Here is a 57392-nt window from a genome sequence, read left to right as displayed (position 1 = left end):
AGACCTTCTGTTGCGTACTCTTACTGACGTAACGATTTCCGGCCAGCACGCGTGAGACGGTGGCTTTAGAGACTCCGGCCTTACGGGCCACATCCAGCATGGTAATCATTGGCTTGCAGATCATCCATCCCTGTGGGTAAAAAACGATACTAGCTGATTTTTCGCAGGTTATTGCAGGACAGGTAATAAAAAAGTGAAGCCTGTCAGGCGAAATACCAGGCGGGCAGGATGGCAATCAGGTTGTTCAACGTATGCAGGAAGACCGGCAGGGCCAGCGTATTGCTGCGCAGGCGCGCGTAACAGAGCAGCAAAGAGAAAAGCGTCAGCGCCACCACCGTTTCCCAGTGGACATACTGAGTATGCATCAACGCAAACAGCAGGGAAGTGAGTAGCGTGCAGGCAAAGCGGCTGTTGGGGGCCCACAGCAGAAAGCCTTGCAACAAAAAGCCGCGAAACATCACTTCTTCAAATACGGGGGCCAGCAACACGGCGGTCAGTAACAGGATAAGCATTGAGCTGCGTCCCTGTTGTGATTGCGCCACCAGCCAGCCTTCAGGCTGTAAATACTGCGTTTGTGCCGCCATTAAAATAAACAGGGCGCCAATAAACAGTAACGTCTGGCCGGAGCGTAAAAACCCCAGGGGAATATCCGTGCGACGCTGGCAGTAAAAACGATACAGCGGATAGATCACTGCAAACTCAAACAGGCAGAGCACGGGCACCAGCAAACCGTCATTACGCAGGATACCGTAATTAGGGAACAAGGTAATCAGCATGGTAACAAGGTAATAGACAACAAAGCTGCCGACATAAAACAGTGTCAGCGTCACTCTGTCGGAATTGGTGTTCATAGGCGACCCAGCCAGCAACGATAAGCGCATAGTAGCAACGCGTCGGATCGCTGTCGAGAGAACGGACGACACAATATTATTCGTTTATGATCGTTTCAGGTTTGTGCGAATTTTAAGTGAATAATATCAGTTTGTTAACTAATTGCCTTGCGGTGTTGCAACCGGTCGTCAGGCGCTTATTCGCCTGGCCTGAGAATAAGGCCCACAGTGAATCGGGCGTGATGACAGATTACCGGACACGGATCGCCGTCAGGGTAATTGACGCGGCAACGCCGATAAAAAAGAGCGGTTTTGTTATTCCCGCAGGAATAATCTGCCGACTGTCTCAGCGGCTTATTATCGTGATTTCAGCCAGCAGCTGTGATTCATCTACAAATAGCGTTATTAGCCAGCATTTAATGCTTAATATTGTGCGGTAAGTTTGATTTTAACGGTTCATACCTGCAGTCAGGCTTGTTACTCTTCGACGTCAGGTTTTACACGTCGATGAGGAGAAAACACGTGAATCACTATGGAAAAGCGCTGATGGCCACCGGTTTCTTACTGCTTACGGCCTGCCAGTCGGCCACGCAACCCGACCAGGCTGCCAGGCTGCCCGACGCGCAAGCGGACAGCTGTGGTGCGTCCCAGTATCAACATTTCGTCGGTAAGCCGCTGTCCGCCATCGATAATCAGCGTTTCACTCAGAAAGTGCGCGCCATCCCGTGGAATTCTGCGGTAACAATGGACTTTAATTTCACTCGCCTGAACTTTATGGCAGACAAAAACGGTAATATTAGCCGCGTCTATTGTGGGTAAGTGTCAAATAAACAACGCATTGTCATAGAGTTGTCATGGCGTCAGGCGAAGATAGCGCCTGTATCCTGTCGGGCCGCGCTAACCGTGATCGGTAGCGTTAAACCACCAGGGTAAGGATTTCCTCGTCACTTCAATATGCAATGCTCGTCTTGTTTATTCCCGCTCAGGCGGGAATTTTTTTCTGGTTCAGGCCGAAAGAAGGAGCAATGCATGGTACCTCTCCAGCGGATTTCACTGTCAGTTTTACTTCTGGTCAGCCCGCTTGCGCTGGCGTCCAGCCCTGACGCATGGCAACAAAGCCAGCAGGTGATGCGCCAGGCGTGCATCAATGCCAGCACCTTAAGCAAGGTAAAGGTGTTGGGGCAGGCGGTTGAGTATGACGATAGCGTAGGCTATAGCGCGTTACTGCTCGAAGGGCATTATCCACAGCAACAGATGAAAAACCGGCGTGGACGAGAGCTTTGCCTGTTTCAGCGCAGCAGCGGTCGGGCCAGCGTAAGCGAAGCCAATCAGCTCCGATGGGTTAAGTAACCGGATTGCGGCTCACTCACGTGGCCGCGTTTCCATCAGCCGGTCCAGCAGGGCGCGATAGCGTTGCAGTCGCTGCTCATCCCCTTCAAATTCCAGCTTATTGATGACGCGCGCGATGACGGCCTTATTGGTGGTTGGCTGACCGGCTTCCATCAGTTCCCGCATTATCACGGCCAGCAGATCGGACTCGGGCGGAACATTCCAGTCCGGGCTGTTGAAGTAATCGGTGATAGCACGGCTGGCGCTGTTAGGTTGCACTCTCATTCTCCCTCTCCGCGAACAGACAGCCCGCCCGATGCAGAGATGCGCAGCAGGCAGAGTCAACTGAGTTAGTGGCTCCCAAAAAGAACGGTGGCAGTTTTATCGGGAGCATTACGCGGGTCAGAACAGCCCACGTACCGCACGAAACTGGCGGTTTTTTAAACATAGGTCGGTCATCAGGACTTGTCAGTAACAACCTGCAATATTTTTCAAATGTGATGAATGGTTTTTGAATAATGACGACATGTTATGAGAGCGTTTAGGGTTTTATTCCTTTGAATAATAAGTTTTTTTAAGCACATCATCGGTCGTCAAACGCGCGCGTTGAGACGCGCTACAAGCCAGGTAAGAGCCGTGGCGGCAAAATGTGTTTTTCGCGATCGCCTGTGCATTGACGGCGTGAGCAGAGTGGGGGCAAGTGAGCATGAAAAGCTGAGGGATGCTGGCCTCGCGGGAACGTATTATCTGTTTCCTGAAAAACGTTTCGATTATATTTTCGCGTAAAAGAACCCTAATAGTTGAATCGGAAATATTGCATCTTTCATATCGGTGTCATCAAAATAAAATAGTCATGCCTTGGGTTTCGAGTAGATAAGCGGTTTCGCGATTCAATAAATGAAATAACATAACATCGCAGCCGGCTGATTATTTTAACCGCCTGATAAACCCAATGAAAAATTCCTTTTTTTTTATTCCGACGGGTGATATTTTTTTCTGCACCTGGCTGAAGGGGCATCGGCATGAAAAATCTCATCGCTGAGTTATTGATTACTCTGGCAGAAAAAGAAGAAGCGTCTAAAGAGCAGGTGGCGCAGATTGAAGCGCTGGAGATCGTCATCACCGCCATGCTGCGCATGATGCCGCCTGAACAGCATCAGTCCATTGTTAATAACATTGAATCGGCCATGGTTCATGCCGGTGTGGATAACCATGAGCAAAATGGTGCCTTGCTAAAACATTATGTCAGTCGCTTACTTAAGCGCCCCTCTGCCTGAATCCCCTTTTTCTACCTGTAAAAGTGCGATCCCTGCCTTATTCCTGGGCAAAAGTGATCGACGTTGCCTGTCGCGTGCCAGACTGAATAGTGTCTTCATCACAATGGAGTAAAGACAATGAAAGGCAGTTTTATGATGATGGTGTTAGCGGGAATGCTGATGAGCAGCAATGTCAGTGCAGCCGATAAAACGCCGCAGCAGCAAAAAATGGCCATGTGTAATCAACATGCCAGTTCGCAAGCACTAAAAGGCGATGTGCGTAAGCAATTTATGAGCGATTGCCTGAAAAAAGACAGCAAAGTGGCTGACATGTCGCCACAACAGATAAAAATGAAAACCTGTAACCTGCAGGCCGGTGATAAAAAGCTGGCTGGCGATGCGCGTAAAACCTTCATGAGTCAGTGCCTCAAGAAAAGCTAATACGATGTCGGCCATTTCGGTGGCCGCTTCATTCTGTTCCCCGCCCTACATGCCGGTCACACTTTTAATGGCTGATTAAACAGGCCGTTAGCCAAAAAAATCGACATCAAGACCTAAGCCTCTGCGATCCTTTGCCACACTTACTGTTTATAAGGGATTGCGTAGCCTGTGATTATGCGCTGCGCTTTCAACAGTGACGGTCGGAAAAGGAGCCATGTCGTGAACTATCAATTTGTTGTTGCTCTCAAGAATTTACCGCAACGTCAGCCAGTCAAAAAGAAGCTCGGTGAAACGGAGCTGTTACTGATCCGCGAGGGTGACAGCGTCCAGGCTTTTCAGGCCAAATGCCCTCACGCAGGTGCGCCGCTTGAGCAGGGCGCCATCTGTGGCGACAGGCTTATCTGCCCCTGGCATAAAGCGGCATTTGAACTGAGCAGCGGTAAAATGTGTGAGCCATTGGCGTTGGCTGACCTGAAACAGTATCCCCTGCGAATCGAAAATGACAATGTTCTGGTTAACCCCAAAGCGATGTCACCGGCTTCTCCCATGGGCAGCGGTGCCACAGAACCGGTCTTTGTGGTGCTGGGCGGAGGCGCGGCCGGGAGCGCGGCGCTGTGGCGATTACGTCACGATGGTTTCAAAGGTCGCCTGGTGCTGGTGGAGCGTGAGCCGGAAGCCCCTTACGACCGTACGGCGCTAACGAAATTTGTGCCGTCTGGAAAAATGGATATTGACGATGTACCGTCGCTGCTTGGCAGTGACGTACTGGATCACGTCGAGCGTATTCAGAAGCGGGTTGAGCGGGTCGATAATCAACAGCATCGCCTGGTGTTTGCCGACGGCAATACATTGCAGTTCGACAAATTATTAATCGCCACGGGCGCAGAACCTGTGAAACCTGAACTGGCTGGCGCTGATTTAGCCGGCGTGCATATTCTGCGTAACAAGCAGCACACGGCAGCTTTGCTACAAGCGGTCGATCAAAGCCAGCAGATTGTCATTGTCGGCAACAGCTTTATTGGCATGGAACTGGCCTCATCACTGCGCAACCGTGATGTCGATGTGACCGTTATCGCCCGCAATCCATTACCCTTTGCAAAACAGTTTGGTGAGGCGGTCGGTCGTTATTTTTATGAATTGCATCAGGCGAATGGCGTGAAGTTTGTGGAAGGTGAAGCCGCGTCGCTTCAGGGTGAAAACCACGTCACCAGCGTTCGGCTGAAATCCGGTCAGCAGATTGCCGCCGACGTGGTGCTGTTCGCCACCGGCGTTAAACCGGCCACGTCGTTTATTCACGATCTGCCGTTAGTGGAGGACGGTAGCCTGCAAACCGACGAGCAACTGCGCGTAGCAGAAAACGTCTGGCTGGCGGGTGATATCGCGACCTATCCCTCCGCGCAGGGGCCGCTTCGCATCGAGCATTTCCGCGTAGCAGAGCAGCAGGGCCAGACCGCGGCGATGAACATGATGGGGAATGTTCATCACTATGACCGCGTTCCGTTTTTCTGGACCGCGCATTACGGTACCCGCTATGAATATTTAGGTCATGCTACCGACTGGGACGACTACCAGCAGGTGGGATCGCTGGAAGATAAGGTCTTTATGGCCTTTTATGGCAAAGAGGGGACGCTGGCGGCGGTTTTCTCGTGCGGAATGTACACGCTGACGGCGGCGCTTGTTGAAAAGATGCAGCAACCGATGACAATAAAACAGGCACTTGAGCTGTATCAGGCCCAGCGTTCTGCAGAATAGCAGGCCAGCGAGACGGTCTGGCAAACGGCATGTTTGCCAGACGCGCCAGATTTAACTGCGGCTCAGCTTGTCCGACTTCGCCATGCACTGTTGCATGGCTTCTATCACGGCGGAACGAAAGCCTTTTTCTTCCAGCACTTTTACCGCTTCAATCGTGGTGCCACCGGGCGAACAGACCATATCTTTTAACTCGGCGGGATGTTTGCCCGTTTCCAGTACCATCTGCGCGGACCCTTTCACGGCCTGGGCGGCAAAGCGGTAAGCCTGCGCGCGTGGCATACCACCCGCGACGGCAGCATCGGCCATGGCTTCGATAAACATAAACACGTAAGCCGGGGCGGAACCACTAACGCCCACCACCGAGTGAATCAGGTATTCATCGACCACCGCCGCCTGACCAAAGCTTTCAAATATGGCGACCACTTCATCGGTTTCGTTCTGTTCAACCAAAACGTTGGGCGTGACTGAGGTCATGCCTTCGCCCACCAGAGAAGGTGTGTTCGGCATCGCCCGAATGATTTTACGATCGTGGCCCAGCACGGAGGCCAGATTATCCAGCGTGACGCCGGCGGCAATAGAAACGACCAATGCGTCTTTCTTCAGGCTGTTAGCCAGTTCTTTGAGGACTTTGAGGATGACATTCGGTTTAACCGCGCCAAACAGAATATCCACATGCTGGGCCAGTGCCTCTGCACTTTCCGCGGCATTAATACCGTACTGCTCGGCCATTTGCTGATTGGTGTCTGGTTTGCGATCGTAAATCCAGATAGCCGACGGTGTAATTTGTCCGCTGTTTATCAGCCCGCCAATGATGGCCTTTGCCATGTTGCCACCGCCAATAAATCCGATTGTCTTGTCCAGCATCACCGTCTCCTTAACTGTAACTGTTTCGCCTTTATCAACGATGTAGCTTACTGCAGACAGGATTAATAACAAGTTAGCGGTCACAGACAGGCACCGGCACCCGGCGGCGGGCGGGCAGGAAAGCCGAACGCTATCGCCGCGATCCTGCCCCGCACGCGGGGGTGCTATCAAGCGGCTACAGCATGGGGTTCCGCGAGTCAGGCCCGGCAAATGCAGCGTGTTTTGGTGGGCAGGGCAAGCGCTGGCAGCCTGGCTTACGCGCCAAAGCAGAGATAATCTCAACCCTGAGGGCGCGGGGAATTTTACTTAACCCCCTTTTGGAAACCAGGTTACCATCGTCGCTATTTTCCAGCAGAAGGAACAACCATGTTTATCTGGGTCGATGCGGACGCCTGCCCCAACGTCATTAAAGACGTGCTGTATCGGGCGGCGGACAGAACGCAAACCATGGTGACGTTTGTCGCGAATCAGTTTTTACGTGTGCCACCGTCGCCCTGGCTGCGTACGCTACAGGTGCCGGCCGGGTTTGATGTTGCAGACAATGAAATTGTGAAACGTGTGCAGGTCGGGGATTTAGTGATTACGGCGGATATTCCGTTGGCCGCAGAGGTGATTGAAAAAGGCGCGGCGGCGCTCAATCCACGCGGTGAGCGTTACTCCCCTGCGACCATACGCGAGCGGCTGACAATGCGTGATTTTATGGACACCATGCGTGCCAGCGGCGTACAGACAGGCGGTCCCGCCGCCATGAGCCCGCGGGACCGCCAGCAGTTTGCCAATGAACTCGACAGCTGGCTCAGACAACGGCAACGCTGAATCAGACGAAACTGTCGTCATCGTCGTAATCATTGCCGCCAAAATCATTCAGGTCGCCGTTATCGGCATAGGTATCACTCCAGCCGTTACTTTGATCAAGGAATGACTGATTATCGGCGCCGGTGCCCTGATCGAGAAACGACTGATCGTTGCCGCCGTTAAAGGTATTGAGGCTGTCGTCTACCTGGGGCAGCGGCGGCTGCTCATTAATGATGTTGACGATTTCCTGCGGCTGCGACTGATGGAACATGCTGGTCAGCATGTCGGCCATGACCACGCCACCTGCCACGCCCACTGCGGTTTGCAGTGCACCACCCAGGAAACCGCTGCCGCGTGGCGCAGGTGCGCTGGCATAAGGCTGCTGTGGTTGAGGTGGCTGCTGCGGCGCGCTGTTCCACTGAGGCTGCTGCTGAGCCGGTTGGGGCTGCTGGCTGCCTCCGCCAAACAGGCTGGATAAAAATCCACCGCTGCTCTTGGGCTGCTGCTGCTGTTGCGCCTGTTGCTGAGCAAGACGATTTTCCAGCTCCTGAACCCGCTCATTCAGTTTTTTAAGTGCCGCTTCCTGAATCAAAATGGCCTGAGCCATATAGTAGGGCGCACCTGGTTGCTCCTGCAGATGTTGTTTGATCAGTTGTTCGGCTGCAGCATCGCGTGCCGCAGTCTGGCTTTCAGCTTGTTTCAAACGGCTAAACAGATTTTCAATCAGTTGTTGTTCTTCGCGTTGCATGATGACTCTCCGGTTGCGACTGTTAACAGTATATGGGGGCGATGCGCCGCAATGTAAATTCGTGGCGGTAAGCAAATGTTGCTGACGTAAACTTTTTTGCCTGATGCACAAAATGTGCATAGGTAACTGCCTGTATTTCATTGTGTTGTCGGATAGCAGGGCGCAATCATGCGTAAAATACGCTCAATGAGTAGAGCGCGAAATAAATTCCCGCTATGATGCGTCCTATTATTGAGCCTAACCAGCAGCTGTGATGGGCTGCGCGGCGGAGGAACTGCCCTGATGTCTTTGTCCATTTTTTTGATCGGTGCGCGCGGATGCGGAAAAACCACCATTGGTGAAGCCCTGTCTCAGGCCTTGGGTTACGCGTTTCGTGATACCGATCATCACCTGCAATTCACGACCCAACGTACCGTGGCGGAAATTGTGGCGGCGGAAGGATGGGAAAGCTTTCGTGCACGTGAAACCGACTCGCTTAAAGCCGTGACTGCGCCCTCAACCATTATCGCCACGGGCGGCGGAATGGTACTGGCAGAAGGTAACCGGCGGTATATGCGTGAGCACGGTCAGGTGATCTGGTTAAGTGCACCGGCTGATATTCTGGCCCGGCGTCTGGAAAGCCAGCCGGAAGCCGCTCAGCGACCGACCTTAACCGGGCGTCCAATCGCTGAAGAAATGAGTGAGGTGCTGCGCGCCCGTGCCCATCTGTATCAGGCTGCCGCCCATCATGAGGTGAATGCCATGCAAGCGCCAGAACGCGTCGTTGAGCAGATACTGCAGTCGTTATCCCTGGCGCGTGCCAGCTAGCCCTCAGATTTATCCCCCTTTGGCCGCCATTTCCGCCGTTTTGACTATACTTAACCCATGACAGGCGGTCGCCTGTCGTGTGGAATGTCATTCAGCCAAGAGGGACACATTATGCCGACAAGACCTCCTTACCCCCGAGAAGCGCGCGTTGTGACTGTCGAAAAAGGCCCCGAAGGCAAAAAAGTCATGTCCTGGCAACTGCGGGCCGATCATCCTAAGCCTGACTCGTTAATCAGTGAGCACGACTCTGAGCAGGAAGCGCATGACGCAAAAGCGCGTTATGAAGACGTCGAAAAAGAGTAAGCCGTCGCTCTGGCAAGGATGCCATCGGTCCTGCTTTTTTTCTTCTGCCAGCCTTCGCCGCGTGAGGATCACAATCACTCACTATTTCACGTGACAGATCAGCAAGTTCCCTTCTACACTGCCAGACACCTTAATGTGCTGTGAGGAAGTATTATGCTCAATGTTAGTGAGTATTTTGACGGAAAAGTTAAATCCATCGGTTTTGACAGTGCGAGCACCGGTCGTGCCAGCATTGGTGTCATGGCTGAAGGCGAATACACGTTTGGAACGGCCCAGCCGGAAGAGATGACCGTGGTCAGCGGTTCGATGAAAGTGTTGCTGCCGGGTGAAACACAGTGGGCATGGTTTGAGGCGGGGTCGGTGTTTAACGTACCGGGTCACAGCGAGTTTCATCTGCAGATAGGCGAGCCAAGCGCTTATCTTTGCCGCTATCTGAAAGACTAATAAAACGGCCGCATGTTTCCTGCGGCCGATTGTTTTAACGCTGGGCTTCGCCACCTAAGGCTTCAACCAGATTGCTGGTCAGGGCGGCCAGTTCGCTGGTCATCAGGATAAAGTCTGCATCAAAACGCTGCGCAAAATCTTCCCGGTCAATATCATCGTTCTGGTCGCGCAAGGTATCGCTGAACTTCAGGCGTTTCACCGAACCGTCGTCGGATAACACGAACTGAATACGCTCCTGCCAGTCGAGCGCCAGTTTGGTCACCAGCTTGCCGGCTTCAATGTGGTTGGCAATTTCATCGCACACCAGATCCTGTTTCTTGCAGCGAATCACACCACCATCTTCCAGAATGGCCTTAAGCTCGGCTTCATCCATCAGGGCAAAACCGGCAGGCACATCACCAGAACGCACCCATTCGGTCAGGGTAAGTTCAATCGGGCTTTCCAGCGTCAAGGGCACAACCGGTAACGATCCCAGGCTTTTACGCAGCAGGGCCAGCGTATCTTCCGCTTTTTTCGCACTGGCGCAGTCCACCATGATCAGGTTGTTGACGGTGTCGATCCACAGATACGTCTGACTAAAACGACTGAATGCGCGCGGTAACAGGCTGTGCAGCACTTCATCTTTTAGCGAATCTTTTTCCGTCTTTTTCAGCTTGCGGCTCTGTTCTGCTTCGAGCTTGTCGATTTTGGCTTCCAGCGCCTGCTTCACAACCGGAGAAGGCAGGATTTTTTCTTCTTTGCGCGCGCAAATGACAATTTGACCGTTGTTCACATGGGTCAGTGCATCGCTGCGATTGCCCATCGGGGACACCCAACCGGTCTTGCTCATGTCCTGACTGCCGCAGGGAGAGAAGGTGAACGCATCCAGCTGTTTTTCCATTTCGTCTGCGGACAAAGGAATGTCACGATTCAGACGATAAACCATCATATTTTTAAACCACAACATCGGGATTCCTTACCGTGGCGCGATCGGGCGCACAAATCTCACTAAGTGTGCGCATGATAGCGAAACATCGGAGCGGTTTCATTGCCTTTCAGGCAATCGCCTTTTAGTGTAGAAAACACCTTAACGAATAATGAGGAATAAACTGTGCGTATAGGCATTGATTTGGGCGGCACCAAAACGGAAGTGATTGCGCTGTCCAGCGAGGGGAACGCGCTGTTTCGTCATCGAATTTCCACGCCGCGCAACGACTACCCGGCGACCGTACAGGCTATCGTTGATTTGGTGCGTCTGGCCGAAGAAAAGACCGGGCAAACCGGGACGGTAGGCTTGGGTATTCCGGGGACGATCTCGCCTTACACGCAGCGGGTGAAAAATGCCAACTCCACCTGGCTTAACGGGCAGCCGCTGGACAAAGATTTGGCGCAGGCGCTGAATCGTGACATCCGCATCGCCAATGACGCGAATTGCCTGGCCGTGTCCGAAGCGGTCGATGGTGCAGGCGCAGGGCAGGCGCTGGTGTTTGGCGTCATCATCGGGACAGGATCGGGCGCGGGCGTGGCGATAAACGGCGCGTCGCGCATTGGCGGCAACGGCAATGCAGGCGAGTGGGGCCATAATCCTCTGCCGTGGATGGATGAAGATGAACTGCGTTACCGCGCTGAAGTGCCTTGCTATTGCGGACAGCAGGGTTGCATTGAAACCTTTGTTTCCGGTACCGGTTTTGCCATCGACTATCAGCGTTTAAGCGGTGTAGCGCGCAAAGGCGCAGAGATTATTACCCTGCTGGAACAGCAGGACCCTGTGGCAGCACTGGCGATGAGCCGCTATGAAATACGGCTGGCAAAATCCCTGGCTCAGGTTGTTAACCTGATTGATCCGGACGTGATCGTGCTGGGAGGTGGCATGAGCAACGTGGACCGTCTTTACCAGACGGTGCCAACGCTGATGAAAAAATGGGTTTTCGGCGGTGAGTGTGAAACCCCGGTACTGAAAGCGATGCACGGGGATTCAAGTGGTGTGCGCGGGGCTGCCTGGCTGTGGCCGGAGTAAATGCATCAGGCAAGCGGTGACCTTGTGCAACTGACTGTGGGATGCCCAGGGTCACTCTCTGCTGGCTTAGCGAGCCGGGGCGAAAGCAAACACGATTTGCTGCGGTGCGCCCTGCGGGGGTAAAGGCATATCGCGTGCGCTACTGACGCTCTGCCAGGCTTTCAGACACAGCGACTCGTTTCCTTCCGTGCGCATCACGTTATAGCGTCCGTCCGGGCGACGCTGTGCCGCCACCAGGCAGCGCTGGCCCGCATATTTTGGCGCATCGTGAAAATTGCGCATGACCAACGCATTGATCTGATGAATATAACGGTTCACGTCCTGGCACTGTGCCTGAGACAGATCGGTCGTGCAGCGCGCTTCTTTCGCCTCAGGATGATGACTGCATCCTGCTAACAGCAGCATCGTGGCCGCAATAAATCCTGTACATCTCAACATGCATTACCTCTTACAGACCGGGCAATTCCAGCTTGCTGTAACCCAGTCCATTCATTTTACGTACTTTAATTTGCACGGGAATACGCTCTTTCATCGCCTCAACATGGCTGATGACGCCAATGGTTTTTCCACTGGCGTTGAGTGCATCCAGTGCATCCAGCGCGGTATCCAGCGTTTCCGCATCCAGTGTCCCGAAGCCTTCATCAAGAAATAACGATTCGATACGCGTTTTATGGCTAACCAGATCGGATAGCGCGAGTGCCAGCGCCAGGCTCACCAGAAAGCTTTCTCCACCCGACAGCGTACGCGTATCCCGCGCGCTGTCCGCCTGCCAGGTATCCACCACGTCCAGCTCCAGCGCATCGATAGCACGGCGCTGTAAAAGATAGCGTCCATGCAGGCGATCCAGCTGACGATTAGCCAGGGCTACCAGGTGATCAAGCGTTAATCCCTGCGCAAAGCGTCGGAATTTATCGCCGGTTGCCGAGCCGATCAACTCGTTAAGCAAGGCCCACTGCGCCAGCTCGGTTTCATCCTGAGCAATCTGCGCCAGTAAGGTTTGTTGTTGCGTCCGCAGGCTGGCATCGCTTTGTAACTGCTGCTGCAACTGCCCCTGCTGACTGGCGTTATCCCTGAGTGACAGCCGTAAGTTTTCCAGCTGTGCAGCCAGCGCATCGGCGGAGTCGGGCATATTATCGGGTTTCGCCTGCTGGTGGGCAGCCAGCCGCTGTTGCAACTCTGCCAGACGTGACTGTTGATGGAGCAGATGCTGATCAATCTGCTGCAGTCGCTGGCGCAGTTGGTGCGCTTCCTGCTCGTCCAGCAGTGCGGCCCGCAGGCTCGCCTCGTCCGGGAAGTCGGCCGCCGCCAGTGCGGCACTGAAGCGCTGCTCAGCCTCGGTTAACCGTGTGCTCAATGTATGCAGCTGGCTTTCCAGTAGCGTCAGTTGGCCGGTAAGACGGCTGACCTCTGCCTGAGACTGCTGCAGCCGCTCACGTTGCTGCGTCAACAGCATCTCGTGACCATCGACACTTTCCTGCATTTGCTGACGGGCCTGGGTAACCTCGCGATCGCCAAACAGCGCCGCGCGCTGCTGGCATTTTTCCTGGTGCTGCTGATCCAGTGAGGCGAGCTGCTGCTGTAGCTGAGTCAGGCGTTGCTGCTCAAGCAGCAACTGTTGTTGCAGGGCTTCTGCCTGGCTTTCCGCACGTGCCAACTGAGGCTGTAAGTTAGCAAGCAACCGCTCACTTTCCTGCCAGCGCCGCCAGCGCTGTTGCTGCTCCGCCAGCCAGCTTTCGCGCTGGGCACTGTCAGGCAACGCCAGGTGATAGTCTTTGAACTGCTGATTCAGCGTTTCCTGAAGCTGCTGAGCACTCGCCTGGGCCTGCTGTTGGTGCTGCTGTAAGCGTAGCAATGCCTGTTGCTCATTCTCCAGCTGCTGTTGGGTCAACTGGATCGTTTGCTGATGCTTCTGTAACGCTTGCTGCTGCTGCAGATGTCGCTCTTTTGCCTCCTGATAAGCCCGTTCTGCGCTTTCCAGCGTCTCGACCTGTGCAGTTAATGCCTGTTCCTGATGGCGCTGGGCCTGCTGCCAGTTGGCGAGTTCTTCGGCATCGTTCAGCGTGAAGGTAAGCGCAAGCTCACTGCTCAAGGCCTGCCAGCGCTGGGCTAAACCATCAAGTTGCTGCGTTAAACTGGCGATTTCGTCCTGCAGAGACTGCTGCTGCACCTTCAGGTGTTTTATCTGCTCTTTTTTTGCCGTACCGGTTTCACTCAGTGCCTCTACCTGCTTTTGCAGGTCAGCTTTTCGCTGTTGGTTGGCACTGACTTCCAGAGCACGGTAGGTTTCAACCGCAGGATGTTCGCAGGAGCCACACAGAGGACAGGGTTGTCCGGCCTCCAGCCGCGCCCGATGCTCCTCCAGGTCGGCAATGTGGCTTTCGAGCTGGCAAATTTTCTCCACGTCGGTGAGCTGCTGTTTTTCCCGTTTCCATGTTTCCCGCAGCGTCAGTAATTCTGCCTCAGCCTGCAGGCTGGCTTTTTCAAGATCCTGGCGTCGTTTTTCATACTGACCACGCTGTTGATGCAGCGGCTGCCACTGGGTAGCCAGTAACGTCAGCGTCTGACGTGCGTCACGCTGCTGATTTAACTGCTTTAACGTCTGACGTATTGCTTCGGGAGGATGGGCTTTCTGTAGCGAAGTTAGCGCTTGCTCAGCGTTAGATAATGCGTGCTGAGACTGCTGCCCGGCCTGATTCAGGGGAGCCAGTTGCTGCCCGAGCTGTTCGATCTGCTGTTGGCATCGATGAATTTGCTGTTGCTGTTGCTGCACCTGTTGCGCTGACGCCACCTGTTCGGTTTCATACCGTGCCAGCTGAGCAAAGCGGTCCTGCCACAGTGGCAGGTTTTCGCCCCACAACGCCAGCTCTGCAAGCTGCTGTCGAAGAGTCTGCTGCTGGGTCATCGCCTGTTGCAGATCGCTCACCTGGCGTCGCTCGGCTTGCATCGCCTGTTCGCGCTGCGCGCAGCCTGCCTGCTGCTGACCCGTTTCATGCTGCAACTGCTGGATTTGCTGTGCTAAGGCGGAAAGCGCCTGATCGAGCGGGATGACCTGTTCGGTCAACAGGGTTTCCTGCTGTCGCTGTTGCTGACGCGCCTGCTCGCGGGCCGTTTCCATTTCCTGATAGCGCTGCTGCAACTGCTGCTGCTCATTTGCCGTGGCCTGCATCTGCTGATTGACCTGCTGCTGACGCTGTTGCACCTCATGACGTTCAGCCTGCAGGCTGTCGCGCTGCTGCAGCGCACCGCGCAGTTTTTCTGCCGGTTCACTTCGGGCCAGGCGCTGGCGATCGGCTTCTGCCGCCTGACTTGCCGTTTCTGCTGCCTGACGGGCGGCATTCACCTGCTCACTGTCCGCGCTAAGCTGCTGTGCCAGCTGCAGCCAGTGCTGCTGGCGCTGAGCGGTGTCAAGCTGGCGGCTGAGTTGCTGCTCGGCTTCCGTCAGTGCAGCTTGCTGCTGTTGCAGCCCGGTTCGGGTCGCCTCATCAAGCAGTGCCATGCCGCCCGCCCGGCTGCGCAGCAACTCCAGCGCATTTTTCGCTTCTTTATGGCGCTCGAACGCGGCCATAGAAACCAGACCGTAAATCTCCGTGCCGGTCAGCTCTTCCAGCAACTCCGCGCGCTCGTTGGCTTTGGCATTGAGAAACGCGGCGAACTGGCCCTGTGACAGCATCATTGAGCGGGTAAAGCGCGCAAAATCCAGACCACTGAGCGTTTCGGTGAGCTTGAGTTTGTCGCCCACTTTGTCTGCAACAATCTGGTTATCCGCACAGCGTGCCAGCTCGACGCGCGGTGCCTGCAGTTTGCCGTCTGCCGTACCCCGGGCGCGGTTCTGGCTCCAGAATGCACGCCAGGCTTCACCTTTAATTTCAAATTCGACTTCAGCCAGGCATTCTGCGCAGTCACGCGTCATCAGCGGATTGTGCCCCTGAGAGAGCACGCCCAGGCGCGGCGTCTGGTGATACAGCGCCAGACAGATCGCATCCAGCAGGGTGGTTTTACCCGCGCCCGTCGCCCCGGTAATGGCAAACAGACCATTGCTGGCGAAAGGCTCGGTGCGAAAGTCGATAAACCATTCCCCTTTCAGCGCATTGAGGTTTTTGAATCGCAGCGTGAGGATCTTCATGGGTTCTCCTCCAGCTCGGCCAGCGTCTGCCTGAACAGCGTTGTCACCTGGGCAATCTGCTCATCGTCAAGCGCATCGTTTAGTGCCAGACGCCGGGCAAAAACCTCTTCAACATTCAGTTCGCTCAGGGTTTCATTATCCGTTTGCGTCAGGCTGTGCTGACGCTGTTCACGACTGCGTCGTAACAGCAGCACTTCCACCGGTAAATCTGCGGTCAGGGCTTCCACCTGGCGCTGCAGGTCACTTAAGTACTCCTGAGTCGTGACTTCAATATCCAGCCAGACCGGTTTTTCGCCGCTCGGATGGGAAAAGTCGGCTAGATGCTGGCTGATTTGCGCCAGTGAACCTTTGAGCATCCTCATCGGCTGGAACAGCGGAATGGGCAGGGCATCGATCTCCAGGCCTGCGGAGCCGAACGTCAGCAGATACACACTCTTTTCGCTGCCCAGCTCGTCAAAGCTAAGTGGAATAGGGGAACCGCTGTAGCGAATATGGTCGCTGTTAGCCACACGCTGAGCACGATGAATATGCCCAAGGGCGATGTAATCCGCTGGCGGAAATGCCGAGGCAGGGAAGGCGTCCAGCGTGCCGATGTAGATATCACGCACCGAATCACTTTTGCTGACGCCAAGGGCCGTAAGGTGGCCGGTTGCAATGATGGGCAGGTGCTTGTTCCACGCCTGCGCCGCCGCAAAACTGCGCTGATAATGCGCGGCAATCGCTTCCAGTAGACTGATCTGTTTGTCCCGCCCCGACTGACCGGCCTGGCTGCGCATGATGTCGCGCGGACGCAGGTAAGGAATCGCGCACAGTAACGCGCCGGGTTCGCCCTGACGGGTGGTCAACATCAGCACATCATCATTTTCTTGCGGCGTGGCAACCACTCGCGTATTCAGACAGGCCAGCAGTTCACGCGACTCGTTTAACGTCGCCACCGAGTCATGATTACCTGCCAGCACCACCAGCTGACAGCCGCTGGGCTGTAATGCCACCACGAAGCGGTTAAACATTTCACGCGCATAACTGGGCGGCGTACCGGTATCGAATAAGTCGCCCGCCACAATCAGGGCATCAACCTGGTGCTGCTCAATCTGGATTAACAGCCAGTCAAGAAAGGCCTGGTGTTCAGCGGCACGGCTCTTGTTATAAAAGAACTGCCCCAGGTGCCAGTCCGCGGTGTGGATAATGCGCATAACACTCCCTGCCATAACAATTTGCCCGGCAATTATACTGGCTCTATCACTAAAGCCACAAAACATGTCGTCATGTTGTCATAAATGGTTGTTGCAAGCCGACTTTTATGGCTAACTTTTTCATAAAACTGTCACAAAACTGACGCATAATGACGCCGCAAATATCAGTGAAAGCCGTCCTACCTGCAGGAGTAATAATGGCTAAGCGCATTTTAGTTGTGGAAGATGAAGCTCCAATCCGTGAGATGTTATGTTTTGTTCTGGAACAAAACGATTATCAGCCGATTGAGGCCGAAGATTATGACAGTGCTGTCAGCAAGCTGATTGAACCCTGGCCTGATCTGATCCTGCTGGACTGGATGTTACCCGGCGGTAGCGGCATACAATTTATTAAACATCTTAAGCGTGAAGCCATGACGCGCGATATTCCGGTTATGATGCTGACCGCGCGCGGCGAGGAAGAAGATCGGGTTCGTGGGCTGGAAGTCGGGGCTGATGATTACATCACTAAACCCTTTTCGCCTAAAGAGCTGATGGCACGCATCAAAGCGGTTATGCGTCGTATTTCGCCGATGGCGGTTGAAGACGTGATTGAAATGCAGGGCCTGAGCCTGGACCCGTCATCGCACCGCGTGATGTCAGAAACCACACCGCTGGAAATGGGGCCGACAGAATACAAGCTGCTGCATTTCTTTATGACCCATCCTGAGCGTGTTTACAGCCGTGAGCAGCTACTCAATCACGTCTGGGGCACCAACGTCTATGTTGAAGATCGCACCGTTGACGTTCATATTCGTCGTTTACGTAAGGCGCTGGAACTGACCGGCCACGATCGCATGGTACAAACCGTACGCGGAACAGGCTATCGTTTCTCTGCCCGCTTTTAAACGGAGCTTTAACCGTGCTGGAACGCCTCTCCTGGAAGAGATTATTGTCCGAACTGGTGCTGGCGTGTCTGCCTGCGCTGGTGCTTGGCCTGCTGTTTGGCTATTTGCCGTGGCTCTTGTTACTTAGCGTCGTCGGCATGTTATTGTGGCATTTTTACAACCTGATGCGCCTTTCTCACTGGCTATGGCTCGATCGCACGATGACGCCGCCTTCAGGCCAGGCTAGCTGGGAGCCACTGTTTTACGGGTTGTATCAAATGCAACTGCGCAACCGGCGGCGGCGGCGCGAGTTAGGTAATCTGATTAAGCGCTTTCGTAGCGGCGCGGAGTCGCTGCCTGACGCCGTAATCCTGACCACGGAAGAGGGCACTATTTTCTGGTGCAACGGCCTGGCACAGCAACACCTGGGGCTGCGCTGGCCAGAGGATAACGGGCAAAATATCCTTAACCTGCTGCGTTATCCTGAGTTTTCACGCTACCTTCGCCAGCGGGATTTCGACAAGCCACTGACGCTGGTGCTGAATAACCAGCACCATATGGAATTCCGTGTCATGCCTTACAGCGAAGGCCAGTGGTTAATGGTGGCGCGCGATGTTACCCAGATGCATCAGCTTGAGGGAGCACGGCGTAACTTCTTCGCCAACGTCAGCCACGAACTGCGCACGCCTTTAACGGTGCTTCAGGGCTATCTGGAAATGATGAACGACTCTGTGATGAATCAGCGCTCACGGGACAAAGCGTTGCACACGATGTCGGAGCAAACCCGACGGATGGATAGCCTGGTCAAACAGCTCCTGACGCTGTCGCGTATTGAGGCTGCCCCGGTCATCAACATGAAAGAAAAGGTTGATGTGCCCGTCATGCTAAAACTGCTGCAGCATGAGGCCGAAACCCTGAGCGGTGGGCGTCACGCTATCCATTTTCATACCGATCCCCATCTGAAAGTGTTTGGCAATGATGAGCAATTACGCAGTGCCATTTCCAACCTCGTTTACAACGCGGTTAACCATACGCCAGAGGGCACGCGCATCGATATCAGCTGGCTACGTAGCAAGCAGGGCGCGGTATTCAAGGTGTGCGATAACGGCCCCGGCATTGCTTCTGAGCATATCCCACGTCTGACAGAACGTTTTTACCGCGTGGACAAAGCGCGTTCACGCGCCACCGGCGGCAGCGGGCTTGGGCTGGCCATCGTGAAGCATGCGCTGAGCCATCATAATGCGCGTCTGGAGATCACCAGCATCCCGCATCAGGAAACCTGTTTTACGTTTACCCTGGCACCACGGTTGATTGTTACTAACGGGATGCAGGAGAATGCCGTCCATTAACTGCTGACGGACCGGAACAATGCGCGCGTTTTTTTTGCTGTTCTTCTCTCTGTTGCCTGCCTTGGTGCAGGCGCAGCCTGTTATGCTTTCAGGCAATCTGAGCAGCGCAGGCTCGGACACGCTCGGCTACCTGATGACCTTATGGGGCGATGACTTTAGCCGTCAGTCGCCTGGCGTAAACGTCCAGGTCCAGGCATCGGGCTCGTCAACCGCGCCCACCGCGCTCACCGCCGGTAGCGTGCAGATTGGGGCCATGAGCCGGCCTATGCAGGCGGATGAGCGCCAGGCATTTGAGGCGCGATATGGTTATCCTCCGCTGGCAGTACCGGTTGCGATGGACGCGCTGGTGGTGGTGGTGAATCAGCGCAATCCGCTGCAGTCTGTCTACCCCCGCCAGCTTGATGCTCTGTTCTCTGTCACCCGTCTCTGTGGCGCGCAGCAGGTGCCTGAGCGCTGGGGCGATCTGGGCCTGCATCAGCCAGAATGGCAGCAGCGCGCTATCCAGCGTTATGGCCGCAACTCGGCATCCGGGACATGGGGATTCTTCAAACAGCAGGCACTGTGTCAGGGCGATTTTCGCAACGACGTGGCGGAATTTCCCGGATCGGCGGCGGTGGTTCAGGCCGTCGCCGGCGATCTGCGCAGCATTGGCTATGCCAGTTTTGGTTTTCACCTGAGCGGAGTAAAACTGCTACCGGTGATGACAAAAAGCGGTGAGGCGGTTGCACCCGATCCGGATTCTATCCGCAGTGGTCGCTATCCCTGGGCGCGCCCGCTCTATCTGTATGTGAACAAAGCCCCCGGTAAGCCCTTGCCGCCGCTTTTAGCCGCTTTTTTACAACAGGTACTGTCTAAAGCGGGCCAGCAGCGCGTGAGTGAAGCGGGTTATCTGCCGCTGTCTGAGACGCAAATGGCCGGGGCGCGTAAGGCTCTCCAGTAGGCTTTCCTGACTGTGCAGAACCCGAGGATCACCAGGCATCCTTGATAAAGAACATTCTCCGTCTTAGCCGCGCGCCCTGTGTGCGGGCTACATCCTGGCTATGCTGTTCAGCGTCCATAGCGTCCATAGCGTCAGTTGCGCCGGGTAAGAATGCTGATGCGTAAAAGGACGACCGCGAAATCCGCTCTTCTCGTCGCAACATGAATCTTTTTCATCCCCAGTGAATTTTTTTCGTTTGCGCAGAAGCCGGTCACATGACAATCTGCATTCAGACGTTTAGCCATCTGGAAGGCTGAAATTACATTGTGTAACTATTCCCGCCCGAAATTATCTACTGATCTGGCGGGTGATCAGGAGTCATTATGCAAAGACAAACCGCCCCGTTTCGTGCCGATACCGTTGGCAGCTTCCTTCGTCCCGTCGCCATTAAGCAGGCTCGTGAAAAATTTCATGCGGGCGAGATCAGCGCTGACGAACTGCGTGATGCTGAAAATGAAGCGATTCGTGACGTGGTGGCGAAGCAGCGTGAAAATGGCCTTCAGGTTGTTACCGACGGGGAATTTCGTCGTGGCTGGTGGCACTTTGACTTTTTCTACGGCCTGAAAGGCGTTGAACACTATGAAGCGGATCAGGGCATTCAGTTCAACGGTGTTCAGACCAAAGCGCACGGCGTAAAAATTACCGGCAAGCTGGGTTTTGATGGGCATCCAATGCTGGCGCATTTCCGCTTCCTGCAGAGCGTAGCGGGGGATGCGGTGGCAAAAATGACCATCCCCAGCCCAAGCGTGCTGCATTTTCGCGGCGGACGTAAAGTGATCGACGCAAAGGTTTACCCCGATCTGGATGTGTACTTTGACGATCTGGCGCAGACCTACAAAGAGGCGATTAAAGCCTTTTACGATGCAGGCTGTCGCTATTTACAACTGGACGATACCGTCTGGGCTTATCTCTGTTCAGAGGATCAAAAGCGTGAGATCCGTGAGCGCGGCGACGATCCCGAGCAGTTGGCTCGCACCTATGCACGTGTACTGAACAAGGCGTTAGAAGGCAAACCGGCCGACCTGACCGTCGGTCTGCATGTGTGCCGTGGCAATTTCCGCTCGACCTGGATTTCTGAAGGGGGCTACGAGCCGGTGGCTGAAATCCTGTTCGGCTCTGTGAATGTGGATGCGTTTTTCCTTGAATATGACAATCACCGTTCTGGCGGCTTCGAACCGCTGCGTTTCATCAAGCCTGGCCACCAGAAGGCGGTGCTGGGTTTAATTACCACCAAGGTCGGTGAACTGGAAGACGCCGCGCAGGTAAAAGCGCGTTTACAGGAAGCGACGCAGTACATCAGCCTCGACCAGATTTGCCTCAGCCCGCAGTGTGGATTTGCCTCAACGGAAGAGGGCAACAGCCTGACCGAAGAGCAACAGTGGCAGAAGATTCGTCTGGTAGTGGATGTCGCCAGCCAGGTGTGGTAAGCGCTGAATCTGTGCAACGTGGCGCAATACATGCGCCACTTGTGCACAAAAACCCGCATGTATGCTGATATTTCCCATCGCCTGTTTATTTTTAAAGCACATCATCTGATGCACTTTCTGCGAATATTGATGTGATCCTCTGATATTGGTTTAAATTGCGAAATAAGCCTCTGGTTTTCCGATCCTGTATTGCCTTTCTCCGCTATAAACGTTTTACTTACCGCCGTTGTCGATTTATCCCTCTGTGAACAGAAAAAAAGCAGCTCAAATCACCTGCGCTAAACCAGACGCTACGCATAATGCGCTGTTATTGTCTGGCAAGTCGTCGTATTAACGCAGCGAGGGGACAACGCAAACTTATCTTTCATCGCAACATCAGTGACAGGCCGTATGACACATCGTTTAACCGTTAAAGACATTCTCGCGCTGGGCTTCATGACGTTTGCCCTGTTTGTTGGCGCGGGTAACATCATCTTTCCTCCCATGGTCGGTATTCAGTCAGGCGAACATGTCTGGGTGGCCGCTCTGGGCTTTCTGCTTACCGCCGTGGGCTTACCTGTTATCACCGTGATCGCCCTGGCGCGCGTCGGCGGCGGTATTGATGCGCTGAGCACGCCCATTGGCAAAGTCGCTGGCGTGGTGCTGGCAACGGTTTGCTACCTTGCGGTCGGGCCGCTTTTTGCCACGCCGCGCACCGCCACGGTCTCATTTGAGGTGGGCATTGCACCTATCACTGGCGATGGCCCGCTGCCGCTGTTTATCTACAGCCTGGTTTACTTTGCGCTGGTGATGGTGATTTCCCTCTATCCGGGTAAATTGCTGGATACGGTCGGCCATTTTCTCGCCCCGCTGAAAATTGCAGCCCTGACGCTGCTGGGCGTCGCGGCTTTGCTGTGGCCGGCGGGCGGAACGATTCCCGCGACGGCGGACTATCAGCGCGCCGCATTTTCCAGTGGTTTTGTGAACGGCTATCTCACCATGGATACGCTGGGCGCGATGGTCTTCGGCATTGTCATCGTCAACGCGGCACGTTCGCGCGGCATTGATAATGCGGCGCTGTTAACCCGCTACACGGTTTTAGCTGGGGTGATCGCTGGCGTCGGTTTGACGCTGGTCTATCTCAGCCTGTTTAAACTGGGCGCGGGCAGCGGTGCGTTAGTGGATCAGAATGCCAACGGTGCGGCGATTCTGCATGCTTACGTCCAGCAGACCTTCGGTGACATGGGCAGCTTCTTCCTGGCCGCACTGATTTTCATTGCCTGTATGGTGACGGCTGTGGGCCTGACCTGTGCCTGCGCAGAGTTTTTTGCGCAGTATCTGCCCTTGTCTTACAAAACGCTGGTCTTTGTACTGGGCCTGTTCTCGATGGTGGTGTCTAACCTGGGGCTGAGCCATCTGATTCAGATTTCCATTCCGGTGCTGACGGCGATTTATCCGCCGTGTATCGTGCTGGTCGTACTGAGTTTTACGCTGAACCGGTGGAACAAAAGCAGTCGTATCATCGCACCGACTATGCTGGTCAGCCTGCTATTTGGTATCCTTGACGCCATCAAAACCACCGGGTTTAAAGAGGCGTTACCCGCATTTAGCCAGCATCTGCCGCTAGCCGACCAGGGCCTTGCCTGGTTGCCGCCATCGCTGGTGATGTTGCTGGCTGTGGCGCTGGTCGATCGGTTGAAAGGGCCAGAGCAGGTGTCGGTTCACTCGTAACGGCTAAGATTGATTCTTCTTTAACCACGGGCTTGCCCGTGGTTTTTTCATTTCACAGGTACAGGTTGTTATGCAAGAAACCAACAAGCTCAAACGCGGACTGAGCACGCGCCACATCCGTTTTATGGCGCTGGGATCGGCGATTGGCACCGGGCTGTTTTACGGCTCGGCGGACGCCATCAAGATGGCAGGACCGAGCGTACTGCTCGCCTATATCATTGGCGGCGCGGTGGCGTACATCATCATGCGCGCGCTGGGTGAGATGTCAGTCAACAACCCGCAGGCCAGCTCGTTTTCCCGCTATGCGCAGGATTATCTTGGTCCGCTGGCAGGCTACATCACCGGCTGGACCTACTGCTTTGAAATTCTTATCGTGGCTATCGCGGACGTAACGGCGTTTGGTATCTATATGGGCGTCTGGTTTCCGGAGGTCCCGCACTGGATCTGGGTGCTCAGCGTGGTGCTGATCATCGGCGCGGTCAATTTAATGAGCGTGAAGGTGTTTGGTGAAGTGGAGTTTTGGTTCTCCTTCTTCAAGGTCGCCACCATCGTTGTGATGATCCTGGCCGGGTTTGGCATGATCATCTGGGGGATAGGCAACGGTGGCCAGCCCACCGGCATTCATAACCTGTGGACCAATGGCGGCTTTTTTGCGCACGGTCTCGTGGGAATGCTGCTGTCGCTGCAGATGGTGATGTTTGCCTACGGTGGCATTGAAATCATCGGTATCACAGCGGGTGAAGCCAACGATCCGGCCACCTCTATCCCGCGCGCTATCAACTCCGTCCCGATGCGTATTCTGGTTTTTTATGTGGGTACGCTGTTTGTCATTATGTCGATTTATCCCTGGAATCAGGTGGGCACCAACGGCAGCCCGTTTGTTCTGACATTCCAGCATATGGGGATTGCGGCGGCAGCGTCTATCCTGAACTTTGTGGTGCTGACCGCCTCGCTGTCGGCGATCAACAGCGATGTGTTTGGCGTCGGACGTATGCTGCATGGCATGGCACAGCAGGGCCATGCACCCAAAATGTTTATGAAGGTCTCTTCGCGCGGTATTCCCTGGGTAACGGTGGTGGTGATGATGTTTGCCATGCTGATTGCGGTGTACCTCAACTACCTGATGCCAGAAAAAGTCTTCCTGGTTATCGCCTCGCTGGCGACTTTTGCCACCGTCTGGGTTTGGATCATGATTCTGCTGTCACAGATGGCGTTTCGACGCAAGATCGGCAAAGCCGCCGCCCGTGGGTTAACCTTTGCGTTGCCTGGCGGAAGCTGGACAGCAGGCTTTGGCGTGGCATTTCTGTGTTTTATTATTGGCCTGATCGGCTACTTCCCGGACACCCGCATTTCACTGTATGTCGGGATGGTATGGATTGTGGTACTGCTGCTGGGCTATAAGCTGGTGCGTAAATAACGCGGTTGATTTGTCCCAGCCCGGATATCAACGGGTTGGGGCAAAACAGGATTGGCGGTTAAGCAAAATAAAATCGGCGAAATGACTCGCCGAAAACAGATATGGCAAATGAAACAAATAGAGGGATGATTGACGAAATCATGCTAATGCAAAACGCGCCGCCATTAAATAAGTTGCCGTAAAATAAGACAAAGGCCAGCGCTACGCCCGGCGAAACCGTCCGGGCCGCGTACGTTATCCGTCCGAAGACGGCAATATCATGCTGACCGGAACGCGCGCGCTGTTATCTGTCTGCTTACCCAACTGCGTAACGGCCGCCTGTAACGGGCAAAGCGTCCCGACCGCTGTGATTTTGCATCCGGGTTGCCGCCATTCCTGACGCAACAGGGGATGGCTGTCGCTCACCGGTTGCAACTGACGCAGACCATCCAGACTTTGTGCCTGAAAATAGAGGCGCAGGTAGCGCTGATGCGTATTTCGATCCCGCCAGCGTTCCAGCACCAGGCTGCTTCCCGGTGGAATATTACCGCGCGTATAGCCGGGCAGTTGCCATTCAAATCCCATTAAGCGGCGCACCATCGCAATGTTGGTGTCATGTGCCACCAGAAGCAGCCAGCGCACGTCCGGATCATTACCTTTAATAGCCTCAAGCATCTGGGACAGCAGCAGGGAACCGTGACGTTGTGCCATGTAGAGCACATCATTGCTGAGATCATAATTGGCTGTCAGCAGCGGGAGCAGGGCGGTGATCTGTTGGGCGTACGTAATGTGCCCCCAGGCCAGCTTCGCGAACGGCAAGTTTTCACTGTAACCCAGCCGCAGCGTCTCGACCATGGCGGCCATGGCGCTTAAGCCTTCAACATAAACGCTGCCGCTTTTTGTCTGTTTGAACTGCCAGGGGCGATCGAAAAACGGACAATCGCTGCTGGCCGGACATACCGACTGTTTAAGCAGCGCAATCGCAGGCTGAAGCTGCTGCTGGCGTTGGATTAAATCGCCCGCCACGCGCTGTTTTGCCGCCAGTTCGCGCTGCGGATCGGTCTGGGCAAAGGGGAGCTTTTCCGTCTGAAACAGCGGATCGACATCGCCCTTAACGGTATGAACGGTAACGCCACAGCCGGGAAAGGCACCGTCCACCAGCGCCTCGGCGGTAGCGCGCGTTCGCTGCAGCGGGCTGGCGCGCACGTAGAGCGATGTCGCATCAGGGCAACCCGCGTTGAGTAAACCCAACTGGCGATAGTGCTCCCCTTCCCAGCGTGCTTTATTCACCACCGCGCTGTAGCCATGGCCCGTCAGTTCACCGTCTGCCGTGCTCCAGACGTACCATGGCTGCTGGCTTGCCGTTTCAATCTCTTTACGATTACCGGGCGTCGGCGGACGTACCCCGTGTCGGCTCAGTTCTACCACTTTCTCAAGTTGGTATTCCGGGGCCGCGTGCAGCGGCCCCGCCAACAACCACAACGCGCAGAGCGCAATCAAGCGCCGGGGAACATGGGCAGGCATCATCAATCCTCAATTTCATGCGTCGCAAGCAGCGCTTTAATTTGCGGATAGATTACCGCATTCGCCAGCAAAACAGGATTGCCCTTTTTCAGACCGTCGTTGCGCAGATAATCGTTGGTCACCCCGCCGGCCTCACGCATTAACACGATGCCGGGCAGGCTGTCCCAGGGATGCATATGTGCTTCATAATAGCCAATCAGACGGCCTGCGGCGGCCCAGGCACTGGTTAAAGCCCCGGAGCCGATGCGAATAAACATCCCACCTTCCCTGAGCAGGGCATCGATGAGCTGCGTCACTTTTTCACCGGGAACCCGGCTGGAGTTACTGATCCCCAGCAGGCCTTCATTGAGGTGCCGGGCTTTATGCACTTCGAGCCGGGTCTCGTTGAGCCAGGCGCCGTTTCCTTTGCGGGCGTGAAACAGCTCGTGATGATTGGGATCGCAAATCACGCCAACGACCGGCTCGCCATCGCACACAATCGCCAGCGAGACGCACCAGTTATGCAGGCCGTTAACAAAGCAGGCTGTGCCATCAATGGGATCGATCACCCATACAATACGGGCACCTTGCGTGTCACCGCCGCTCTCCTCGCCTAAAACGGCATCGTCTGGATAACGTTCTGAGATCAATGATTTAATTAATTCTTCAACGTTGCGGTCAGCTTCACTGACCACATCCTGAAGATCCCTTTTATGTTCCACCACCAGTTTTTGACGCTGTTGATACCATGACCAGGCGCGGCTTGCCGCCGCACGGGCGATTTCGCAGGCGTAATGATAGCGCGCGTCAATTTCAGAATGCGAAGCGGATGACATGTTTCCCTCTTATGATTTTAAACCATATCGGATAAAGGAAGCGCCTGAACAGGCGGTCTGACAGTGAGAGCAACGTAAATCATAGTTAAGCAAGGCTTATTAAGCCGCAGACCGGAAGTAATGGCAATACGGCTGTATGACTGACTGCGCGCTTTTTCAGCGTTACAGGTTGATGGTGCAATGAAAAGCGCTCACAAACCCGATGTAAAAAGGAGGGGAGGTTATAGCTGCTGCTCGACAGCCAGGGTCATCAGGCGCGGATAAAACTGGAAAAAGCAGGCTTCAAACGCAGCATAATGCGCCCTAAAGTCGTGATAAGAGTCGCGCAGAGCGGCCAGTTTTGGCCGACGGCTCGCCATCCCGTTCAGCACCCGTTCAAGACGCTGTGGATCAGCGTAATGCTCGAACCAGCGTTCACGCCACATCACCGCATTGAGGGCTTTAAATTCGTCAGGCGTGGCCGCCAGTTGCGGAACAATTTCACTTTCGGCTTTGGCGGTAAATTGTTGCAACGTGTGTGCCTGGTGAAAGCGATCCCAGTGGCGCGCCAGAAAATGGTCCCAGATAACATCCAGGGTAATGGGTGCGACACGGTAGGTTTCAGCCCGAAACCGCTGACGCGCCTCTCGCACTTCCGGCAAGGCATCGGTCATAACATCCAGGCGACGATGCATCAGAATGCCGTCGGCCACCGGTTTGGGCCAGTGTTGATGCGGCGCACCGCGAACGAAATCCGCCATCAGATTGCCGAGTAGCGAGCTGTCTGCAAGATGGGCTAAGTGAAGATGAGCAAGAAAATTCATGCGCTATTATAAGCGCAACTCGCTTTGCGCAGCCAGTTGTTCAGAATTGAGCGATTTTCCGCTAAACTGTGCCGCCTGTTTTTCTGAGTAAGAAGTCTGTCATGCGTGTCGCCGATTTTGCTTTTGAATTGCCCGAATCCCTTATCGCCCATTATCCCCAGGCGCAGCGTAGCGGTTGCCGCTTACTGTCGCTGGACGGTCCAAGTGGTGCACTGAGCCATGGCGTGTTTACCGATGTGCTGGACAAGCTGCAACCTGGCGATCTGCTGGTGTTTAACAACACGCGCGTGATCCCGGCCCGGGTGTTTGGTCGCAAGGCAAGCGGCGGTAAAATCGAAATGCTGGTTGAGCGCATGCTTGATGACAAGCGCGTGCTGGCACACGTGAGGGCGTCCAAAGCGCCAAAGCCTGGCGCAGCGTTGCTGCTGGGCGACGATGAAAGCGTTAACGCCACGATGGTCGCTCGCCACGATGCCCTGTTTGAGATTGCGTTCGAGGACGATCGGGCCGTTCTGGACATCCTCAACAGCGTAGGCCATATGCCGCTGCCGCCGTATATTGATCGTCCCGATGAAGAGGCCGATCGCGAGCTTTACCAGACGGTATACAGCGCGCGCCCGGGGGCCGTCGCGGCCCCGACCGCCGGTCTGCACTTTGATGAACCCCTGATTCAGGCGCTGAAAGACAAAGGCGTTGAAATGGCCTTTGTTACCCTGCACGTCGGGGCAGGGACGTTCCAGCCGGTGCGCGTAGAAACGATTGAAGAACACCACATGCATGCCGAATATGCGGAAGTTCCGCAGGAGGTTGTGGATGCGGTGCTGGCCTGTAAAGCCCGTGGCAATAAAGTCGTCGCGGTGGGGACAACCTCAGTACGCTCGCTGGAAAGTGCAGCCAAAGCCAGCCAGGATGCGCTGATTGCGCCGTTCTTCGATGACACCCAAATCTTTATCTATCCGGGCTATGAGTATCAGGTGATTGATGCGTTGATCACCAATTTCCATCTGCCCGAATCGACGTTGATCATGCTGGTATCGGCCTTTGCCGGTTATCAGCACACGATGGCTGCTTATCGTGCGGCGGTGGCGGAAGAATACCGTTTCTTCAGCTACGGCGACGCGATGTTTATCAGCAAAAACCCACAGGCTCCGCAGGAAAAAGTGGGTGCCTGATCTGTTTTAATTTAAACATTGGACTGTTTCTCCAATGGAGGTTTTGTGAAATTTGAACTTGATACCACAGACGGTCGCGCGCGTCGCGGTCGTCTGATTTTCGATCGTGGCGTGGTGGAAACCCCGGCGTTTATGCCCGTGGGTACCTATGGCACCGTGAAGGGCATGACGCCGGAAGAAGTGCAGGAAACCGGCGCGCAAATTATTCTGGGCAACACTTTCCACCTCTGGCTGCGTCCCGGCCAGGAAATCATGAAGCTGCACGGTGATTTGCATGATTTTATGCAGTGGAAAGGCCCGATACTGACCGATTCTGGCGGCTTCCAGGTGTTTAGCCTGGGCGACATTCGTAAGATCACCGAAGCCGGTGTCCATTTCCGCAATCCGATCAACGGTGACGCAATTTTCCTCGATCCGGAAAAATCGATGGAGATCCAGTACGACCTGGGATCGGACATCGTGATGATCTTCGATGAGTGCACGCCGTACCCGGCAGACTGGGATTATGCCAAGCGCTCTATGGAGATGTCTCTGCGCTGGGCGCAACGCAGTCGTGACCGTTTTGACAGCCTGGGGAACAAAAATGCGCTGTTTGGCATTATTCAGGGCTCGGTTTACGAAGATTTACGTGATGTCTCTGTGAAAGGTCTGGTAGAGATTGGCTTTGATGGGTACGCTGTGGGCGGCCTGGCGGTCGGTGAGCCTAAAGAGGATATGCACCGTATCCTTGAGCATGTTTGCCCGCAGATTCCCGAGGACAAACCCCGTTACCTGATGGGCGTCGGTAAACCTGAAGATCTGGTTGAAGGCGTGCGTCGCGGCGTGGATATGTTTGACTGCGTCATGCCAACGCGTAATGCGCGTAATGGCCACTTATTTGTGACCGATGGCGTGGTAAAAATTCGCAATGCGAAGCATAAAGACGATGTTTCGCCGCTGGATGCGGAGTGTGATTGTTACACCTGTCGCAATTACAGCCGTGCGTACTTGCATCATCTTGATCGCTGTAACGAAATACTGGGCGCACGTCTGAACACGATTCATAACCTGCGCTATTACCAGCGTTTGATGGCGGGTTTACGCCAGGCTATCGAAGAGGGTAAATTAGAGCGCTTTGTTAGCGAGTTCTACCAACGGACGGGCAAAGCGGTTCCGCCTTTAACGTCTGATAATTCATCAATGAGGGAAATTTAATGAGCTTTTTCATTTCTGACGCTGTGGCTGCAGCAGGCGCACCGTCTCAGGGAAGTCCGTATTCTCTGGTGATCATGCTGGTCGTCTTTGGCCTGATCTTTTACTTCATGATCCTGCGCCCGCAGCAGAAGCGTGCAAAAGAGCACAAGAAGCTGATGGATTCTATCTCCAAGGGTGATGAAGTCCTGACGAACGGTGGCCTGGTGGGTCGCGTAACAAAAGTGGCAGAAACCGGCTACATTGCTATTGCGCTGAACGACACTACTGAAGTGGTTATCAAACGTGATTTCGTGGCTGCCGTCCTGCCGAAAGGTTCTATGAAGGCGCTGTAATTTTTACTTCCCTAAGGGAACTGCCGTGTTAAATCGTTATCCTTTGTGGAAGTACATAATGCTGGTCGTGGTGCTTGTCATTGGCCTGGTGTATGCACTTCCCAACCTTTATGGTGAGGATCCGGCTGTTCAGATCACTGGCGCGCGCGGAAGCGCCGCCAGTGAGCAAACGTTGGATCAAATTCAGAACGTATTAAAACAAGACAATATTCAAACTAAGTCTGTTGCCCTGGAAAATGGCGCGATCACTGCGCGTTTTGCCAATACGGATGTGCAACTGCGCGCCCGTGAAGCGATCATGAAAGCGCTGGGCGAAAACTATGTGGTTGCCCTGAACCTCGCACCGGCAACGCCGCGCTGGCTGGCTCTGCTGGCGGCACAGCCAATGAAGCTTGGCCTCGATCTGCGTGGTGGTGTGCACTTCCTGATGGAAGTGGATATGGATACTGCCCTGAGCAAACTGCAAGAGCAGAATGCTGACAGCCTGCGCAGCGACCTGCGCGAAAAAAATATTCCCTATACCAACGTCAATAAGATTGCTAACTACGGCGTGGAAATTCGTTTCCGTGATGCTGCCAGCCGCGATGCTGCGGTGAAGTGGTTGTCATCCCGTCATCAGGACCTGGTCATCAACAGCAGCGGCGATGATTCGCTGCGTGCCACCATGACCGATGCGCGTCTCAGCGAAGCACGTGAATACGCTGTTCAACAGAACATCACTATTCTGCGTAACCGTGTCAACCAGCTGGGCGTTGCTGAACCCCTGGTACAGCGTCAGGGTTCTGACCGCATCGTGGTTGAACTGCCAGGTATTCAGGACACCGCACGTGCCAAAGAGATTTTGGGCGCGACAGCGACGCTGGAATTCCGTCTGGTTAACACCAGCGTGGACCCAAGCGCCGCCGCCAGTGGCCGCGTACCGGGCGACTCGGAAGTGAAAGACACGCGCGACGGACGCCCTGTGGTGCTCTATAAGCGTGTCATCCTGACGGGGGACCATATTACCGACTCCACATCCAGCATGGATGAGTACAACCAGCCTCAGGTGAACATTTCACTGGACGGCGCGGGCGGTAATATTATGTCTAACTTCACCAAGGACAACATCGGTAAGCCGATGGCGACCCTGTTTGTGGAGTACAAAGACAGCGGTAAGAAAGATGCTAACGGTCGAGCCATTCTGGTGAAACAGGAAGAGGTGATTAACGTCGCCAATATCCAGTCGCGCCTTGGCAACAGCTTCCGTATTACCGGTATCGGCAACCCGAACGAAGCACGTCAGCTGTCGCTGCTGCTGCGCGCCGGTGCGCTGATTGCGCCTATCCAGATTGTGGAAGAGCGTACCATCGGTCCAACCATGGGTCAGCAGAACATTACTCAGGGTCTGGAAGCCTGCCTGTGGGGCCTGGTCGCCTCTATCCTGTTTATGGTGCTGTACTACAAGAAAGTGGGCCTGATTGCCACCAGCGCGCTGCTGGCAAACCTGGTGCTGATTGTCGGTATTATGTCCCTGTTACCGGGTGCGACGCTGACGATGCCAGGCATTGCCGGTATCGTCCTGACGCTGGCGGTGGCAGTCGATGCTAACGTACTGATTAACGAACGTATTAAAGAAGAACTGCGCAACGGGCGTTCCGTACAGCAGGCAATCCATGAGGGCTATAAAGGCGCCTTCTCCAGTATTGTCGATGCTAACGTAACCACCCTGATCAAAGTGGTGATTCTGTATGCGGTGGGTACGGGGTCCATTAAGGGCTTTGCGATTACAACGGCTATTGGTATCGCGACCTCAATGTTCACATCGATTGTCGGTACCCGCGCCATCATTAACCTGATGTACGGTGGCAAGCGCGTCAAAAAGCTGTCTATCTGAGGAGTGCGTTGTGGCACAGGAATATAACATTGAGCAGTTAAACCACGGCCGTAAAGTCGTCGACTTTATGCGCTGGGATACGCTGGCATTTATTATTTCGGGATTGTTAATCATCATCTCGATTGCCATTGTTGGCGTACGTGGCTTTAACTGGGGTCTCGATTTCACCGGCGGTACGGTGATTGAGATCAACCTGGAGAAACCTGCCGATCTCGACACGATTCGTGGCGAGCTGGTTAAGGCCGGTTTCCAGGAGCCGCTGATCCAGAACTTTGGCAGCAGCCGTGACGTGATGGTGCGTATGCCACCGGTTACTGGCCCTGCAGGCACCGAGTTAGGTAATAAAGTGGTGACGGTAATTAACCAGACCACGCAGCAAAACGCGACGGTAAAACGTATCGAGTTTGTTGGACCCAGCGTAGGCAGCGATCTGGCGCAGGCCGGTGCGTTAGCCTTAATGTCGGCACTGATTGCGATTCTGATCTATATCGGTATTCGCTTTGAGTGGCGTCTGGCGCTGGGTACGGTGCTGGCACTGGCACATGACGTGATCATCACCTGTGGCCTGCTGTCGCTGTTCCGGGTGGAGATCGACCTCACCATTGTGGCCTCGCTGATGTCGGTTATCGGTTATTCACTTAACGATAAAATCGTGGTGTCGGACCGTATTCGTGAGAATTTCCGCAAGATCCGCCGCGGGTCCTCTTACGATATTACCAACGTGTCCCTGACCCAGACCTTGAGCCGTACCTTGATCACCTCGCTGACGACGTTGGCGATGATCCTGATTCTGTTCATCTTTGGTGGTGCGCTGCTGAAAGGCTTCTCGCTGACCATGCTGATCGGTGTCACTATTGGTACGATTTCGTCGATTTATGTCTCTTCAGCGCTGGCGCTGAAGCTGGGCATGAAACGCGAACACATGCTGGTGCAGAAAGTCGAGAAAGAGGGCGCAGACCAGCCTTCCATCCTGCCGTAATCTGCGCATCATGGAAAAGCCGCTAGCGCAATCTGGCGGCTTTTTTTTGTCGTTAAGACCTGGGCGCAGCCGTTTTGGCCAGCACCTGATGAACCCGGACATAGCCGAGCTGCTCTGGCGTAATACCGCTCAAACGTAACGGAACCGTGACCGAACTGCGCGGCGTCAGCGCGGTGGGCACCGCGATGGTCTGAGTCAGGCTGTCGGCTTCAAGCGGCTTGCCCGTTGCGGGGTCAAGCTGGCCCCACACCACGGTGGCCTCCAGCGCAGGCAGCGGCTGATTATCGCGTGTCTGCAGGGTCAGGTTAGCGTGTGATCCGCCAGCTTCTGCCTCAACCTGTGATAACGATAAGCGCAACGTACCGGCCTGGGTTTGCAATTCAACAGGCGTATTTGCCTGCGGTAATAGCCATGCGCCCTGCTGCGAGTGCGCGTTAAGCTGTCCCTGAATCTCCACCGCGCCTGCCTGGCTGGTGAGTTGCTGCATCTGCTGATTGAGTTGGCTGACTTCCTGATGGAGCTGTTTCACCTGCGGCTGTTGCGTTGTGCTGCAACCACTCAACAGAACCAGCGACAGGGCCGCAGGTGCCCAAACCGTCCTGATCATCATTTATCCTTTTCCGTTATAGAGAAATACCTAAAAACCGCCCCGGCACAGGTTGTCCGTGGGGCTGCAATGATTTATCGAAATCAATGGCGTTCACGTATCCGGTCGTGCCTTTTAACCTGACCGTTGCCGACATCACGTTATCTTCTACGTGAGCGATGGCGTCAAGACTGCCTTTAGCGACCAGGCGTTTCTTTTTCCGTTAACGGAATAGTCTGACGACCTGAGGTTCACCCTTGACATCCCCATCCAGATTATCTCTGTCGGCTAATCCGGCCGTGTAAACCCACTGCCGCGTTGCGTCCGCGTCATCGCTAACAAGCAAGCCGCGCCGGCGTTTGTGCCGGCTTCATTGCAAAGATAACGCCTGCTGACGGGGATAACATTTAGCGCATGACGCGGTAAGCGGCCTGCTTTTTGTCTTCGTGAGCGTTTTGCTCCCTCAGGCTGTAAGGACGACAGGGTAAAGCACGGGAATCGATTTTGTTGACCTGCAGTTCGCGCTACACTGTATGACCTATTTATCTCGTGTCAGGAAACGTCATGCATTGCCCATTCTGCTCCGCTGTAGACACTAAAGTGATTGATTCTCGTCTGGTTAGTGAGGGTTCATCAGTGCGGCGCCGTCGTCAATGTCTGGTGTGCCATGAGCGTTTTACGACGTTTGAAGTGGCTGAGCTGGTGATGCCGCGCGTGGTGAAAAGCAACGATGTGCGTGAACCTTTCAATGAAGACAAACTCGCCAGCGGCATGATGAAAGCGCTGGAAAAGCGTCCGGTCAGTGCGGATGCGGTAGAGAGTGCGGTAAGCCATATTAAAACCCAGTTGCGCGCGACCGGTGAACGTGAAATCCCCAGCAAGCTGATTGGGAACCTGGTCATGGATGAACTGAAAAAGCTCGATAAGGTGGCCTATATTCGCTTTGCTTCCGTTTATCGCAGCTTCGAAGATGTGCGTGATTTTGGCGAAGAGATTGCCAGATTACAGGATTAAATCATGACTGATGAACACGCTATGGCGCGCGCGCTGGAACTGGCGCGGCGCGGCCGCTTTACGACCACGCCCAATCCGAATGTCGGCTGCGTGATTGTACGCGACGGCCAGATTGTTGGAGAAGGCTGGCACCAGCGCGCCGGTGAACCCCATGCAGAAGTGCATGCGCTACGTATGGCGGGTGACCGCGCCCGGGGGGCGACCGCCTATGTGACGCTGGAACCCTGCAGCCATCACGGCCGCACGCCGCCCTGTTGCGACGCGCTTATTGCCGCTGGCGTAACGCGGGTAGTTGCTGCCATGCAGGACCCCAATCCGCAGGTGGCTGGGCGGGGATTGCATCGTCTGCGCCAGGCGGGCATTGAGGTCAGCCACGGACTGATGATGCAGGAAGCGGAAGCCCTGAATCGCGGTTTTCTGAAACGCATGCGCACCGGCTTTCCCTGGATACAGTTAAAACTGGGCGCATCGCTGGACGGCCGCACAGCAATGGCAAACGGTGAAAGCCAGTGGATCACCTCGGCGGCTGCCAGGCGGGATGTACAGCGGTTGCGCGCCCAGAGCTCTGCCATCCTCAGCACGAGCGCAACGGTTCTGGCGGATGATCCCTCGTTAACGGTGCGCTGGTCAGAACTGGACAGCGACAGCCAGCGCCTGGTGGATGAAGCACAGCTGCGTCAGCCGGTCAGAGTGATCGTCGATAGCCAGAATCGCGTAACGCCTCAGCACAAACTTATTGAACAATTGGGCGAAACCTGGCTGATGCGTCAGCAGGCCGACGATCTGCGCTGGCCCGAAACGATCACGCAAATTCCTGTTCCGCTGCGCGACAGCCAGCTGGATTTAGTGGCCCTGATGATGGTGCTGGGCCAGCGGCAAATTAACAGCGTCTGGGTAGAAGCGGGTGCCACGCTGGCGGGTGCGCTACTTCAGGCAGGCCTGGTTGATGAGCTGATTTTATATGTCGCCCCGAAATTACTCGGCAATGACGCGCGTGGTTTGTGCCAGCTGGCGGGCCTGACAGCGTTGGCCGATGCGCCAGTCTTTGCCTTCAGCGATATCCGTCAGGTCGGCAGCGATGTGCGCCTGACCCTGACACCGCAATAACAGAGGCGGAAAAGCGAGAGCACGCCGCCAAAGAGTATGTTAGAATCCGCCCCCCTGCGCGGGGCCAAACAAACCCCTGAAAGGATATGTATGAAAGTTATCGAAGCTGCCGTTGCAACGCCTGAGGCAAACATTGCCATCGTTATCGCGCGTTTTAACAACTTCATCAATGACAGCCTGTTAGACGGCGCAGTCGATGCCCTGAAGCGCATCGGCCAGGTCAGCGATGACAATATCACCGTTGTCTGGGTGCCTGGTGCTTATGAACTGCCGCTGGCAGCGCGTGCGCTGGCAAAAACCGGCAAATACGATGCCGTTATTGCTCTGGGTACCGTGATTCGTGGTGGCACTGCGCACTTCGAATATGTCGCAGGCGAAGCCAGCTCCGGTATTGCCAGCGTTGCCATGGACTGTGATCTTCCTGTGGCATTTGGCGTACTGACGACCGAAAATATCGAGCAGGCCATTGAGCGTGCTGGAACCAAAGCGGGTAATAAAGGTGCCGAAGCGGCCCTGACCGCGCTTGAAATGATCAACGTATTGAAAGCCATTAAAGCCTGATTTTTGTAAGGGGAATTTTGTGAAACCTGCTGCTCGTCGTCGCGCCCGTGAGTGCGCTGTCCAGGCGCTTTACTCCTGGCAGTTGTCCAACAACGACATTGCCGATGTGGAATACCAGTTTCTGGCGGAACAAGACGTCAAAGACGTCGACATTACCTATTTCCGCGAACTGCTGACCGGTGTGGCGACCAACAGCGCGTACCTGGATGGCTTAATGAAGCCCTATCTGTCGCGTCAGCTTGAAGAGCTGGGGCAGGTGGAAAAAGCCATTCTGCGTATTTCGCTGTATGAATTGAGCAAGCGTTCTGATGTGCCCTACAAAGTGGCCATCAACGAAGGTATCGAACTGGCGAAAGTATTTGGTGCCGAAGACAGCCATAAATTTGTCAACGGCGTACTGGATAAAGCCGGTCCACAGATTAGACCCCAACGCAAATAATCAATAAGGCCGGCTTGCCGGCCTTTTTCATTAATGGTTAAGCGGAACGCAATTATGTCATGTGGTGAATTTGAACTCATCGCACGCTACTTCAACCGCAGAACGCGGAGCCGCCGTGATGTCGAACTCGGCATCGGCGACGATTGCGCGTTGCTTAGCGTGCCCGAAAAACAGACGCTGGCGGTCAGCACCGATACGCTGGTTTCAGGCGTCCACTTCCTGCCTTCTATCCATCCTGCCGATTTAGCCTACAAATCTCTGGCGGTTAACCTGAGCGATTTGGCTGCAATGGGGGCCGATCCTGCCTGGCTGACGCTGGCGATGACCTTGCCTGAGGTCAATGAAGCCTGGTTAAGCAGCTTTAGCGAAAGCCTGTTCGACCTGCTGGAATATTACGACATGCAACTGGTCGGTGGCGACACGACGCGCGGGCCGCTCAGCCTGACGCTGGGAATTCATGGTTTGATCCCGCACGGCAAAGCATTGAAACGATCGGGCGCTAAACCGGGCGACTGGATCTACGTGACCGGCACGCTGGGTGACAGTGCCGCCGGACTGGCGTTATTACAACATCACTGTCGCATTGACGATCCGGCGATACATGAAGCCCTGATCAAGCGCCATTTGCGCCCGATGCCGCGCATTCTGCAGGGGCAGTCGTTGCGTTCCCTGGCGTCATCGGCCATTGATTTATCGGACGGGCTGATCTCCGATTTGGGTCATGTGCTGAAAGCCAGCGGCTGTGGTGCCAGGATCAATCTTGATGCGCTGCCGCTGTCTTCTGCACTGCGTGAAAACTTTGATGCCGCGCAGGTACTGCGCTGGGCGCTGAGCGGCGGAGAGGACTACGAACTGTGCTTTAGCGTACCGGAAGTCAATCGCGGCGCGCTGGACGTGGCACTGGGTCATCTTGGCGTGCCTTACACCTGTATCGGCCAGATGGCACCGGAGTCAGAAGGACTGTCCCTGCTGGACAACGGCAAACCGACAGAATTCCGCCATAAAGGATTCGACCATTTTGACCACAGATAAAAGCCTCGCCAAAAGTCGCCTGCGCCTGCGCAATCCCTGGCATTTACTGGCGACCGGCTTCGGCAGCGGGCTCAGCCCGTTTATGCCGGGTACGGTGGGATCGCTGGCTGCTATCCCGTTTTGGTGGCTCATGACCTTTCTCCCTCATGACCTGTACTCGCTGGTCGTGTTACTGGGCATTAGCGTGGGCGTTTACCTCTGCCATCGCACCGCCAAAGATATGGGCGTGCATGACCACGGTAGCATTGTCTGGGATGAGTTTATCGGGATGTGGATTACCCTGATGGCGATTCCGGTTAACAGCTGGCAATGGGTGGTCAGCGGCTTTGTCCTGTTCCGGGTGCTGGATATCTGGAAGCCCTGGCCGATTCGCTGGTTTGACCGTAACGTGCACGGCGGTATGGGCATCATGGTGGATGATATTATCGCAGGCATTATCGCGGCGGCGATGCTGTACGGTACAGGCGTTTATCTGGCGGGATAACCTTGCCGGGTGACGTAAAACAACATCGTTTTAACCTGCATATTGCTTTACAGCACAACGACCTTTCCCGTGCAATCGCGGGAACGGTCGTCACTATCAAATCAGTGCTCAGATTAGCGCATATTCAACAGACAATGCCGCTGCCCGGATAGCGCGCCTCCCTGAAAATCCCTTACTGATAGCCCGTTGCCGGATGCGGTTGATAAGCCTCTTCCAGTTTGGCGATATCATCTGGCGTCAGCTCGACGTTTACCGCATTGACCAGATCGGCAAACTGCTCTGCACGGGAGGCACCGATAATCGGCGCGGTGACGGCAGGCTTGCTAAGCAGCCAGGCCAGAGCCACCTGTGCACGCGTCGCGCCTTTATCTGCGGCAACCTGCGCCAGGCGCTCGGCTATCACGGCGTCGTTTTCCTCGGTTGAGGCATAGAGGGATTTGATGACCTCATCCGACACGGAGCGTGCGGTCGTTTCTCCCCACGGACGGGTAAGCTTGCCGCGCGCCAGCGGACTCCAGGGCAGAACCGCAATGTTTTCCCGCTGGCACAAGGGGTGCATCTCACGCTCTTCTTCACGCTGAATCAGATTGTACTGATCCTGCATGGTGACAAAGCGCGCCCAGCCCTCCTGGTCCTGCAATGCCAGGGCCTGAGCAAACTGGTTGGTATGCATTGAGGAGGCACCGATATAACGCGCCTTTCCTGATTTCACCACCTCGTTAAGCGCATCCAGCGTCTCTTCCAGCGGCGTGTCATAGTCCCAGCGGTGAATTTGCAGAAGATCGACATAGTCCATGCCGAGCCGTTGCAGGCTGTCGTCAATGGATTGCAGGATATTTTGACGGGATAAGCCCTGCGACAGATTGCTCATGGGAAAGAAAACTTTGGTGGCGACCACCACCTCATCACGCCGGGCGAAATCGTTAAGCGCCCGGCCTACAATTTCCTCGCTACTGCCATCCGAATAGCTGTTCGCAGTATCGAAAAAATTGATCCCGGCTTCGAGTGCCTGGCGGATGAGCGGACGGCTGCTCTCTTCAGGCAGTGTCCAGGCGTGCTTGCCACGATCGGGTTCGCCGAAGGTCATACAGCCCAGGCAAAGCCGTGAAACCCTTAAGTCGGTATTCGCTAATTGAATGGTTTTCATGATGACTCCTGCTATGTCTTTCCCAGGGGATCAAGCATAGCAGGAATACCGCTCTCCGCAGAGAGCGGGGCAGGGAACTATTGCGCCAGCCAGCGACTGATTTGCTGTTGAATACCGTCAACGTCCAGTTGGTAGACGTGACGCATCTCTTCCTGCGTGCCGGGTGGAATAAACTCATCAGGCAGGCCGATATTCAGCACCGGCACACCCAGGCGCTTAGCCATGACATACTCATTCACGCCGCTACCTGCGCCGCCTTTAATCGCGCCTTCTTCCAGCGTAATCAAGGATTCGTGACGGGCCGCCAGTTCAGTGATCAGTGCCGTATCCAGCGGTTTCACAAAGCGCATGTCAACCAGCGTGGCATTGAGCGCTTCCGCCACCTGGCTCGCTTCTGGCAACAGCGTACCAAAGTTGAGGATAGCCAGTTTTTCGCCCTGACGTTTTACCACGCCTTTACCCAGCGGCAGGCTTTGCAGCGGCGTTAATGCCGCGCCGGTGCCGGTGCCGCGCGGATAGCGAACCGCAGCCGGGCCATCCTGATAGTGATAGCCGGTATACAGCATCTGGCGACATTCGTCCTCGTCGCTCGGCGTCATAATCACCATGTCCGGAACGCAGCGCAGGTAGGCGAGATCGAACGCGCCCTGGTGCGTTTGACCGTCAGCACCCACGATGCCGCCACGATCGATAGCAAACAACACCGGCAGCTTCTGAATCGCCACATCGTGAATCACCTGATCGTAGGCGCGCTGCAGGAAGGTGGAATAGATAGCCACCACCGGTTTATAGCCGCCAATGGCCAGGCCCGCTGCAAAGGTCACCGCATGCTGTTCCGCAATAGCGACATCAAAATATTGATTGGGATACTTGCGAGAGAAACCCACCATGCCGGAACCTTCACGCATGGCTGGCGTAATGGCCATCAGTTTGGCATCGTCAGCGGCCATCTCGCACAGCCAGTTACCGAAAATTTTGGAATAGCTCGGCAAACCTTCGGCGCTTTTTGGCAGCTCGCCGCTGGCAACGTCAAATTTTGGCACCGCATGCCAGGCGATAGGGTCCTGCTCCGCCGGCGCATAACCTTTGCCCTTTTTGGTCATAATATGCAGGAACTGCGGGCCTTTCAGGCTGCGCATGTTGCTCAGCGTATTCACCAGCGTCAGGACATCATGTCCGTCAACCGGGCCGATATAGTTAAATCCCAGCTCTTCGAACAGCGTACCGGGCACGACCATGCCTTTCAGGTGCTCTTCGGTGCGCCGGACTAACTCTTTGATAGGCGGCAGGCCGGTCAGGACGCGCTTACCGCCCTCACGCAAACGGGCATAGGTTTTGCCGGATAAAATCTGCGCCAGTCGGTTATTCAGGGCACCCACGTTTTCGGAAATCGACATTTCATTGTCATTCAGAATAACGAGCATATCGGACTTGATATCGCCCGCATGGTTCATGGCTTCAAACGCCATGCCGGCAGTGATTGCGCCATCACCGATAACGCAGGCGGTGCGACGGCCTTTGCCTTCACGTTCGGCAGCCGCAGCCATCCCCAGTCCGGCACTGATGGAGGTGGAGGAGTGGCCCACGCTCAGCACGTCGTATTCACTCTCACCGCGCCAGGGAAACGGATGCACGCCGTTCTTTTGGCGAATAGAGCCAATGCGATCGCGACGACCCGTTAAAATTTTGTGCGGATAAGCCTGATGACCGACGTCCCAGACCAGGTGATCGAACGGTGTGTTATAAACGTAATGCAGCGCCACCGTCAGCTCGACCACGCCCAGGCCCGACGCAAAATGGCCGCTTGAGCGGCTCACGCTGTCTAATAAATACTGGCGCAGCTCGTTGCAAAGCGCAGGCAATTTCTCTTTAGGCAGGGCTCGCAGCGCCTGAACCGTTTCTGCCTGCGCCAGTGTCGGGTATTTTGTAGTATCAAAACTCATCAGTGACTCATCATGGAAGTTATTTATCGCGTTCAATTACGAAGCTCGCCAGCGCCTTCAAGGCTTTAGTGTTATAGGATTTTGCAGAGAGCATATGCAAAGCATCGACGGCTTCCTGATACAAATCCAGTGCCTTAGTGCGGGCATTATCCAGACCCATCAGTGAAGGATAGGTGCTTTTTCCAAGATCTTGATCGGCACCTTGACGTTTTCCGATGACAGCTGTGTCGCCCGTCACATCCAGGATGTCATCCTGCACCTGAAAAGCCAGGCCAATCGCATCGGCATAGCGGTCAAGATGCGGGAGCGCTTCACGACCTTTTTCCCCGGCGGCAAAGGCGCCGAGCCGAACGGCTGCGCGAATTAATGCCCCGGTTTTATGACGATGAATCTGTTCAAGTTGGGTCAGGCCCACTGACTGACCTTCAGCGGCCAAATCCAACGCCTGTCCACCGCACATGCCGGCTACGCCGCTGGCTTTTGCCAGCTCGGACAGCATGGCCAGTCGGTATTCCGCGCTTACGCCAGGCATCGGCTGGTCGGCAAGAATCGAAAAGGCCAGCGTTTGCAGCGCATCCCCGGCAAGGATAGCCGTGTCTTCACCATATTTGATATGGCAAGTCGGTTGACCACGACGCAGGGCGTCATCGTCCATTGCCGGAAGATCGTCATGAATCAGTGAATAGGCATGAATACACTCAACTGCCGCAGCGGGCGCATCCAGGCTGGCTTTGTCGGCGTGAAGCATTTCGCCGGTGGCGTAGACCAGAAACGGGCGCAGGCGTTTTCCGCCCAATAATGCCCCATACTGCATGGCATTCACCAGAGGAGAACTCTGAAAAGGCAGAGCATCTAATAAGCCCGTCAACGCGCGGTTCACCTGTCGGTGATAGGCGTCGAGCAGTTCAGGAAAATCCATTAGCTGTTTTCCGGCGTAAAGGAGGAGAGGTCGGCGTCTTTATCATCGCTGAGTAAAATACGAACGCGCTGCTCAGCCTGTTGCAGCGTCTGTTGGCCGTTGCGTGCTAACTGCACGCCGCGCTCAAATTCATTGAGTGCCTCTTCCAACGGCAGTTCACCACTTTCCAGACGGCTGACAATCTGTTCCAGCTGCTGCAATGACGTTTCAAAGCTGGCTGGCTGTTCGGCTTTTTTCGGCATAGTTAGGATCGACTCACGGTTGGGACGTTATCTTGCAATCGGTCATGGTAGCTGACAGAGAATGATTAGCAAAATAATCAATGCGCATGCTGTTGCAGAAGCAGTCACCGGGTAAAGGTGATATACTCTCGCGCCTCGGATGCGGATGCGCCTGGCACCCCGCAATTTTATGATCTTACCAGCTAAGTGCAGCCTGTTTTAGCACTTATTTGCCCAACGAAGCTGTATCGCCATGAAGTTTATCGTCAAGTTATTTCCCGAAATCACCATCAAGAGTCAGTCGGTGCGCCTGCGCTTTATTAAGATTCTTGCCAGCAATATCCGTAACGTGCTCAAAACGGTCAGCGATGAGATTGCGGTCGTGCGTCACTGGGATCATATTGAAGTGCGCTGTAAAGATGAAGCCATGCGCAGGGTCATTCCTGATGAGCTCATGCGCATCCCCGGTATTCATCATGTCCTTGCGGTTGAAGATCGTGAATATACCGATATCCACCATATTTTTGAGCAGACGCTGGCGCAGTATCGCGATGCTCTTGAAAACAAAACGTTTTGCGTGCGGGTTAAGCGCCGGGGCAAACACAGCTTCAGTTCGCAGGATGTGGAACGCTATGTGGGCGGTGGTCTGAATCAGCACATCGACAGCGCGACGGTACAGCTTAAAAAGCCGCAGGTGACGGTCAATCTGGAAGTGGAAGAAAACCGTTTAACCCTGGTCACCGCACGCTATGAAGGGCTGGGCGGTTTCCCGATCGGCACGCAGGAAGACGTGCTGTCGCTGATCTCGGGCGGTTTTGACTCCGGCGTTTCAAGCTACATGTTGATGCGTCGCGGTTGCCGGGTGCACTACTGCTTCTTTAATCTTGGTGGGGCAGCGCATGAAATCGGCGTGCGTCAGGTGGCGCATTATATCTGGAACCGTTTTGGCCGTTCGCATCGGGTCCGTTTTGTGGCGATTAACTTCGAGCCGGTCGTGGGCGAAATTTTAGAAAAAGTCGACGATGGCCAAATGGGCGTGGTGCTGAAGCGCATGATGGTTCGCGCCGCGTCGATGGTGGCTGAACGTTATGGCGTACAGGCGCTGGTGACCGGTGAAGCGCTGGGGCAGGTATCCAGCCAGACGCTGACTAACCTGCGTTTGATCGACAATGCCTCTGATACGCTGATTCTGCGCCCGCTGATCTCCCATGATAAAGAACACATCATTAAGGTCGCGCGTGAGATCGGCACCGAAGATTTTGCCAGCACCATGCCGGAATATTGTGGTGTGATTTCCAAAAGCCCGACGGTTAGGGCGGTAAAAGGCAAAATCGAAGCCGAAGAAAGCCATTTTGACTTCTCGATTCTGGAACGCATGGTGGCCGAAGCCACTAACGTTGATATTCGCGACATCGCTGAGCAGACCCAGGAAGACGTCGTCGAGGTGGAAACGGTCGGCTTACTGAACGAAAACGACAGCGTGCTGGATATTCGCTCGGTGGATGAGCAGGAAGACAAACCGCTGCAGTTGGTGGGCACCGAAGTGAAATCGATGCCGTTCTATAAACTCAGCACGCAGTTTGGCGATCTCGATCAGAACAAAACCTGGCTGCTGTATTGCGATCGCGGCGTGATGAGTAAGTTACAGGCGCTGTACCTGCATGAGCAGGGTTTTAAAAACGTCAAAGTTTACCGCCCGTAAGGCGATCCGAGACAGTATGACTGTTTCGGCAGTGCCCGCGTCCACCTGAGAGTGATGCGGGCACCGTGCGCGCTGTATCTGCTGTCTTAACGCCCAATCCTAACTTGCCTGATAATCATAAATGCCGGGTGCCAGTACCAACTGGGCTGCAACCTCACGCGCTTTATCACTGCCTGCTAATAAATCAATTAACTTCAGCGCAAAGTCCATCGCCGTGCCCGGAGCCTGGCTGGTTAACAGATTAACCCGTGGGTCCCATACGACGCGACGCTCCATCCATTTATCCTCCGGTATCCTGTCTTTCAACCCGGGAAAGCCCGTCATATTTCCTACCGGAAACAGATTGTGCGGCACCAGTACCGTGCCGGCTGCCGCGCAGATGGCGGCAACAATGCGTCCTGACTGATGGAACTGGCGGACGGTTTCCACCAGCAGCGGGCTGTCGCGAAACGTCTCGGCTCCTTTGAGGCCACCGGGTAGCACAATGGCGTCATAGTCATTGTCCGCCACCTCAACCAGCGGCACATCGGCCAGCAACCTTACGCCGCGGGAACAGACAATTTCCCGGCTTCCGTCGCTTTCTACGCTGGCGGTGAGGGTTTTTATACCGCCGCGAACCAGGAGATCAAGCGTGGTCACCGCTTCGATTTCTTCACTGCCATGAGCCAGACAGACCAGTACTGAGGCGCTCGCGCCCATAATAAGACTCCTTGCGTTTAATCATGTCATACAGGCGCGTGTTTTCTGTCAACACTAAGCCGTGCGTGCGTGCGCGGCGCAACAGAAAACCGGTAATGTACTCAATTTCCGTTAGCCGCTGCGCGCGAATATCCTGCAACATCGATGAGGTGTTGGCCGCCGTGGTTTCAATCACATCAAAGACGTGATCCTGCAGGCTCTGACTGGCAACGGACTGGCCTTCGCGTTCCATCACCCAACTGATTTCATCGCATAACGTCGTTATTTCACCGCTGTAATGACGCAACGCGCCGTTCTGACAGTCGTGCTCCACGCTCAGGGCGTTAATCACGCAGTTAACCGCCAGTTTGCGCCAGCAGGCGGCGCGGATGTTGTCGTGCCAGGCGACGTCGGGCAGTGCGTCATGCAGGATGTCGGCAATCTCACTTCCGCCCTCGCTTTTACGGTTGCCGGGGCCAATGTGCGTGACGCCGTTGGCGACATGCTTGATCACCGTGCCGTCTCGCATGGCGGCGTGCGTGGTGATACCGCGCAACAGGGGTTGCCGAAGCCCTTTGAGTTCTCCCAGCGTGCCCATCCCGTTGTGCAGCAGCAGCACGGGGCAGTTTTCCGACATCACGCTTTCCAGATTTTTAACGGCGGTCGACACCTGTGGCGCTTTAAGCGTCACCAACAGCAGTTGGCTCTGGGCCAGAAACAGCGGATCGTTAGCGATAAATGTCCGGTTTGACACGCGGCCCAACGGGTCAATCACGTTAGCGGAACAGTAGGGCTGAGGGACGCGCAGCCATCCCTGAACATCGTGTCCGCAATGGGCAAGGGCGGTGAGCCAGACCTGACCTAGCGCACCACATCCTAATACGGTTATTTTCATGCTGCCTCCCGCTCGCGGGCTTATTATTTATGCGCTGTGACAATGAGTTAAGTATAGCGCTGCACAGCGTGATTTTATTTAGTGCCGTAAGACGCGTATTATGCATGCCAGTTTAGCCTCAGGAGAAGAAGAGATGCCATCTTTCGATATCGTTTCAGAAGTCGACATGCAGGAAGTTCGCAATGCGGTAGAGAATGCTAACCGTGAACTGGCAACGCGTTTCGATTTTCGCAACGTCACCGCCAGTTATGAACTCAATGAAAAAAATGAAACCATTAAAGTCATCAGTGAATCTGACTTTCAGGTTAAGCAACTGGTCGATATTCTGCGCGAAAAAATGCTCAAGCGCGGCATTGAAGGCGCGGCACTGGACGTGCCAGAAGAGATTGAACACAGCGGCAAGAGCTGGAGCCTGGATGCCAAAATGAAAAAAGGCATTGAAGCCGATGTGGCGAAAAAGCTGGTGAAACTGATCAAAGACAGCAAGCTCAAAGTGCAGACGCAGATTCAGGGGGAATCCCTGCGCGTCACCGGTAAGTCACGCGACGATCTGCAGGGCGCGATGGCGCTGGTGCGCGGCGGCAATCTGGGGCAGCCGTTCCAGTTTAAAAACTTCCGCGATTAACCGTATTTATTGCGTGCAGCGCGGCGATACAGCGTGCTGCGCGCAACGCCTAACGCCTGTGCGGTTTTGCTGATATTGCCGTTAAACTGCTGCAGCGTGGCGTTTATCAGCTGATCGTCATGTTGCTGACGTGCAGGTAACGCCGGCGCTTCCTCGTTACGGTACGCTTCCGGCAGGTGCATTATCCCCACGGTTTCCCCATCTTCAGCCAGCGCCAGCAAGACTTTCATCAGGCTACGTAGCTGGCGTACGTTGCCCGGCCAGCGGTAACGCGTTAATGTCGTCATGACCTCAGGTGACAACCCAATCTGACGCGCATCGCCGCCCAGTTCACCCCAGAGCTGTGTGATAAAGGTCGATAGCGAAGGCCAGTCACGCAGCGGCGGAATGGTTAATGAAAACTCCTGTAAGCGATAAAGAAGATCCTCACGAAATGTGCCCTGGCTGACGCGCTGGGCCAAATCCCGGTGCGTTGCGCTGATCACGGCCAGGTTCACCGGCCAGCTCTGACTGGAACCCAGCGGTGCGACCTCTTTTTCCTGAAGCACCCGCAGGAGTCGGGTTTGCAGCGCCAGCGGCATATCGCCAATTTCATCCAGAAACAGGACGCCGCCATCGGCCTCACGAATTTTGCCGATATAGCCATTTTTGCTGGCCCCGGTAAACGCCCCGGGCTGATAGCCAAACAGCTCGGATTCAATCAGCGATTCTGGAATCGCGGCGCAGTTAATCGCCACAAATTTGCCCGCACGCCAGCGGCTCTGCTGATGCAATGCGCGGCTCACGTACTCTTTCCCGCTGCCGGTTTCCCCGCGAATGCACAATGCCACTCCGGCATTCAACAGGCGCACCATTTTGTCGCCCTCATTTTGCAGGGAGAAAGGAAGCGGTGGCGCAGGACGTGCGGCGACGCTGAAGCGCGTCCGGGTCGGTGCCCGCAGACGATAGTAATAAGGCTGATGGCCGGTTATTACCGGCGTCGGCAGGGCCGTGGCCTGCAGGTTACGCTGGGGAAACAACTGCTCAAAGGTCGTGATGCCAAGCTGCTCGGCGTGCAGACCCAGTTCACGCATCGCCAGGCGGTTTGCGGCAGTCAGTACGTTATCCGAAAACACCAGCAGCAACTCATCCAGGCTGTCGAGTTTGTGCACATCGGGGTGCAGGCTCATTAGCCACTGCTGCGGATGCAGGCTTTGCTTAACCCACAGGTACTCAATCTGCCGCGCGGCCTGCTTTACCCAGGCAAAGCTGTGATCGTGGGAGAAATGGGCGGGGCCGGAGATATCCAGCACGCCCGCGATCTGTCCGTTGGGCATTTGCAGCGGCATCGCGGCGCAGTAAAGGCCCTGATTGCGGGTCAGGAAGTGTTGATTACCGTCAACTTCGCAGCCGTCGTCTATCGCCAGGGCTGTGCCAATGGCGTTCGTGCCCCGGCCACATTCGCTCCAGATGTTGCCGGGAGCGAGGGCAAAGCGCTGTGCCTTTTGCATCGCCTGCATATCACCAAACGTATGCAGCACCCGGCCCGCAGCGTCAGACAGAATGACCACCGACTGCATCGGCGCCACCTTCTGTGCCAGCTTGCGCATCACCGGCTGAGAAAACTGTTGCAGGTCGGTATTGCTGGCGACCAGTTCTGTCAGCTCTGTCTGGGGCAGGCGAGGAAAATCATCGGCCGAACGCTCCAGCCCGTAGAGTTGGCTGCGTAACCAGGAATCACTCAGCAGTGGGTTATTGTCGATAGCGGGCAGTGTGGCATCGGAAACCTTGTCCTGCATGAATGACCTCGTGCGTTCGGAAAAGTGTTGCGGAATTGTAGCGTCTTGGTTTTTCCAGTGTTGCGATTTGCAACACAAAGCCGGATGAAACCCCTGATTCTGCGCTGGACGTTGGTTTGCCTGATGAGCAGGTTACTGATTACTCTCTGTTTTAATGCGCTTCCCCGCTTCGGCCCGGAGTTGGCACAGGCCGTGCAAGCGTCAGGTTACAGCGAGCTGTCCGTTAAAAAAACATCATGCCGCTGCCTGTCTACCCTACAGAAGGAGTTTGCAATGCGTTATGCCCATCCCGGTTCACCAGGTGCGTTAGTCACGTTCCAGTCTGCCTACGGCAACTACATTGATGGCAAATTTATTGAGCCACTGAACGGGCAATATTTCATGAATACCTCGCCCGTCAACGGCAGTGATATTGCTCACTTCCCGCGCTCCGATGCACGCGATATTGATTTGGCCCTGGATGCCGCGCATCGTGCTGCAGAAGCCTGGGGGAAAACCTCGGTACAAACCCGATCCAACCTGCTGCTTCAGGTGGCTGACCGCATTGATGCCAACCTGGAAAAGCTGGCCGTGGCGGAAAGCTGGGATAACGGCAAACCGATTCGGGAAACGCTCAATGCCGATCTGCCCCTGGCCGCCGACCATTTTCGCTACTTCGCGGGATGCCTGCGTGCGCAAGAGGGCAGCACCGGCGAGATCGATGAGAAAACCGTGGCCTATCACTTTCATGAGCCGCTGGGCGTAGTGGGACAGATTATCCCCTGGAACTTTCCCTTGCTGATGGCGGCATGGAAGCTGGCCCCTGCGCTGGCCGCCGGTAACTGTGTGGTGCTGAAGCCTGCTGAGCAAACCCCGTTGGGCATTACGCTGTTGATGGAGCTGATCGGCGATCTGTTTCCTGCCGGGGTGCTCAACGTGGTGCAGGGCTTTGGCCGTGAGGCGGGGGAAGCGTTGGCGACCAGTAAGCGTATCGCCAAAATCGCCTTTACCGGTTCAACGCCGGTGGGGCGTCATATTATGGCCTGTGCCGCAGAAAATATTATCCCCTGTACGGTAGAGTTGGGCGGGAAATCCCCCAACATCTACTTTGCCGACATTATGAACGGCGAGCCAGATTTTATTGAGAAGGCAGTAGAAGGGCTTGTGCTAGGCTTTTTTAATCAGGGCGAAGTCTGTACCTGTCCTTCCCGCGCGCTCATTCATGAGTCTGTGTATGCGCCTTTCATGGAGCGGGTGATGGCTAAAGTGGCGACGATTCGGCGCGGCGATCCGCTCGACACCGACACCATGATTGGCGCGCAGGCTTCGCGTCAGCAGTTCGATAAAATTTTGTCGTATATCGAGATTGCCCGCAACGAAGGGGGCGAGATCCTGACCGGGGGTGAGCGGGCCTTGATATCGTCCGAACTGGATAACGGTTTCTATATTCAGCCTACGCTGATTAAAGGCAGCAACAACATGCGCTGCTTTCAGGAGGAAATTTTTGGCCCGGTTATCGGTGTGACTACCTTTAAAGATGAGTCAGAAGCCTTGCGCATCGCCAATGAAACGCAGTTTGGTTTAGGCGCGGGCGTCTGGACGCGGGACAGCAATTTAGCCTACCGCATGGGGCGCGCCATTAAAGCCGGGCGTGTCTGGACCAACTGTTACCACATCTATCCGGCCCACGCCGCCTTTGGCGGTTACAAGCAATCCGGTGTTGGCCGTGAAACCCATAAAATGGCGCTCAGCCAGTATCAGCAAACGAAAAATTTGCTGGTCAGCTATGACACGGCACCGCTGGGGCTGTTTTAAGTCCGTAACCTATCTGGAGCGTAAATCATGACGATGAAAATCAACACGATGATGAAAGCCGCGGTCGTGAAGGCCTTTGGTGAGCCGTTAGTCATTGAGCAGGTCCCCGTGCCACAGCCGGGCGCAGGTCAGATTCTGGTAAAAATCGCGGCGACGGGCGTGTGTCACACCGATCTGCATGCGGCAGAGGGCGACTGGCCGGTGAAGCCCGTTCCTCCCTTTATCCCGGGACATGAGGGCGTCGGGCAGGTGGTCGCGGTGGGCGATAACGTACATCATCTGAAGGTGGGCGATCGGGTCGGCGTGCCCTGGCTCTACTCCGCCTGCGGTCACTGCGAGCACTGTCTCGATAACTGGGAAACGCTGTGCCATAGCCAGCAAAATACCGGCTATTCGGTGAACGGCAGTTTTGCCGAATACTGCGTGGCGGACGCCAACTATGTCGGCATCATCCCCGAAAACCTCGCATTCAACGAGGTGGCACCGGTGCTCTGTGCGGGCGTGACGGTCTATAAGGGTTTAAAAATGACCGACACCAAACCCGGTGACTGGGTGGTGATTTCCGGCATCGGTGGGTTAGGGCACATGGCTATACAGTATGCCGTCGCGATGGGGCTGAACGTGGCGGCTGTCGATATCGATGACGATAAGCTGGCCTTTGCCCAACGCCTTGGTGCCAGCGTGGTGGCGAATGCCAGAAACGTCGATCCGGCCAAGGTGTTTCATGAGCACTTTGGCGGCGCGCACGGCGTGCTGGTCACGGCGGTGTCGCCTAAAGCCTTTGAGCAGGCGATCGGCACGTTACGTCGCGGGGGCACCATGGTGTTAAATGGCTTGCCGCCTGGCAAATTCGATCTGTCTATTTTCGATATGGTGCTGGACGGCATTACGGTGCGGGGTTCTATCGTCGGAACGCGTAAGGATTTACAGGAGGCGCTGGATTTTGCAAGCCGTCATAAAGTGAAAGCCAGCGTGGCGATTGAACCGCTCAGCAATATTAACGATATCTTTGCCCGGATGCATGCAGGCAAGATTGAAGGCCGTATTGTGGTGGATATGTCATTGTAAACCCGAGGCAGGATGCGATGACTACCTGATGAAAAAAGGTGCCAGCGTTAAACGCGGCACCTTAATGCATCTGGGCTGTTACCGCGTATCTGACGGCAACTGAGGTAATCTTCCCCTGCCAACACAGACTTTGCAGCCCGTTTTAACAACTGCCGATGAGTGCTTCCAGTTCAGGACGACTGGTGACTTTACTGTCTATCTTGATGTAAGCGCTTTTCTCTTCCGGCACAATCAGCACCGATGAGACGCCAGGCTGTGCTTTTAACCGCTTTTCCAGATTAGGCACAGCCAGTGCGGCATCGCTCAACACCAGACGCAGGCTGCTGACATAAGGCGGTTCCTGCATTGTCATACTGACAAAAAGCCAGGCCGCGGCCACGATCGCCCCCACCATAAATACGGTTTGCGCATCGAAATGGCCAAACAGCCAACCGCCCAGGCTACCGCCGATGGCAACGCCTAAAAACTGGCTGGTGGAATAAAGCCCCATTGCGGTGCCTTTATAACCGGCAGGTGACTCCTTACTGACCAGCGAAGGCAGGATCGCCTCCATCAGGTTAAACGCCAGGAAGAACAGCTGCACGCCGACGACCAGCGTCCAGAAATGCCCCTGCGCGCCCCATAAGACAATTTCTGCGATGACCATCATGCCGACGCAGCCGACAAAAACCCGCTTCATGCGGCGTTTAACTTCTGCATAGATGATAAAGGGCACGACGCCCGCAAACGCAATCAGCATGGTGGTCAGATACACTTTCCAGTGTTCCGACGGCGGTAAGCCAGCCTGTTCAAACTGGTCGGGCAGGGCGATAAAACTCGACATCAGCAGAATGTGCAAAAAGAAAATGCCCAGGTTCAGTTTGACCAGCCTTGGGTTGGCCAGCACTTTGCTAAAGCTGCCGCGCACCATGCCCGACTCACGATTAAGCACGTGATGAGAGGAGGAGGGCACGATCCATAAGGTAATCGCAATCCCCATTGTCGCAAGGAGCGCGATCATCCAAAACAAGGCATGTAAGCCCAGCTTGTGGGTCACTATTGGACCTAAGACCATCGCAATGGCAAAGGTGACGCCAAAGCTGATGCCGATAAACGCCATCGCTTTAGTGCGGTTCTGTTCGCGGGTCAAATCAGACAGGAGTGCCATGACGGCGGCGGCAATCGCCCCGGAACCCTGCAGTGCACGTCCCAGTATGATGCCCCAAATGGACGCCGTGCTGGCAGCAATCACACTGCCGAGTACAAACAGCAGCAGGCCGCCCACAATCAGGGGCTTACGCCCAATGCGATCGGACAGCAGGCCAAAGGGGATCTGGAAAATCGCCTGTGCCAGGCCGTAGATGCCAATGGCCAGGCCAATTAAGGTTTCACTCGCGCCCTGGAGTGCCATGCCATAGGTGGTCAATACCGGCAGGACCATAAACATTCCCAGCATACGAAGGGAAAAGACCGTGCCGAGGCCCCACGTGGCGCGCAGCTCCACCGGAGTCATTTTGTTATCGTTCATTCCAACCTCTGTTGTTGTGCTGCGTTTATTCTAGGGAGGGAGAGCGGGCGGGTAAAACAATAGTTCTTAAGCAGTGGTAACAAAAAGAAAGGGCGCGAAAATCGCGCCCGTTTCATGCTGTTTTAGTACACATTAGCGCACGTAGGTCAGCAGGTCTTTCGAGGCTGGCGTCATAAAATCAACCGACATCATGACGCTCAGGGCCGTAATCGCCACAATCGAGAAGACGAACAGCTTACGTGCCCAAACCCGATCGTTTGAGGTTTTATAGCCTGACAGTGCCATTCCCAGCCACCACACGCTAACAGCAGACGCGACGACCAGATATTTGTAGCCCGCGTAGCCGCCCAGCGTCAGCATCAGCGTGGCAATCATAAACGCCAGGATATAGAGCGTAATGTGATTTTTTGCCACGGAAATGCCTTTTACCACCGGTAACACCGGGATGTTGGCAGCCTGGTAATCTTTAAAGCGGAAGATGGCAATCGCGTAGGAGTGCGGCATCTGCCACAGGCTAAAGATAGCCAGCAGGATTAAGGCACCAGCATCAAACTCATTGGTCACTGCACAGTAGCCAATGACCGGCGGCGCAGCGCCGGACAGGCTACCAATCAGCGTACCGTAGACGGAGTGACGCTTCATATACAGGCTGTAAATGCCAACGTATACCACGAAGCCCATCACCGCCAGCCACATGGCCAGCGGGTTAGCACCGAAATACAGCAGTGCAAAGCCAGCAATACCCAACACAGTGGCGTAAACCAGGCTAACTTTCGCGGAGATAAGGCCTTTTACCAGCACCCGATTCCTGGTTCTCTCCATCTTGATATCAATGTCACGGTCGATCACGTTGTTGAAAACACAACCTGATGCAACAACCAGCGACACGCCAACCAGTGAGGTGAGAAACAGGGCGTAATCAATGCTGCCCTTAGAGGCCAGCAAAAATCCGCCGATCACAGAAATTAAATTCCCGAAAATAATTCCTGGCTTTGTAACTTGCAGGTATTGCTTAAACATTACACAGACTCTTTAGTGGGGCATCATGTTGTAGTTGAGGTTCCACATGATCCACAGTGAGCCAACGACAACAATCAGAATAATGATTGCTGAGAAGACAATGGCCACCATGTTCCAGCCACCTTCAGATTTGCTGTCCAGATGCAGGAAGTAAACCAGGTGAACCAGCACCTGAACTACTGCACAGACCAGCACAACACCGAGGATGGTTCCATGAGAAGCGCTACCATCCATTACCATCCAGAACGGGATTCCCGTCAGGATGATAGAGAGGATGAAGCCGATCATGTAAGACTTCACGCTACCGTGTGATGCACCATGTTCGTTAACAGAATGACTCATTACATGGCTCCCATCAGATAAACTACGGTAAACACGCAAATCCAAACCACGTCCAGGAAGTGCCAGAACAGGCTCAGACACATGATACGGGTACGGTTAGTGGCGTTCAGACCGCGTTTCGCGATCTGGAACATCAGCACGGCCATCCAGATTAAACCAGAGGTTACGTGCAGACCGTGAGTACCGACCAGCGTAAAGAAGCCAGACAGGAAACCACTGCGATCAGGACCAAAGCCTTCAACAATCAGGTGATGGAACTCATAGATTTCCATCCCGATGAAGCCAGCACCAAACAGGAAGGTCAACGCCAGCCAGCCGATAACGGTGCTTTTGTTTTCCTTGTTCATGGCGATAACCGCCATGCCGTAGGTGATGGAGCTTAATAACAGCAGGGCGGTTTCAACCAGCACGAACGGCAGTTCAAAGATATCTTTGCCTGCCGGACCACCGGCGGTGCTGTTAACCATAACTGCATAGGTCGCAAACAGCGTTGCGAAGATAATGCAGTCACTCATCAGGTAGATCCAGAAGCCAAAGACTTTATTGGCTCCTGCATCGTGATGCCCATGCTCCGCATGGGCGTCGTGGTGGTGTTTTACGGTTTCAGTTGACATTATTTCAGACCTGCTTTGCTGATTTCGTCAAAGTGCTGCTTTTCAATCTTCTCTACTTCGGCAACCGGAACGTAGTAATCCACGTCTTCGTCGAAGCTCTTCACGATCCAGGTTACGATCATGCCGAGGAAAGAAAGACCCGCCAGCCACCAGATATGCCAGATCATCGCAAAACCGAAGATGGTCGCAAACGCGGCAATAACAATCGCAGCACCGCTGTTTTTCGGCATATGAATTTCTTCATAATGAGCCGGTTGCTTGTACGCTTCGCCTTTCTCTTTCATTTCCCAGAAAGCGTCACGCTCATGCACATGCGGGATAACAGCAAAGTTATAGAACGGCGGTGGTGAAGAGGTTGCCCACTCCAGCGTACGCGCGCCCCATGGGTCACCGGTCAGATCGCGGTTCTGGTCGCGGTCACGCACAGAAACGTAGAACATAATGATCTGGCAAAGGATACCGCATGCAATCAGTGCCGCACCGCCTGCCGCTACCACCAACAGAGGGTGGAACTGCGGGTCGATGTCCTGGCTCAGACGACGTGTCATCCCCATAAAGCCCAGAACGTACAGCGGCATAAAGGCGACGAAGAAGCCGATGATCCAGAACCAGAAGGCACGCTTGCCCCAGGTTTCGTTCAGCGTAAAGCCGAACGCTTTCGGGAACCAGTAAGTCACGCCTGCCATACAACCGAATACCACACCACCAATAATTACGTTATGGAAGTGAGCAATCAGGAACAGACTGTTGTGCAGCACGAAGTCCGCACCTGGCACCGCCAGCAGAACACCGGTCATACCACCGACAGAGAAGGTGACCAGGAAGCCTACGGTCCACAACATCGCAGAGTGCATCTGAATGCGGCCCTGGTACATGGTGAACAGCCAGTTAAAGATTTTAACCCCGGTAGGAATGGCGATAATCATCGTCATAATACCGAAAAAGGCGTTTACGTTCGCACCCGCACCCATGGTGAAGAAGTGGTGCAGCCAAACGATGAACGACAACACGGTGATGGCGATAGTTGCCCATACCAGTGAGGTGTAACCAAACAGACGTTTTTTCGAGAAGGTCGCAGTGACTTCAGAGAAGACACCAAAGACCGGCAGAACAAGGATGTACACCTCTGGATGACCCCAAACCCAGATCAGGTTGACGTACATCATCATGTTACCGCCCATATCATTGGTAAAGAAATGGAAGCCGAGGTAACGATCAAGTGTCAACAGTGCCAGCGTTACGGTCAGAACCGGGAACGCAGCGATGATCAGGACGTTGGTGCAGAGGGAAGCCCAGGTAAATACCGGCATTTTGAACAGGTCCATGCCCGGCGCACGCATCTTCAGAATGGTCACGAAGAAGTTAATACCGGTCAGCGTGGTACCAATACCGGAGAGCTGGAGACTCCAGATCCAGTAGTCTACCCCCACGCCAGGACTGTATTCTGCCCCCGACAGCGGTGGATAGGCCAGCCAGCCAGTTTGTGCGAATTCACCGACACCCAGAGACAGGTTAACCAGGATTACACCAATCGCGGTAAACCAGAAGCTCAGGTTGTTCAGGAACGGGAAGGCAACGTCACGCGCACCAATTTGCAAAGGTACGGCAATGTTCATCAGGCCCACGACGAACGGCATCGCCACGAAGAAGATCATGATCACGCCGTGCGCGGTGAAGATCTGGTCGTAGTGATGCGGCGGCAGTATGCCTGCTTCCCCGGCCGAAGCCAGAACCTGCTGGGTACGCATCATTACCGCATCGGCAAAGCCGCGCAGCAGCATGACGAACGCCATGATGATGTACATGATACCCAGTTTTTTGTGGTCGATGGAGGTGAACCATTCTGACCACAGATATTTCCACTTACCGAAATAAGTGATGGCAGCGACAAGCGCCAGACCTGCGATGATGATACCGGCAACCGTGACCATGACAATCGGCTCATGGAACGGTACCGCATCCAGTGTTAATTTTCCGAACATCGTATTATTCCTCGGCTCCCGCGGTAGCGGTGTGACTCATGTCCATGCCTTTATGCTCAGGCATGTCCATCTTCCCGTGGCTATGCATGAACTTGTTGATGACCTGCAAGAACAGTTCAGGATTAGCAGAAGAGAAATATTCCACCGGGTGATTTTCGCTTGGTACGGCTACTTTCTCGAAATCATCCATCGTTGTCAGCGTGTTAGGTGCCGCTTTAACTTTAGCAACCCACTGCTGGAACTCCGCGTCGTCTTTGGTGGCAATGGCTTTAAACTTCATACCAGAGAAACCGCGACCACTGAAGTTGGCGGAAATACCGTCGAAAGTTCCTGGCTCGTTGGCAATCAGATGCAGTTTAGTCTGCATGCCTGCCATCGCGTAGATCTGGCTACCGAGCGTAGGAATAAAGAAGGAGTTCATAACGGAATTAGAGGTGATTTTGAAGTTAACCGGTGTGTTTGCCGGGAAGGCAATCTGGTTAACTGTCGCAATACCTTGTTCTGGATAAATGAACAGCCATTTCCAGTCCAGGGCAATCACATCAATCTCAACCGGTTTCACGTCTGACGCCAGCGGTTTGCTCGGCTCCAGGGCGTGGGTTGATTTCCAGGTCAGCACACCAAGGAAAACGAT

General features: G+C 54.8%; 57 protein-coding genes (2 of these 57 only partly in view). 31 read left to right on the top strand and 26 right to left on the bottom strand.

The features are described 5' to 3' along the window. Both QNH99_RS16940 and QNH99_RS16935 read right to left on the bottom strand, forming a co-directional pair. A protein-coding gene (locus QNH99_RS16940; RefSeq protein ID WP_410517680.1) for a LacI family DNA-binding transcriptional regulator crosses the window boundary here: on the bottom strand, window positions 1-109 show its 5' end (the start). The gene continues 905 nt to the left of window position 1, outside the view; the window shows 109 of its 1014 coding nt (coding positions 1-109); its start codon is at window positions 107-109; its stop codon lies beyond the left edge, outside the window. Window positions 110-203: 94 nt separating this feature from the next. Beyond that, complete coding sequence (locus tag QNH99_RS16935) at window positions 204-851, bottom strand: CPBP family intramembrane glutamic endopeptidase (protein WP_218995585.1); 648 nt, start codon at window positions 849-851, stop codon at window positions 204-206. A gap of 501 nt (window positions 852-1352) precedes the next feature. On the opposite strand from QNH99_RS16935, the gene QNH99_RS16930 reads away from it, so the two are divergent. After that, the gene (locus QNH99_RS16930; protein ID WP_063878596.1) at window positions 1353-1649 is read left to right on the top strand and encodes an I78 family peptidase inhibitor; all 297 of its coding nucleotides are present in this window, start codon (window positions 1353-1355) and stop codon (window positions 1647-1649) included. A gap of 210 nt (window positions 1650-1859) precedes the next feature. After that, window positions 1860-2180, top strand: a complete 321-nt coding sequence (locus QNH99_RS16925; RefSeq protein WP_063878597.1) for a hypothetical protein — start codon at window positions 1860-1862, stop codon at window positions 2178-2180. Window positions 2181-2192: 12 nt separating this feature from the next. On the opposite strand, the gene QNH99_RS16920 is transcribed toward QNH99_RS16925, so the two are convergent. Further along, window positions 2193-2444 (bottom strand): biofilm development regulator YmgB/AriR family protein, encoded by a 252-nt coding sequence (locus QNH99_RS16920; RefSeq protein WP_063878598.1) that lies wholly within the window; start codon window positions 2442-2444, stop codon window positions 2193-2195. A 737-nt stretch (window positions 2445-3181) separates the two neighbouring features. Here QNH99_RS16920 and iraP point away from each other — a divergent pair. The 3 genes from iraP (at window position 3182) to QNH99_RS16905 (ending at window position 5608) form a co-directional block, all read left to right on the top strand. Next, window positions 3182-3436, top strand: a complete 255-nt coding sequence (iraP, locus tag QNH99_RS16915) for an anti-adapter protein IraP (protein ID WP_063878599.1) — start codon at window positions 3182-3184, stop codon at window positions 3434-3436. 117 nt (window positions 3437-3553) lie between these two features. Then, on the top strand, window positions 3554-3856 hold the full coding sequence (locus QNH99_RS16910; protein ID WP_063878600.1) for a PsiF family protein: 303 nt from the start codon (window positions 3554-3556) through the stop codon (window positions 3854-3856). A gap of 219 nt (window positions 3857-4075) precedes the next feature. Further along, window positions 4076-5608 carry an FAD-dependent oxidoreductase gene (locus QNH99_RS16905; protein WP_283350276.1) on the top strand — a complete coding sequence of 511 codons (1533 nt, stop codon included), beginning with the start codon at window positions 4076-4078 and terminating at the stop codon, window positions 5606-5608. A gap of 51 nt (window positions 5609-5659) precedes the next feature. On the opposite strand, the gene proC is transcribed toward QNH99_RS16905, so the two are convergent. Further along, entirely contained in the window at window positions 5660-6472 is an 813-nt protein-coding gene (gene proC / locus QNH99_RS16900) for a pyrroline-5-carboxylate reductase (RefSeq protein ID WP_063878602.1), read from the bottom strand. A gap of 366 nt (window positions 6473-6838) precedes the next feature. On the opposite strand from proC, the gene QNH99_RS16895 reads away from it, so the two are divergent. After that, a complete protein-coding gene (locus tag QNH99_RS16895) occupies window positions 6839-7288 on the top strand; it encodes a YaiI/YqxD family protein (protein WP_096012022.1) in 450 nt (149 codons plus the stop codon). A 1-nt stretch (window position 7289) separates the two neighbouring features. Here the strand turns inward: QNH99_RS16895 and QNH99_RS16890 are convergent, their stop codons facing one another. After that, window positions 7290-8015: a DUF2076 domain-containing protein gene (locus QNH99_RS16890; protein WP_063878604.1), complete on the bottom strand. Its 726-nt coding sequence runs from the start codon at window positions 8013-8015 to the stop codon at window positions 7290-7292. Between the two features lie 282 nt (window positions 8016-8297). On the opposite strand from QNH99_RS16890, the gene aroL reads away from it, so the two are divergent. From aroL to ppnP, 3 genes are all read left to right on the top strand, one after another. After that, a complete protein-coding gene (gene aroL, locus QNH99_RS16885) occupies window positions 8298-8822 on the top strand; it encodes a shikimate kinase AroL (RefSeq protein WP_283354906.1) in 525 nt (174 codons plus the stop codon). Between the two features lie 111 nt (window positions 8823-8933). Beyond that, entirely contained in the window at window positions 8934-9125 is a 192-nt protein-coding gene (locus tag QNH99_RS16880) for a YaiA family protein (protein WP_063878606.1), read from the top strand. Between the two features lie 153 nt (window positions 9126-9278). Beyond that, entirely contained in the window at window positions 9279-9569 is a 291-nt protein-coding gene (ppnP, locus tag QNH99_RS16875) for a pyrimidine/purine nucleoside phosphorylase (RefSeq protein ID WP_063878607.1), read from the top strand. A gap of 34 nt (window positions 9570-9603) precedes the next feature. On the opposite strand, the gene rdgC is transcribed toward ppnP, so the two are convergent. After that, window positions 9604-10515 carry a recombination-associated protein RdgC gene (rdgC, locus tag QNH99_RS16870; RefSeq protein ID WP_109717083.1) on the bottom strand — a complete coding sequence of 304 codons (912 nt, stop codon included), beginning with the start codon at window positions 10513-10515 and terminating at the stop codon, window positions 9604-9606. 144 nt (window positions 10516-10659) lie between these two features. Here rdgC and mak point away from each other — a divergent pair, with 144 nt between their 5' ends. After that, a complete protein-coding gene (gene mak / locus QNH99_RS16865) occupies window positions 10660-11565 on the top strand; it encodes a fructokinase (RefSeq protein WP_145393720.1) in 906 nt (301 codons plus the stop codon). Between the two features lie 66 nt (window positions 11566-11631). Here mak and QNH99_RS16860 read toward each other — a convergent pair whose 3' ends face one another. From QNH99_RS16860 to sbcD, 3 genes are read right to left on the bottom strand one after another with little or no spacing between them, the layout of a single operon-like run. Next, a complete protein-coding gene (locus tag QNH99_RS16860; protein ID WP_410516955.1) occupies window positions 11632-12003 on the bottom strand; it encodes a cell envelope integrity TolA C-terminal domain-containing protein in 372 nt (123 codons plus the stop codon). A gap of 10 nt (window positions 12004-12013) precedes the next feature. Continuing rightward, entirely contained in the window at window positions 12014-15688 is a 3675-nt protein-coding gene (locus tag QNH99_RS16855; protein WP_410516954.1) for an AAA family ATPase, read from the bottom strand. Next, on the bottom strand, window positions 15685-16881 hold the full coding sequence (gene sbcD, locus QNH99_RS16850) for an exonuclease subunit SbcD (protein ID WP_410516953.1): 1197 nt from the start codon (window positions 16879-16881) through the stop codon (window positions 15685-15687). The genes QNH99_RS16855 and sbcD overlap by 4 nt, the downstream gene beginning before the upstream one ends. Before the next feature lie 197 nt (window positions 16882-17078). Between sbcD and phoB the strand changes: the two genes are divergently transcribed. From phoB to proY, 6 genes are all read left to right on the top strand, one after another. After that, complete coding sequence (gene phoB, locus QNH99_RS16845; protein ID WP_014606457.1) at window positions 17079-17768, top strand: phosphate response regulator transcription factor PhoB; 690 nt, start codon at window positions 17079-17081, stop codon at window positions 17766-17768. Window positions 17769-17782: 14 nt separating this feature from the next. Continuing rightward, window positions 17783-19096 (top strand): phosphate regulon sensor histidine kinase PhoR, encoded by a 1314-nt coding sequence (phoR, locus tag QNH99_RS16840; protein ID WP_063878613.1) that lies wholly within the window; start codon window positions 17783-17785, stop codon window positions 19094-19096. 19 nt (window positions 19097-19115) lie between these two features. After that, window positions 19116-20036 carry a PstS family phosphate ABC transporter substrate-binding protein gene (locus QNH99_RS16835; protein ID WP_410516952.1) on the top strand — a complete coding sequence of 307 codons (921 nt, stop codon included), beginning with the start codon at window positions 19116-19118 and terminating at the stop codon, window positions 20034-20036. Window positions 20037-20398: 362 nt separating this feature from the next. After that, window positions 20399-21502 carry a cobalamin-independent methionine synthase II family protein gene (locus QNH99_RS16830; protein ID WP_410516951.1) on the top strand — a complete coding sequence of 368 codons (1104 nt, stop codon included), beginning with the start codon at window positions 20399-20401 and terminating at the stop codon, window positions 21500-21502. Window positions 21503-21892: 390 nt separating this feature from the next. Continuing rightward, window positions 21893-23212, top strand: coding sequence for a branched-chain amino acid transport system II carrier protein (brnQ, locus tag QNH99_RS16825; protein WP_410516950.1), 1320 nt, complete (start codon window positions 21893-21895; stop codon window positions 23210-23212). A gap of 70 nt (window positions 23213-23282) precedes the next feature. Then, entirely contained in the window at window positions 23283-24629 is a 1347-nt protein-coding gene (gene proY / locus QNH99_RS16820) for a proline-specific permease ProY (RefSeq protein WP_063878617.1), read from the top strand. Between the two features lie 234 nt (window positions 24630-24863). Here the strand turns inward: proY and QNH99_RS16815 are convergent, their stop codons facing one another. The 3 genes from QNH99_RS16815 to QNH99_RS16805 all read right to left on the bottom strand — a co-directional run bounded on the left by QNH99_RS16815 (window position 24864) and on the right by QNH99_RS16805 (window position 27750). Then, window positions 24864-26135, bottom strand: coding sequence for a histidine-type phosphatase (locus QNH99_RS16815; RefSeq protein ID WP_410516949.1), 1272 nt, complete (start codon window positions 26133-26135; stop codon window positions 24864-24866). Further along, window positions 26135-26947: an inositol monophosphatase family protein gene (locus QNH99_RS16810; RefSeq protein WP_063878619.1), complete on the bottom strand. Its 813-nt coding sequence runs from the start codon at window positions 26945-26947 to the stop codon at window positions 26135-26137. Before QNH99_RS16810 ends, QNH99_RS16815 begins: the two co-directional genes overlap by 1 nt. 221 nt (window positions 26948-27168) lie before the next feature. Then, window positions 27169-27750 carry an ACP phosphodiesterase gene (locus QNH99_RS16805; protein WP_063878620.1) on the bottom strand — a complete coding sequence of 194 codons (582 nt, stop codon included), beginning with the start codon at window positions 27748-27750 and terminating at the stop codon, window positions 27169-27171. A gap of 101 nt (window positions 27751-27851) precedes the next feature. Between QNH99_RS16805 and queA the strand changes: the two genes are divergently transcribed. The 5 genes from queA to secF are packed head-to-tail and all read left to right on the top strand — an operon-like array spanning window position 27852 to window position 33300. Beyond that, entirely contained in the window at window positions 27852-28922 is a 1071-nt protein-coding gene (queA, locus tag QNH99_RS16800) for a tRNA preQ1(34) S-adenosylmethionine ribosyltransferase-isomerase QueA (RefSeq protein ID WP_410516948.1), read from the top strand. A 45-nt stretch (window positions 28923-28967) separates the two neighbouring features. After that, entirely contained in the window at window positions 28968-30116 is a 1149-nt protein-coding gene (tgt, locus tag QNH99_RS16795; RefSeq protein ID WP_063878622.1) for a tRNA guanosine(34) transglycosylase Tgt, read from the top strand. Continuing rightward, window positions 30116-30448 carry a preprotein translocase subunit YajC gene (gene yajC, locus QNH99_RS16790; RefSeq protein ID WP_006117993.1) on the top strand — a complete coding sequence of 111 codons (333 nt, stop codon included), beginning with the start codon at window positions 30116-30118 and terminating at the stop codon, window positions 30446-30448. The genes tgt and yajC overlap by 1 nt, the downstream gene beginning before the upstream one ends. Before the next feature lie 25 nt (window positions 30449-30473). After that, window positions 30474-32321 (top strand): protein translocase subunit SecD, encoded by a 1848-nt coding sequence (gene secD, locus QNH99_RS16785; protein WP_096012006.1) that lies wholly within the window; start codon window positions 30474-30476, stop codon window positions 32319-32321. Between the two features lie 10 nt (window positions 32322-32331). After that, a complete protein-coding gene (gene secF / locus QNH99_RS16780; protein ID WP_063878624.1) occupies window positions 32332-33300 on the top strand; it encodes a protein translocase subunit SecF in 969 nt (322 codons plus the stop codon). 52 nt (window positions 33301-33352) lie between these two features. On the opposite strand, the gene QNH99_RS16775 is transcribed toward secF, so the two are convergent. After that, the gene (locus QNH99_RS16775; protein WP_410516453.1) at window positions 33353-33907 is read right to left on the bottom strand and encodes a DUF3251 domain-containing protein; all 555 of its coding nucleotides are present in this window, start codon (window positions 33905-33907) and stop codon (window positions 33353-33355) included. A gap of 543 nt (window positions 33908-34450) precedes the next feature. Here QNH99_RS16775 and nrdR point away from each other — a divergent pair. The 6 genes from nrdR to pgpA all read left to right on the top strand — a co-directional run bounded on the left by nrdR (window position 34451) and on the right by pgpA (window position 38523). After that, the gene (gene nrdR, locus QNH99_RS16770) at window positions 34451-34900 is read left to right on the top strand and encodes a transcriptional regulator NrdR (RefSeq protein ID WP_006117986.1); all 450 of its coding nucleotides are present in this window, start codon (window positions 34451-34453) and stop codon (window positions 34898-34900) included. Window positions 34901-34903: 3 nt separating this feature from the next. Continuing rightward, window positions 34904-36007: a bifunctional diaminohydroxyphosphoribosylaminopyrimidine deaminase/5-amino-6-(5-phosphoribosylamino)uracil reductase RibD gene (ribD, locus tag QNH99_RS16765; RefSeq protein ID WP_410516947.1), complete on the top strand. Its 1104-nt coding sequence runs from the start codon at window positions 34904-34906 to the stop codon at window positions 36005-36007. A gap of 90 nt (window positions 36008-36097) precedes the next feature. Beyond that, complete coding sequence (gene ribE, locus QNH99_RS16760; RefSeq protein WP_410516946.1) at window positions 36098-36568, top strand: 6,7-dimethyl-8-ribityllumazine synthase; 471 nt, start codon at window positions 36098-36100, stop codon at window positions 36566-36568. A gap of 19 nt (window positions 36569-36587) precedes the next feature. Then, window positions 36588-37007 carry a transcription antitermination factor NusB gene (nusB, locus tag QNH99_RS16755; RefSeq protein ID WP_063878628.1) on the top strand — a complete coding sequence of 140 codons (420 nt, stop codon included), beginning with the start codon at window positions 36588-36590 and terminating at the stop codon, window positions 37005-37007. A gap of 54 nt (window positions 37008-37061) precedes the next feature. Next, the gene (gene thiL / locus QNH99_RS16750) at window positions 37062-38039 is read left to right on the top strand and encodes a thiamine-phosphate kinase (RefSeq protein ID WP_096012004.1); all 978 of its coding nucleotides are present in this window, start codon (window positions 37062-37064) and stop codon (window positions 38037-38039) included. Then, window positions 38026-38523 (top strand): phosphatidylglycerophosphatase A, encoded by a 498-nt coding sequence (pgpA, locus tag QNH99_RS16745; protein ID WP_096012003.1) that lies wholly within the window; start codon window positions 38026-38028, stop codon window positions 38521-38523. Before thiL ends, pgpA begins: the two co-directional genes overlap by 14 nt. Before the next feature lie 172 nt (window positions 38524-38695). Here pgpA and QNH99_RS16740 read toward each other — a convergent pair whose 3' ends face one another. From QNH99_RS16740 to xseB, 4 genes are all read right to left on the bottom strand, one after another. Next, on the bottom strand, window positions 38696-39670 hold the full coding sequence (locus tag QNH99_RS16740) for an aldo/keto reductase (protein WP_410516945.1): 975 nt from the start codon (window positions 39668-39670) through the stop codon (window positions 38696-38698). Between the two features lie 77 nt (window positions 39671-39747). Beyond that, complete coding sequence (dxs, locus tag QNH99_RS16735) at window positions 39748-41613, bottom strand: 1-deoxy-D-xylulose-5-phosphate synthase (protein WP_241567247.1); 1866 nt, start codon at window positions 41611-41613, stop codon at window positions 39748-39750. Between the two features lie 19 nt (window positions 41614-41632). After that, the gene (ispA, locus tag QNH99_RS16730; protein ID WP_410516944.1) at window positions 41633-42532 is read right to left on the bottom strand and encodes a (2E,6E)-farnesyl diphosphate synthase; all 900 of its coding nucleotides are present in this window, start codon (window positions 42530-42532) and stop codon (window positions 41633-41635) included. Then, window positions 42532-42774 (bottom strand): exodeoxyribonuclease VII small subunit, encoded by a 243-nt coding sequence (gene xseB / locus QNH99_RS16725; RefSeq protein WP_063878634.1) that lies wholly within the window; start codon window positions 42772-42774, stop codon window positions 42532-42534. Before xseB ends, ispA begins: the two co-directional genes overlap by 1 nt. Window positions 42775-43006: 232 nt before the next feature. Here xseB and thiI point away from each other — a divergent pair, with 232 nt between their 5' ends. After that, on the top strand, window positions 43007-44455 hold the full coding sequence (gene thiI, locus QNH99_RS16720; RefSeq protein ID WP_096012000.1) for a tRNA uracil 4-sulfurtransferase ThiI: 1449 nt from the start codon (window positions 43007-43009) through the stop codon (window positions 44453-44455). 99 nt (window positions 44456-44554) lie between these two features. Here thiI and yajL read toward each other — a convergent pair whose 3' ends face one another. Continuing rightward, entirely contained in the window at window positions 44555-45154 is a 600-nt protein-coding gene (gene yajL / locus QNH99_RS16715) for a protein deglycase YajL (RefSeq protein ID WP_096011999.1), read from the bottom strand. Then, on the bottom strand, window positions 45108-46028 hold the full coding sequence (panE, locus tag QNH99_RS16710) for a 2-dehydropantoate 2-reductase (RefSeq protein WP_063878637.1): 921 nt from the start codon (window positions 46026-46028) through the stop codon (window positions 45108-45110). The genes yajL and panE overlap by 47 nt, the downstream gene beginning before the upstream one ends. Window positions 46029-46161: 133 nt before the next feature. Here panE and QNH99_RS16705 point away from each other — a divergent pair, with 133 nt between their 5' ends. Beyond that, window positions 46162-46653: a YajQ family cyclic di-GMP-binding protein gene (locus QNH99_RS16705; protein ID WP_063878638.1), complete on the top strand. Its 492-nt coding sequence runs from the start codon at window positions 46162-46164 to the stop codon at window positions 46651-46653. Here the strand turns inward: QNH99_RS16705 and QNH99_RS16700 are convergent. Next, window positions 46650-48431: a sigma-54-dependent Fis family transcriptional regulator gene (locus QNH99_RS16700; RefSeq protein ID WP_172897418.1), complete on the bottom strand. Its 1782-nt coding sequence runs from the start codon at window positions 48429-48431 to the stop codon at window positions 46650-46652. The two genes, QNH99_RS16705 and QNH99_RS16700, sit on opposite strands and share 4 nt — an antisense overlap. Window positions 48432-48704: 273 nt before the next feature. On the opposite strand from QNH99_RS16700, the gene QNH99_RS16695 reads away from it, so the two are divergent. Continuing rightward, entirely contained in the window at window positions 48705-50225 is a 1521-nt protein-coding gene (locus QNH99_RS16695; protein ID WP_063881116.1) for an aldehyde dehydrogenase family protein, read from the top strand. 27 nt (window positions 50226-50252) lie between these two features. Next, complete coding sequence (gene adhP / locus QNH99_RS16690) at window positions 50253-51293, top strand: alcohol dehydrogenase AdhP (RefSeq protein ID WP_063878640.1); 1041 nt, start codon at window positions 50253-50255, stop codon at window positions 51291-51293. Between the two features lie 142 nt (window positions 51294-51435). Here the strand turns inward: adhP and QNH99_RS16685 are convergent, their stop codons facing one another. From QNH99_RS16685 to cyoA, 6 genes are all read right to left on the bottom strand, one after another. Next, window positions 51436-52800, bottom strand: a complete 1365-nt coding sequence (locus QNH99_RS16685; protein WP_063878641.1) for an MFS transporter — start codon at window positions 52798-52800, stop codon at window positions 51436-51438. 132 nt (window positions 52801-52932) lie between these two features. Then, the gene (cyoE, locus tag QNH99_RS16680; RefSeq protein ID WP_096011998.1) at window positions 52933-53820 is read right to left on the bottom strand and encodes a heme o synthase; all 888 of its coding nucleotides are present in this window, start codon (window positions 53818-53820) and stop codon (window positions 52933-52935) included. 12 nt (window positions 53821-53832) lie between these two features. After that, a complete protein-coding gene (locus QNH99_RS16675; RefSeq protein WP_013024878.1) occupies window positions 53833-54162 on the bottom strand; it encodes a cytochrome o ubiquinol oxidase subunit IV in 330 nt (109 codons plus the stop codon). Then, the gene (locus QNH99_RS16670) at window positions 54162-54776 is read right to left on the bottom strand and encodes a cytochrome o ubiquinol oxidase subunit III (protein WP_410516943.1); all 615 of its coding nucleotides are present in this window, start codon (window positions 54774-54776) and stop codon (window positions 54162-54164) included. The genes QNH99_RS16675 and QNH99_RS16670 overlap by 1 nt, the downstream gene beginning before the upstream one ends. Then, window positions 54776-56758, bottom strand: coding sequence for a cytochrome o ubiquinol oxidase subunit I (cyoB, locus tag QNH99_RS16665; protein ID WP_063878644.1), 1983 nt, complete (start codon window positions 56756-56758; stop codon window positions 54776-54778). The genes QNH99_RS16670 and cyoB overlap by 1 nt, the downstream gene beginning before the upstream one ends. Window positions 56759-56762: 4 nt before the next feature. After that, window positions 56763-57392: the 3' portion of a cytochrome o ubiquinol oxidase subunit II gene (gene cyoA / locus QNH99_RS16660; RefSeq protein WP_063878645.1), read on the bottom strand. Its footprint extends 297 nt past the window's final position; the window shows 630 of its 927 coding nt (coding positions 298-927); its start codon lies off the right edge, out of view; the stop codon is at window positions 56763-56765.

It is taken from the genome of Pantoea allii, from assembly GCF_046529425.1.
In the GTDB taxonomy this organism is placed as follows: domain Bacteria; phylum Pseudomonadota; class Gammaproteobacteria; order Enterobacterales; family Enterobacteriaceae; genus Pantoea; species Pantoea allii.
The sequence above is the reverse complement of the archived record's forward strand: the minus strand, read 5'-3'. Positions and strand labels throughout refer to the sequence as shown.

Coding starts and splice junctions, on each gene's coding strand:
- nrdR (WP_006117986.1), top strand. CDS start 34,451: ATGCATTGCCCATTCTGCTCCGCTGTAGACACTAAAGTGATTGATTCT.
- proY (WP_063878617.1), top strand. CDS start 23,283: ATGCAAGAAACCAACAAGCTCAAACGCGGACTGAGCACGCGCCACATC.
- QNH99_RS16775 (WP_410516453.1), bottom strand. CDS start 33,907: ATGATCAGGACGGTTTGGGCACCTGCGGCCCTGTCGCTGGTTCTGTTG.
- QNH99_RS16810 (WP_063878619.1), bottom strand. CDS start 26,947: ATGTCATCCGCTTCGCATTCTGAAATTGACGCGCGCTATCATTACGCC.
- QNH99_RS16855 (WP_410516954.1), bottom strand. CDS start 15,688: ATGAAGATCCTCACGCTGCGATTCAAAAACCTCAATGCGCTGAAAGGG.
- QNH99_RS16935 (WP_218995585.1), bottom strand. CDS start 851: ATGAACACCAATTCCGACAGAGTGACGCTGACACTGTTTTATGTCGGC.
- QNH99_RS16835 (WP_410516952.1), top strand. CDS start 19,116: ATGCGCGCGTTTTTTTTGCTGTTCTTCTCTCTGTTGCCTGCCTTGGTG.
- rdgC (WP_109717083.1), bottom strand. CDS start 10,515: ATGTTGTGGTTTAAAAATATGATGGTTTATCGTCTGAATCGTGACATT.
- yajC (WP_006117993.1), top strand. CDS start 30,116: ATGAGCTTTTTCATTTCTGACGCTGTGGCTGCAGCAGGCGCACCGTCT.
- dxs (WP_241567247.1), bottom strand. CDS start 41,613: ATGAGTTTTGATACTACAAAATACCCGACACTGGCGCAGGCAGAAACG.
- QNH99_RS16670 (WP_410516943.1), bottom strand. CDS start 54,776: ATGTCAACTGAAACCGTAAAACACCACCACGACGCCCATGCGGAGCAT.
- QNH99_RS16920 (WP_063878598.1), bottom strand. CDS start 2,444: ATGAGAGTGCAACCTAACAGCGCCAGCCGTGCTATCACCGATTACTTC.
- QNH99_RS16675 (WP_013024878.1), bottom strand. CDS start 54,162: ATGAGTCATTCTGTTAACGAACATGGTGCATCACACGGTAGCGTGAAG.
- ispA (WP_410516944.1), bottom strand. CDS start 42,532: ATGGATTTTCCTGAACTGCTCGACGCCTATCACCGACAGGTGAACCGC.
- ppnP (WP_063878607.1), top strand. CDS start 9,279: ATGCTCAATGTTAGTGAGTATTTTGACGGAAAAGTTAAATCCATCGGT.
- adhP (WP_063878640.1), top strand. CDS start 50,253: ATGACGATGAAAATCAACACGATGATGAAAGCCGCGGTCGTGAAGGCC.
- cyoE (WP_096011998.1), bottom strand. CDS start 53,820: ATGTTTAAGCAATACCTGCAAGTTACAAAGCCAGGAATTATTTTCGGG.
- xseB (WP_063878634.1), bottom strand. CDS start 42,774: ATGCCGAAAAAAGCCGAACAGCCAGCCAGCTTTGAAACGTCATTGCAG.
- QNH99_RS16685 (WP_063878641.1), bottom strand. CDS start 52,800: ATGAACGATAACAAAATGACTCCGGTGGAGCTGCGCGCCACGTGGGGC.
- QNH99_RS16890 (WP_063878604.1), bottom strand. CDS start 8,015: ATGCAACGCGAAGAACAACAACTGATTGAAAATCTGTTTAGCCGTTTG.
- QNH99_RS16740 (WP_410516945.1), bottom strand. CDS start 39,670: ATGAAAACCATTCAATTAGCGAATACCGACTTAAGGGTTTCACGGCTT.
- phoB (WP_014606457.1), top strand. CDS start 17,079: ATGGCTAAGCGCATTTTAGTTGTGGAAGATGAAGCTCCAATCCGTGAG.
- iraP (WP_063878599.1), top strand. CDS start 3,182: ATGAAAAATCTCATCGCTGAGTTATTGATTACTCTGGCAGAAAAAGAA.
- ribD (WP_410516947.1), top strand. CDS start 34,904: ATGACTGATGAACACGCTATGGCGCGCGCGCTGGAACTGGCGCGGCGC.
- QNH99_RS16700 (WP_172897418.1), bottom strand. CDS start 48,431: ATGCAGGACAAGGTTTCCGATGCCACACTGCCCGCTATCGACAATAAC.
- QNH99_RS16830 (WP_410516951.1), top strand. CDS start 20,399: ATGCAAAGACAAACCGCCCCGTTTCGTGCCGATACCGTTGGCAGCTTC.
- QNH99_RS16895 (WP_096012022.1), top strand. CDS start 6,839: ATGTTTATCTGGGTCGATGCGGACGCCTGCCCCAACGTCATTAAAGAC.
- cyoB (WP_063878644.1), bottom strand. CDS start 56,758: ATGTTCGGAAAATTAACACTGGATGCGGTACCGTTCCATGAGCCGATT.
- thiI (WP_096012000.1), top strand. CDS start 43,007: ATGAAGTTTATCGTCAAGTTATTTCCCGAAATCACCATCAAGAGTCAG.
- proC (WP_063878602.1), bottom strand. CDS start 6,472: ATGCTGGACAAGACAATCGGATTTATTGGCGGTGGCAACATGGCAAAG.
- queA (WP_410516948.1), top strand. CDS start 27,852: ATGCGTGTCGCCGATTTTGCTTTTGAATTGCCCGAATCCCTTATCGCC.
- QNH99_RS16815 (WP_410516949.1), bottom strand. CDS start 26,135: ATGATGCCTGCCCATGTTCCCCGGCGCTTGATTGCGCTCTGCGCGTTG.
- QNH99_RS16695 (WP_063881116.1), top strand. CDS start 48,705: ATGCGTTATGCCCATCCCGGTTCACCAGGTGCGTTAGTCACGTTCCAG.
- panE (WP_063878637.1), bottom strand. CDS start 46,028: ATGAAAATAACCGTATTAGGATGTGGTGCGCTAGGTCAGGTCTGGCTC.
- yajL (WP_096011999.1), bottom strand. CDS start 45,154: ATGGGCGCGAGCGCCTCAGTACTGGTCTGTCTGGCTCATGGCAGTGAA.
- thiL (WP_096012004.1), top strand. CDS start 37,062: ATGTCATGTGGTGAATTTGAACTCATCGCACGCTACTTCAACCGCAGA.
- QNH99_RS16805 (WP_063878620.1), bottom strand. CDS start 27,750: ATGAATTTTCTTGCTCATCTTCACTTAGCCCATCTTGCAGACAGCTCG.
- QNH99_RS16860 (WP_410516955.1), bottom strand. CDS start 12,003: ATGTTGAGATGTACAGGATTTATTGCGGCCACGATGCTGCTGTTAGCA.
- QNH99_RS16910 (WP_063878600.1), top strand. CDS start 3,554: ATGAAAGGCAGTTTTATGATGATGGTGTTAGCGGGAATGCTGATGAGC.
- QNH99_RS16925 (WP_063878597.1), top strand. CDS start 1,860: ATGGTACCTCTCCAGCGGATTTCACTGTCAGTTTTACTTCTGGTCAGC.
- QNH99_RS16880 (WP_063878606.1), top strand. CDS start 8,934: ATGCCGACAAGACCTCCTTACCCCCGAGAAGCGCGCGTTGTGACTGTC.
- QNH99_RS16705 (WP_063878638.1), top strand. CDS start 46,162: ATGCCATCTTTCGATATCGTTTCAGAAGTCGACATGCAGGAAGTTCGC.
- aroL (WP_283354906.1), top strand. CDS start 8,298: ATGTCTTTGTCCATTTTTTTGATCGGTGCGCGCGGATGCGGAAAAACC.
- brnQ (WP_410516950.1), top strand. CDS start 21,893: ATGACACATCGTTTAACCGTTAAAGACATTCTCGCGCTGGGCTTCATG.
- ribE (WP_410516946.1), top strand. CDS start 36,098: ATGAAAGTTATCGAAGCTGCCGTTGCAACGCCTGAGGCAAACATTGCC.
- sbcD (WP_410516953.1), bottom strand. CDS start 16,881: ATGCGCATTATCCACACCGCGGACTGGCACCTGGGGCAGTTCTTTTAT.